This is a genomic window from Prevotella veroralis DSM 19559 = JCM 6290, assembly GCF_000377625.1.
Lineage (GTDB): Bacteria > Bacteroidota > Bacteroidia > Bacteroidales > Bacteroidaceae > Prevotella > Prevotella veroralis.
Map to the genome: position 1 here is coordinate 57,672 of NZ_KB898329.1, position 57,671 is coordinate 115,342.

Below are 57,671 nucleotides of genomic sequence, written 5' to 3' on the forward strand. Positions count from 1 at the left end.
GGCATCTCTTATTTCCCTGGTAAGGGTGCCGACTATCCCGTAAAGCCTGGTCAGACCATCATTGTGGCTAAGTATGCGATTGACCATAAGGCGCAGTTTGAGTCAGAACTGGAGGGCGAGGACTTGAGTATGTATGGTGGGTTGGATGACTTCCTGGACTTGAGTAAAGCCGACTTCGAATGGACGAATATTAATTATGACGCTGGGCAGAAGAATAACCCCAAAGTTCCTGATATGAATGCTATCCTCACATCAACGGATAGCAAGGGGAACATAGGTCCTTCTTATGACTTTTCTAATATGTCAGAGAGCAATGGTATTGCACTGATAAAGCTCCCGTGGACGCCAGAAGACTTTCGGAAAGGGTATGCCGATACGCAAAATGGTAAGGGATATCTGCACTATATCACCGTGACGAGTAGTGCTTTTGGTGATTTCTATGCGATAGAGATTCCGTTTGAGAACGTTATTGATTGTATAACGATTTGTCCTCGTCGTATGTTCCAAATGCGCCCCAGCAAGCTCGACCGTGGTTATAATGCCGTGACAGATGTGTCTTTCTCAAGTATGAAGAAGGGCGATTACCCCATTTATTCTGGTCTTTCATTGCAAAGGAAGTGGGATGGAAAGAAGTATGTAGACGATAATAATACCACAGCCGACTTTGAAGTGAAGCGCGCCTCATTGTCGAGGAAGAAGTAAGAGAGCGTTCACATAGTTGGGTTACAAACGTCATAGGGACAGACGAAATCGTCTGTCCCTATGCTGTATATGAGTATTTCGTTCAGAACGAATAAGGATTATGCCTTTCAGGTATGGCTAACTTTACACCAAGCCATCGAGTTGTTTCTTCAAGTCCTTCAGTTGGTCGCGAACAGAGAAGAGCGTTTCCATAACCTTCTGACTCTTTTCAACACCATTGCGGTTCTCTTGTAACATCTTGCGGGCAGCTGCAATCTTGAAACCACGCACCTTCACAAGGTTGTAGATAACCTTTATTTGTTCGATATCTTTCTCTGTATATTGGCGCACACGATTGCCTGTTGTCTTAGGACGAAGGTGTGGAAATTCAGTCTCCCAATATCTCAGCAGACTCTCCGAAACGTTTATTTGTTGCGCTACTTCCTTTATTGAATAATACAATTTATGCGGATTCTCTGCCATATCTCGTTTCTTTTAATTCAGTTGTTTATGTGGTTATGCTGATGAAACACCTTTACGCTCCCACGATGGTAAATAAGATTTTGTGTATTCAGCAGCTTAATTGCTTGCAAAAATACGCAAAAGTCAGTATCTTTGCAACACTTTTAGGTAGAAAATTGAATTAAATATATAATAAAGATGATGACAGCAAATGAAATCCGCGACTCCTATTTGAAGTTCTTTGAGTCGAAGGGACATGTTATCGTACCGTCTGCCCCAATGGTTATCAAGGACGACCCTACGCTGATGTTTACGAATGCTGGTATGAACCAGTGGAAAGATATTATCCTTGGAACAAAGGAACCAGAACCACGCCGACGTACTGACTCACAGAAGTGTTTGCGTGTTAGTGGTAAGCATAACGACTTGGAAGAAGTGGGGCGTGATGCTGCTCTCAGTCACCATACTATGTTTGAGATGTTGGGTAACTGGAGCTTTGGCGATTACTTCAAGGAAGGTGCTATTGATTACGCTTATGAATATCTTGTAGATGTATTGCATCTTGACCCTAAAGACCTTTATGTAACGGTTTTTGAAGGTGATAAGGCAGAAGGTATCTCACGTGATGATGAGGCTGCAAGCTACTGGGAGAAGCATTTCCCAAAGAACCATATCGTCAATGGTAATAAGCATGATAACTTCTGGGAAATGGGTGACACGGGTCCTTGCGGTCCTTGTTCGGAGATTCATATCGACTTCCGTTCAGAGGAAGAGAAAGCTAAGGTGCCTGGAGAGGAACTTGTCAACAAGGATCACCCACAGGTAATTGAGATATGGAACATCGTCTTCATGCAGTTCAATCGTAAGGCTGATGGTAGCCTTGAGCCATTGAAGATGCACGTTATTGATACGGGTATGGGCTTCGAGCGTTTGGTTCGCTTGATGCAAGGTAAGAACTCTAACTATGATACCGATATCTTCACACCAGTAATAGAAGAGATTGAGCGCCTCTCTGGTAAGAAGTATAACCACACCTTCCCAGAAGGTCCTAATGGTGAAGGAATCAACGATGAGCAGAAGGTAGACATCGCAATGCGTGTTGTTGCCGATCACTTGCGTGCCGTTGCTTTCTCTATTGCCGATGGTCAGTTGCCAAGCAATGCAAAGGCTGGTTATGTTATCCGTCGTATCCTTCGCCGTGCTGTGCGTTATGCTTACACTTTCCTTGATCAGAAGGAGGCTTTCATGTATAAGCTAATCAATGTTTTGGTACATGAGATGGGCGTTGCTTATCCTGAACTTACAGCACAACGTGAACTGATTGGTCGTGTGATGAAGGAAGAGGAAGATTCTTTCTTACGCACATTGGATAAGGGTATCACATTGCTCAATGGTGCAATGGATGAATTGAAGGCACATGGCAAGACCGAACTTGATGGTAAGGAAGCCTTCCGCTTGTTTGATACATACGGTTTCCCACTTGACTTGACCGAACTTATCTGTGGTGAGAATGGTTATACCGTTGATGAGAAGCAATTCAATGAAGAGATGGAACAGCAGAAAGCACGTGCTCGCAATGCTGCTGTTGTTGAGAATGGTGACTGGGAGATTGTACGTGAAGGCGAACAGGAATTCGTTGGTTACGATTATACAGAGTACGAATGTCATATCCTCCGTTATCGTAAGGTGACACAGAAGAAGAATAGTTTCTATGAGATTGTACTCGATTATACCCCATTCTATGGTGAGATGGGTGGACAGGTAGGCGATCAAGGTGTGCTTGTTAACGAGGATGAGACAATCAATGTCATTGATACCAAGCGTGAGAACAACCAAAGCATCCATATTGTCAAGGAATTGCCAAAGGATGTTGAGGCAGATTTCATGGCATGTATTGACACAGATAAGCGTGATGCGTCAGCAGCTAATCATACTGCAACTCACTTGCTTGATTATGCTTTGAAGCAAGTTCTTGGTGAGCATGCCGAGCAGAAAGGTTCATACGTAAGTCCTGACACGCTCCGTTTCGATGTTTCTCACTTCCAGAAGATAACCGATGAGGAACTTCGCCAAGTAGAGAAACTTGTTAACGAGATGATTCGTAAGGATTATCCTCTTGACGAGCATCGTGATACACCAATGGAGGAAGCAAAGGAAATGGGTGCAGTAGCTCTCTTCGGTGAGAAATATGGCGACAAGGTTCGTGTTGTACGCTTCGGTCCTAGTTGCGAGTTCTGTGGTGGTATTCATGCTAAATCTACGGGTCGCATCGGTTTCTTTAAGATTGTAGGTGAAAGTAGCGTTGCTGCAGGCGTTCGTCGTATTGAAGCAATGACTGGCGAAACTTGCGAGAATGCAATCTATGCACTTGAAGATACATTGCGCGACTTGAAGGCAATGTTCAACAATGCTAAGGATCTTAAGGCAGTTCTCACCAAGTTTGTTGAAGAGAATGATGCGATGAAGAAGGAGGTTGAGCGTTTCCGTGCGCAAGCAGTTGATCGTACAGCGAAATCATTGGTAGAACGTGTAGAAACATTGAATGGTGTACATGTCATTAAGGCAGTGCTCCCAGTAGATCCTGCTTCTGCTAAGGATATCGTATTCAAGGTTCGTGAAGCATTGCCAGAGAATCTCGTTTGCGTATTAGGTTCCGTACATGAGAATCGTCCACAGCTTTCAATCATGCTCAGTGATGATATGGTGAAAGAGCACGATTTAAATGCAGGAAAAGTAATACGTGAAGCAGCCAAACTCATTAAGGGTGGCGGTGGCGGTCAGCCACATTATGCACAAGCAGGTGGTAAAGATACCGATGGTATCAGTGCTGCTGTTGAAAAGGTAATAGAGTTACTTAGTTTGTAAACTGGGAGTCTTTTATCCCTAATCAGTCTCATCCCCGCAACAAGAAAAGAGGTGGGGATGAGACTTTTTTCTTCTTTTCCTTGCTCCTTTCATTTTATCTTCTTACCTTTGCCACCGTGAAACAGTTAGCAATGACATATCAAGGCAATGACGTACTGCAAAGAATTATCCGATTCTTTGCATCTTTTTGCACTTTATCTTTGGTCAATCCAAATAATTTGCTAACACACACAATATGCGCACCTAGCGTACAATAACACATTTTTTCTTCTCGCATACGCGCGCGCGAAGCGTGCCGTAACCCCTGTAAACAAAGGACTTCTAGGAGTTTCCTTTGTTCGTTTTTTTATGCCCTTTTGCGAACTCGATTTTGAGCAAAATAAGAACGAAATAACAACTATTTTAATCAAGAAAGTTATGAGAAAAGAACAAACTAAGAGGGATTATTCTGCACCTCGTTGCATGATAATCCAAATGAACGAGACCACTAATTTGATGGAAACGTCTTTCCCTAGCCAGCATAAGCCGGGACACCATGGTACTGGTCCTTCTGGTACGAAAGCAGCAACCGTATGGCAGGAAGAGGAAGAAGACAATGCAGAAAACACTTCTCCTTGGGAAGACTAAGAGAGTTATCAACAAGAATCAGAAAAGACAAAGTAACAAAGTAATGATGAGAACAAAACAATTATTCAAAATTCGCCTATTGTCCTTTACAGCCCTTTGCAGTATGGCTTTGGCAGCCGTTTCCTGCGCCAATGAGGATGTTGCGCAGAATGGTACGGACACAGGAAGCAACGATAACGATAAGAACATGACAACCTTTGTAGCTGGCAATCCAACGAAGACCCGTACAACAATGGATTACGACAACGGGGCTTTCTATTGGGAAGCAGGCGACAAGATCTATGTACAGGACGATGACGGCGCATGGAAGGTGAGCAGCAACGCACCAACAAGCAAGACCAGCTACTTCAGATTCAAAGTGCCAGGCAAGTTCAACAACAGTTCCACTTACAAGGTTTATTACCCGGGTAAGAATGGTAGTAACAACCAACTTACAATCCCCACTACACAAACACAGACAACTCCTAGCACTACTGATCACTTCGGTACATCAGGCGATTGTGGGACAGCAGATGCAACAGGCACTATCGGTGATAAGACTTTCTCGTTTCAATTGGAACACCAAGCAGCCATCCTCGTCTTCGAACCCTTCACAAAGAATGACGTGTTTAAGAAATGCTATCTAACCAAAGTAGAGGTTACAGCCGATAATAACATCGCAGGCAACTATACCCTCGATCCTAGCAATGGTGAGATTACGGGCGCAGGTAGCGACAAGCAAATCATCCTCACCACCAAGGGTAGCGGTGCATACGCTGATGGTTTCAAGTTGGACAACTCAACCAGCAGTACCACAGCAGACAAGATCTATATGTTTATCAAGCCAGGCACACACAAGCTAAAGATTCGTTATTGGTTGAAAGACCTCGCCACTGGTACAGAGGGCACCATCACCAAGGCTCCCGGTTCATTCGTTTACGACAAGAATACCTACTATGACATGACCGCAAATCTTGATACCCGCGCCTATGACGGTGACCATTACTATATGTGGGACGCACAGCAGCAATACTGGTATGGTTATGAATGGACAAAGCACTTGCCAGGAAACACAGGTCAGCCGACAGTCAATGGCGGCAGTTCATTAAACGCCCCCCAGGGCAACACTGACTCTCGTTGGAAAAACGAAGGCGGCGGTTCAGGTCGCTTCGATGCAACTCATAGTTGCGCAAGCCTTCCTAATGCTAACGAGATGTCTTGGTACTGCATGTACGGCGATCCTCGTTGGGACGCAGCAGACGAACTATGGACAACTATGGGTCATTTATATAAAAGCGGCATGTGGTTTAAGAAGAAGGCAGTATTGCAAACCGAAGGTCATTATAACAGCAACACCGCTGTCGACGGTACTGATTGGCGCACAAATGACAATGGAAATAGCTGGTCCGTATCTCAGACCCTTCCTTCCGCCGCCGATGCAAACAATTATTTCTACCTGCCAGCCTTGGGTCTCTACAACGGTGATCAGCAGGCCAGTGTTGGCGATAGCGGCTACTATTGGTTGTCAAGTGCTCATCCGTGGGACAGCAACCGCGCGTACAACCTGTACTTTGATAATCGTTTCGTCTCCATAGTCACCAACATGTGCTACAGCGGGTACAGAGTCGGCGGGTTCGAGTAGTCCTTGCGATTGTTCGTGACCTGTTTTGTACCCAGCGAATGGGTAGAGTTATACCCAGCGAAGAAGTACAATCGTACCCAGCGAATGGGTAGGGGGGCTACCCAACGGGCAGGGTACGATGCTACCCAGCAGCTGGGTACAAGACGACCCAACCGCTGGGTATAAAATATATGAAAAAAGACATCAAAAAGATGTTATTATGAATATAATGTTTAATTAAAAACCAAATCAAAATGATTGAATTCAAAGTTGCGCCTCGTAAGGCGACAATGGGAAAAATGAAGGGTAAAACGGTGTATATTGCCGTACCAAAAGGTCAGCAGAAGATCTCGCCCGAAATGGTGTTGGAACGCATTGTTCGTGAGACCTCATTGACGGAGGGTGACGCTCGTAATGTGATTATCACATTGCGTAACATTATCTCGGACTGTGCACGTATGGGAACAGGCTTAGACCTCAGTGACATCTTCTCTTTGCGGGTCAACGTACCCTCAAAGATGGAGGAAAACGAAAAGGATGTATGCGCCAAGAGCCTTAAAGCTCCGAAGTTGACATTGACTTGGAAAGAGTCGGTGCGTAAGGCATTGAAGGAATTGCAGGTGGATGTGGATAATCCTGCGAGGAGGAAAGCAAAAGACCCCGCCCCCTCTCCAAAAGGAGAGGGGAGTGAAGAGCACCCTGGACCACAAGTAGGGTAAAAGCCTCCCCAAGCCCCTCCGGTGGAGGGGATGTGCCTACGGGGGCTAGTTAGGGAACGTGACACGGAAAGCCTCTTCAAGCCAAAGGAGGGGATGTGCCTAATGGGATAAGGATTCTTTGCTTTTACTCGGAAGCGGTTATCCTTTTACTCTTTACCTTCTTACTTTTAAAAAAGACAATAGGGAGTTATCCCTGCGCCTCATGGAAGCAATTGGGCTTGCATGAGGCGTTAATGTTTTTCTCATTGTTCTTCTTGCCACAATTTCCTTTGATTATATGTAGGCGCGAGCAGTGAAAGCAATAAAAACTACCTTATTCTTTGCATTTCGCTTGATTTAGTGTATCTTTGTGGCTATGAATACACAAGAAGCACAGAATATTAAGTGGAGTGAAAACATCATCATTGTTGATGGTGATTATATTGATCATGTGGCTTTCGATATTATCGTAAACTTTGAGCGCATGTTAGATCGTCGTATACCTGCTGCCGATTTTAGTCAGTGGGCGGTAGATGTTGCGCTTGATGGTAGGTTGAAACCAGGTGATCATGAGACACAAGTGATTCTTTTGCATGATAAAAAGAATCAGAAACTAGAGAATTTTGCTCCTTCCGATTATGATAAAGAACTCAACGGTCAGGCTTTTATGGACGAGCGATTCGGTGAGTTTATTATAAATAGTATTGCTTGCGGTGATGAAAATACTGCGAAGGATGCTGTTTTGCTTGATCTTCTCAAGACGTTTTGTATTCATGAAGAGGTAAAACGGATTATGATTGTTCCGAATACTGAGGAGGATTCGCTGCTTCGCTCTATTAGAAATACATTAAATGATGTGGATGATGAGTTAAAACACATCACATTATTTGCAATGCAGCCTTTGGAAGGTGGCAACTTCAAGCAAGCGATATTGGGGTATTCAATACTAAACGCAATGGGGATTTCCTCCCCTGAAATTGAAAGTAAGATAAAATAATAATAAGATAATATGGGAAAAGTATTAATGATAGGCGCAGGTGGCGTAGCTACTGTAGCTGCTTTTAAGATTGTCCAGAATCAGGACGTGTTTACTGAATTTATGATTGCTAGCCGTCGCAAGGAAAAATGTGATGAGTTAGTTAAGGCAATTCATGATAAAGGTTATAAAGCTGATATCAAGACTGCACAGGTTGATGCAGACGATGTTGAGCAATTGAAAGCATTGTTTAATGATTTCAAGCCAGAGCTGGTTATTAATTTAGCTTTGCCATATCAAGATTTGACAATCATGGATGCTTGTTTGGCTTGCGGTTGTAATTATTTGGATACAGCTAATTACGAACCAAAGGACGAGGCACACTTCGAATATAGTTGGCAATGGGCTTATAAGGATAAGTTCGAGAAGGCTGGACTGACAGCTATCCTTGGTTGTGGTTTCGATCCAGGAGTATCACAGGCTTATACGGCGTATGCTGCTAAACATCATTTTGACGAAATTCATTATCTTGATATCGTTGATTGCAATGCGGGTAATCATCACAAGGCATTTGCAACGAACTTCAATCCAGAAATTAATATCCGTGAGATAACTCAGAAGGGGCTTTATTATGAGAATGGTAAATGGATTGAGACAGAACCATTGGCTGTGCATCAAGATTTGACCTATCCAAATATTGGTCCACGTGATTCTTATCTCATGCACCATGAGGAATTGGAATCATTGGTAAAGAACTATCCAACAATTAAGCGTGCTCGTTTCTGGATGACATTCGGCAAGCAATATCTTACTTATTTGGACTGTATTCAGAATCTTGGTATGAGTCGTATCGATGAGATAGAGTATGAAGCACCATTAGCTGATGGCTCTGGTAAGACAGCTAAGGTGAAGATTGTTCCTTTGCAGTTCTTGAAAGCGGTTCTGCCTAATCCACAAGATTTAGGAGAGAATTATGATGGTGAGACTTCGATAGGTTGTCGTATCCGTGGAATTAAGGACGGAAAGGAGCAAACCTATTACATTTATAATAATTGTAAGCACCAAGATGCCTATAACGAAACGGGAATGCAAGGTGTCAGCTATACGACGGGTGTACCTGCGATGGCTGGTGCAATGATGTTCTTCAAGGGCTTATGGCGCAAACCAGGTGTATGGAACGTAGAAGACTTTGATCCAGATCCATTCTTGGAGGTACTCAATAAGCAAGGCTTGCCTTGGCATGAAGTATTTGGTGGCGATTTAGAACTATAAGAATATGGCTTGCTCTTTGGACTTTATTGAATTTGTCAGTAGTCAGATAGCTACTGCAGGGACTGTAAGATACAGGAAGATGTTTGGCGAATACATGATTTATGTTGACGAGAAGCCTGTCATCATAGTTTGTGACAATATACCTTATGTTAAAGAACACGAGGCAATTAAATCAATGATGCTATCTGCCGAACGTGGCTTCCCTTATGAAGGAGCTAAGGAACACTATATTTTAGATGTTTCAAGGTCTGATTTTGCGGTTAAGGTCGTTAAGGTTTTGGCAGAGGTGCTACCTTTTCCAAAGAGCAGAAAGAAGAATAAATAGTATTATATCAATCAGAAAACAAGATAATAGTATATGGCAAAAGAAGATACAGCATTAGCTGCTGAGGGAAAACTAAAGGCATTGCAAGCCGCAATGTCCAAGATAGAGAAAGACTTTGGTAAAGGTTCTATCATGCGAATGGGTGATGAACAGATAGAGAATGTTGATGTTATACCAACAGGAAGTGTGGCTCTTGATACAGCATTAGGCGTTGGTGGTTATCCTCGTGGGCGTATTATCGAGATTTATGGACCAGAGTCTTCTGGTAAGACGACGCTTGCTATCCATGCAATAGCCGAAGCACAGAAGCAAGGGGGCATAGCTGCTTTCATTGATGCAGAGCATGCTTTCGATCGTTTCTATGCTGAGAAGCTCGGTGTGGATGTAGATAATCTTTGGATATCACAGCCTGATAATGGTGAACAAGCATTAGAGATTGCAGATCAGTTGATACGTTCTTCTGCGATAGATATTCTCGTTGTCGACTCTGTTGCAGCACTTACTCCAAAGAAAGAAATCGAAGGAGATATGGGCGACTCGGCTGTTGGTTTGCAAGCACGATTGATGAGTCAGGCATTGCGTAAGCTCACTTCTACTATCTCAAAGACCAACACTTGTTGTATATTCATCAATCAGTTGCGTGAGAAGATAGGTGTGATGTTCGGTAACCCAGAGACCACTACGGGTGGTAACGCATTGAAGTTCTATAGTTCCGTGCGCCTTGATATCCGCCGTGTTACTAGTATCAAGAATGGTGATCAGGTGATTGGTAACCAGGTTCGTGTTAAGATTGTTAAGAATAAGGTGGCTCCTCCTTTCCGTAAGGCAGAGTTTGAAATCACCTTTGGTGAGGGTATCTCAAAGATTGGTGAGATAGTTGACTTGGGTGTTCAATACAACATTATCCAAAAGAGTGGTAGCTGGTTTAGTTATAACGGAACCAAACTTGCACAAGGACGTGATGCCACTAAGACGATGTTGAAGGATAATCCAGAACTTGCAGAAGAGATAGAAGGACTAATAAAGCAGGCTATTATTGACCAGGCACAATAATCTTCTACATATATAAAAGAGGCTTAATCCAAACGGGATTAAGCCTCTTTTTTGTTTTAGAAGTTTCTCCTTTACTTACTTTTTCAGTAAACTTTCAATCGTATTTCGTACCCTCCTTTCGGTAGTCTGCATGATGATGTTCTCATCAACTCCTTTGCTTCCCATGTAGATGGAAGGGTTGGAATAAAGCATATCACTGCGTTTCTCTTCTCGAGCAGAGAAGTGAAAGGCACGTACCTGTGTCTCTTCTTGAATCTTAAAGATATTCTTTTCCGTCACTCCACATCCTGCCATGATAATGATTCTATCCTTTGCAAGTGTATTCAAACGTCTTAGTAAAGGAATACCTAACTCTGCCGTGGGCTGCTGACCAGACGTGAGAATACGATGAAAGCCCATTGCGATAATCTCTTCTAAGGCTTTCTCGGGATCTCGACAACAATCGAAAGCACGATGAAAGGTGACATTCATCCCTTTAGCATGCTCCATCAATAATTGGTTGGCATGCTTATCAATATCGCCATTAGCCGTCAGACAACCAAAGACAACGCCATCCACACCGAGTTGCCGACACAAGTCTATATCCATTACCATGCGTTCCAACTCTGCTTCTGAGTATAGGAAGTCGCCTCCGCGATTGCGAATTATCACGTGTAAGCGTGTTTCTTTCAATACATCTCGCGCCATCTTTATCTCCCCATAAGAAGGAGTTGTGCCGCCTTCGGGTATTCCCATGCAGAGTTCCACACGATTGGCACCACCTCGTTGAGCCTCTATACAACTCTCAACACTATTGGCGCAGACTTCAAATTCATAGTTTTCTTTCATCATATTATAGAGGAGTTAAGGGAGTTAAAGGAGTGAAAGGGAGTTTAGACAAATGTTCCGTTAATTGGAGTTATTGGACTTTTACATCTCAATACTTACATTCTTCTATCGTCTAACGCCCTTTCCTCAATTCTAAAGTTTATTACTTACCTTCACAATCTGGTCTCCCAACCCGATTGTGTAACCCTGTGATAGGAATACAACTCGGTTGAAGGTATCAGCGATGATGAATACTGGTAGCTGACTCGTATTGTGTAGTTTCATCTCTTTGGCAATCTCCTTGAGAATCTCCCCACTCTTATCTATACCGTAGATCACCTTCTCTGGCAGTTGACCAAACTCACTCTTCTGTGCATCGAACTTCTCTTTTGCCTCCTCACTTGTGAAGAGTAATACCATTGGACGCCCCCATTTATCTAGCTTCTCCTTTACTTTTGCAATGTCATGGAGGGCATGGTTCGTTGGTTCTTGCCCTACACCAAGTATGCCGAGGACGTAATAACCGCGTCCCGTCTGGCTTAGTAAGGACACATTATGCCCCTCCTTCTCAAAGAGATCTTCGCTATTAAAGCTGCCAATCACCTTTACGCCCTCCGTTTCCTGGCGCATGATGAGGTTGATTCGAGTTGTTGTTCCTGGCTTGATAGTGAAGAATCGGTTATGAGCCATCACACTTCCGTCTGCCATGCGTTGCCCTGTAACGAGCAAGTAAGTGCCCTCGTCCAGTGTTGCTCCATCCTTGAACGCATTTGCCCAAGTTGCTCCATAGGTCGAACCATCGGCTGATTCATCGAAATTCATCAGTAAGGTCTGCCCATTCACAATCTTACTAATAGTGAAATGAGTATAATATTTCGGGTCATCCAAGAACTCTGTTGGCTTATAGTCAAGCACCAACTTCCCCGTCTTAGCTACTTGTTGTTGCGTTGTTTCAAAGTCAACATCAACCCACTGACCATCTTTCTTGTATTGAACCTTCCCTGTCACGCCATCTTGCTGAGCCTCGATACCAAGACTCCGAGCCACATCCACAAAGAAAATATTCCTACTTCTCTCGTCTGCCACACGACTTTCCCACGTACTGATAGGCGTTTGTGGGATTCTCATAGCGTGCTTATCAGGATTCAATTTGATGTTCGTTCTCACCCAATTTACCAATAGTGCAGGGTTCTCTTTAAACTTCTTAGCATCGTTACTAAACGCTTTCTCAAAGAAAACCTTAAATGGTTTGAGGATCATCTCACTCTCTACACGAGGGCATAACTCGTCACTCTTTGCTGCCATCTGGTCTTCCAATATTTCCATTGGCATATCTCGAAGATCCTTATAACTAAGTGATTCCAACAGATCAATAGCCCGTTTCTCATCTGCCGAGTGCTTCTCAACAAATTCTTTGATGGTTCTCCAGTTACCACGCGACCTTATTATATAAGGTATAGCAGCCTTAATCGGGTAATCTTTCAAGCTCTCCTCTGATGGGAATGTCGCTATGTAAGCATTGCGTTTAGCATCTTCTTCCGTCAACCTACGCTCGTTCTCCTTGCGTTGTGCGTCTGTTACAGGAGGCAGAATAGCTTTTTCTACAGGTGGGATAATATCCATATCCTGCTCTTTCCCCGCCTTTTTATCATCGTAAGAGAGTCTTATAACAACCTTCTTGTCCTTTCCAAACGATACTTTAGCATATCCGTAGTGTCCGTTCTTAGACGCCCATACAAGCATATCACCCCTTCCTGCAGATAGAAACGTTTGTCCTTTCTTATCGGTGTATTTGGTAACTGCGGTGTAATACTCGGCATAGTTGTATATTTTAAAGTCCACTTTCGCATCCTGTACGGGCTTTCCTTTAGCATCAAGAACGCTGAAATCAATCCTACCAGTGCTCCCGTAATTATCAATCAGATTGATTTCTGTGAAGTTATTTGTGCGTAGCATAACCTCTTCTGGACCTTCATAATCGCCAAAGGCACGTGTGTGCATGAGCATGGCACGCGATGCCGGCGCATTAAACCATGCCAGATTCAATACAGGTTCAGGCTCACAAGCCCCCAAGAAGTACCACTTTCCGTCTGCCCAAGCCTCTACCCACGCATGGTTATCATCGGTATGTGCCCACCGAGGAGTATATACTTGGCGAGCCGGAATACCAATGGCTCTCAAGGCACTTACCGTGTAAGTGCTCTCTTCTCCACATCGTCCTCGTCCTGTCCGCATTGATTGCAGTGGTGAAGAAGTGCGTGCGTCCGAAGGTTCATAAGTAACATGTTCATGGCACCAGTGGTTCACTTCCAATATTGCCTGTTGCATAGATAGCCCTTTAACACGCCCCTTCAGTTCTTGAAAGAATATAGCACGAGAGCTGTCAAGAGGCTCATTGTTCACACGCATCGGTAGAACGAAATGCCTAAAGAGAAGCTCTGGCACCTTCTTTCCCCATGGCATCTCTTTCCTCGTTTCGAGGGCTGTTCGCACATTACGTAAGTGGTAAGCTGTGGTGTAATCAGTCGCATCTGCAATCGGCATATAGGCATAAAGAAAGCGCAAGGCTTCCTCTTCCTCCATGGTTGGCGATAGACCTTTTGTATCATAGAACTTCGATCCAATCAACTTCATTTTGGCGTCGAAAGCATTGTTCACCTTCTGTCTGAATGCTGCATCGGAGATAAAGTGTTGTGCATTGGCAGTTATGCCAATGAGCATTAGACACAGGCTTAGTAGGATTCTCTTCATAGATTTACTTTTTAGTTAATAAGCTACAGGTAAATTACAGCTAACGTTCTTTTCACTTGCAATATTCGTAAAAAAAATCAATATATGCAAGTCTTCTCGCATAAAAAATACGAATTCCTGCAAGGATGGTGAGTGTTGGGGCTTTAGTAAAAAACGAATTTTAAAAAGCCCCACCCAGCCCCTCTGGGGGGGAGGATGTAGCCTAATGGGATGTTAATTAGGGATTTATAGGAGGACAGACGAGGGCGTCTGTCCCTACTGGTATGCGTCTCTTTTGATGGAGGTAAGTTGTGGGCTGAAACAAAGGGGGCGTTTCCTTGCTATGAAGAGGGCGTTTCCTTGATGCGAAGAAGGCGTCTCTTCATATCGAAGAAACGCCCTCTTTGATTCTATCCATTGTCTATCTTGATGAAAGGAATTGAAGGGCAGCGTTTAAGACTGCACCTTCGATTTATATTCCTGCACCACTTCTTCCATGGTGATACCCAAGAGTTGCATCTCACGGAACAATGACGGAAGGGTTTGCTGACAAAAGGTTTTGCGTCGTGCAAGCATGATTTGCTCCCTTGCACCTGCCGAAACGAAATAGCCCATACCGCGTTTGTTATAGATAATCTGCTCTCTTGCCAATAGTTCGTAAGCCTTAACCGCCGTGTTGGTGTTCACTTGCAAGGTGACAGCATACTCCCTTACGGAGGGGATTCGGTCGTCGGCTTTATAGGTCTTGGCTATGATTTCATCGCAAAGGCGGTCTGCCATCTGCTCGTATATAGCCTTATTATTTTCGAAAGTCATAATCTTTTATCCTTTCATTAATACTTTATTATATGTTAATCCACCGATTGTTGATAACCTGCAAACGTGTGTATAGCTTGTAAGCAGCCCAATACATTAATATAATGAGTGCCAAACAGATGATGTTCCCAGTAATATCTCCCACTAAGTCATTCGGTATTGAGAGTTGATAGTCAGTGTTGGTGAATAGCATGTAACCGATGAATGTCACAGAGCCTGCTACTATCATGAGAATCAAACCGAGGCTTATAATGGTCTTTAACCATGCTGTTTTGCGGAAGAACACGCCTCCTAATATAGCGAAAGCACTGGTGAGAAAGATTGCTTCTAACTGTACCCAAAGAGGGGAATGGGAGCTTGTTGCTTGGATAAAGTCTATTGCTATTGCTGTCATCGAAGCCCTCGCACCATGATTAACCAGCATGGAGATGATTTGTTGTAACACGTCCGCTGTTAGGAAAGCACCCACAGCTATGAGGGGGAAGACGATAGACACGAGTACTACACGTGCCACGAACTTCTCAACATTGGTAGCTGGTAGCATCATCTCATTTATGCGAGACTGACGCAACTTGAGGTCGTTAATAACAAAGGTACCCATGATAAAGAATGCTACCGATAGGATATTAACGATGAAATCAACGCTTCCCATGAGGTTTAATTGTATCTGTTCTGTACTCTTTGCCTGCCATGCGAAGATGTCACAAACACGTATGGTCATAAGGAAGAAGAAGGCTATGAGGAATCCAAGGAATAGGTTCTTTATTGTGCGACGACGCACGAGGGTGAGTCGAGAGAGTACTCTTCCGAAACGATTGATATCGAACTTTTTCATAACTAATAAGTCCTTTCTTTATTTATTTTGTTCTACTTGTATTATCGGTAACAGAGGCATTTCCCGTTACTCGTTGTTGTATGCTTTGACGTGTGTTACCATTGAGTGTGATGTCAGCATTGTCTGATAAAGTGAGTGTCACACTGTCGGAATGGTCAAAGTCGGTGTTTACACTGGCGTTACCACTGATGTTGAATTTCGTAGTCTGTGCCGTCAACTTTGCAATGTTAACGTCTGCATTACCAGAGATATCCATGTTTATCTCGCCAACTTTCACTTTGTTGAGTTTGACGCAAGAGTTACCTCTAATGTTAAGTGTCAGTTTGTCTACCTGAAGAGAGTCCTGGAAAGTGAGGGATGTATTACCTCCTTGATCCACTCTAACGAGTTGTGGGCATGTTACATATACCTTTGTTATATCAGCTCCATTGTTAGAACTATTAAAGAAGATGATCCCTTTTTGTGAAGGGTGATTCCTCTCGTGGATTATGAGGGTGTTATTTTTAACCTTGATATCCACATATTCGAGTAGTTTCTCCCTACCTTTTATCTCTACTTGGTACTTATTTCCTTGCAAGAAGTAGACTTCTGCATTCCCTCCTAACTCTACATTCTGGAACGCCTCGACGTTCATAGCCTTCTTGGTGGGCTGTCCGTAGTCAGGTTTCTTTGTGATGCACGAACACAGAGTGATGGTTGTTAAAACCAAGAAAAGGCTTGATAGGATAGTAGATATCCGTTTATTGGATAGTTTCTTCATAATGATGTCCTCCTTTATATTTACTTTAGTTTACCTTGAATTGCCGCATTGAATAAGAGTTCTAAGTTGATGTAGGTCTCCTTATCACCCTCTTTACGCTTACAGATCACGCTGTTTCCTTGTAGAGAAGGTTCAGCATAAAGCACCGAGTTATCCATCTCGCTGGGTTGGAGAACATCGAATCGAAACCTTGAAGTAATTGCTTCCGTTGAATCGTTAAGAAGCACTTTTGAGTTGTCCAATATTATGATGTAGTCTAACAGCTGTTCGATGTCGTGCACCTGATGAGTTGATATTATCAATGACGAATCATCAGCCATATTACCTGCAACGACCTTTCGGAAGAGTGTTTTGGATGGGATGTCAAGCCCATTGGTAGGCTCATCCATCAATAGAAGTCGGCACCCAGTGGCAAGTGCGAAACTCATATACACCTTCTTTTTCTGCCCCATGGAGAGCTGCTTCATGTCTACATCTGTAGGCATCTCAAAGTCTTGTAAGCACTTTTCTAAGGTCTGTCTGCTGAAGTTCGGATAGAACTTCTCGTGTACAGCTAAGTAATTCTTGAGACTCATGTCAGGCAAGTTATACTCTTCAGGGACGATGTATATCTCTTGTAACATTGCTGGATAACGCCGTGAAGCGGTGTATCCATCAACAATCACTGTGCCCTTTGAAGGTTTTAATAAGCCTGCAATGAGGTAGAGTAGGGTACTTTTACCCATTCCATTCTTACCTAATAAGCCATAAATACGGCTCTCGTTGAGTTCTAAGTTCAGCCCATCAAACACCTTGTGTTTGCTTCCTGGATAACTGAAAGTGAGTTTGTTAACTTGAATCATAGTTCCTTTTTGTTTTAAGGGGGTTATGTTTTGAATGTCTTTAAATGCTTGTTTTGATTGCATGTAATGGTGTACTACTTTAATAATACACTGCAAATGTAGTTGAAAAAACGGCTCCTTCCAAATGTTTTAATGTTTTTTTGCAAAAAAGGCAAGGCTTTTTTCCATTTGTTCTTATAGATGATTTGGGAAATAAGTACTATCTTTGTGAATTGTAATAACCCTATACCAATACAATAAATAATGATGAAAAGAAACATGTTGATTGCTTGTGGGCTATTGAGCATAGCGTTTTCTCTACAAGCACAAACCAAAGATGGAGGTATTGATAAGCAGATGTTACAGCAGATCCAGAAGTCAGGCTTGACAGCTTCTGACCGTGCTTTATCTAATGCGATAGCCACTAATTCGATTGATGATTTGGCTCGCAACTTCCGCAATGCAGGTCCTATTGATACCTATTTCAGTGTTGAAACGCCTAAACAAAACATTCAGAACCAAAAGAGTTCAGGACGTTGTTGGCTCTTTACGGGGCTTAATGTCTTGCGTTCTAAGTTCGCTCGTGCCCATAAAGACACGTTACATGTAGAGTATTCGCATGTCTATCTCTCCTTTTATGACCAGTTGGAAAAAGCCAACCTAATGCTTCAGAGCGTTATAGATAATGCTAATAAACCTATCGACGACCCACGAGTTCAGTTCTTTTTTAAGAACCCCATCGGGGACGGAGGGACGTTTTGTGGGGTTGCAGACCTCGTGGAGAAGTATGGCTTAGTACCGATGGAAACAATGCCAGAAACGTACTCGGCAGAGAACACCTCACGTATGTCTCGCATCATAGCTTCTAAGTTACGTGAGTTCGGATTGGAGCTTCGTAAGATGGTAGCAGATAAGAAATCGAAAGCGAGCATCAAGTCCCGTAAGACAGAGATGTTAGGTACTATCTATCACATCTTGACGCTTTCTCTTGGTGAACCAGTTAAGTCTTTCAACTACACCTACAAGGATAAGAGCGGTAAACAAGTGGGTAAGGTGAAGACCTATACACCGCAGGAATTCTACAAAGAAACGGTTGGTGGTCCTCTTAACGGTACGTTTATTATGGTGATGAACGACCCTCGTCGACCTTATTATAAGACTTACGAGATTGATTACGACCGCCATACTTACGATGGACATAACTGGAAGTATGTTAATCTCCCTATGGAGGAGATCGATAAAATGGCTATTGCTTCGTTGAAGGATTCGACTAAGATGTACAGTAGTTACGATGTGGGCAAGCAGTTGGATCGCACTCGTGGATACCTCGATACCGATAACTACGATTACGGAACATTGTATGGTACGACCTTCCCTATGAATAAGGCGGATCGCATTGCGACCTTCGATAGTGGTTCAACACATGCCATGACGCTTACAGCAGTTGACCTTGACGAGCAGGGACAACCGAAGAAGTGGAAGGTAGAAAACTCTTGGGGAGCTACTTACGGACAGAATGGTTACTTGATAATGACCAATCCCTGGTTCAATGACTATATGTTCCGACTGGTGGTAGATACGAAGTATGCGCCTGCTAATGTTCTAAAGGCTGCACAAGAGAAGCCTGTTATGGTGGTGCCAGAAGACCCATTGTTCCAGGAGGATATGTAGGTTGTTCTGATAAAATAAAGCCTCCCCAAGCCCCTCCGAAAGGAGGGGATGTCATTAAAGGAACTATGAGGGACAGTACAATAAAGGTACGTGTAAAGTGTAATGAAGCACAGCCTTGTTAGTGATGAACAATAGCTTGTAAATAAAGAAACGCCCTTCTCCATTGGAGAAGGGCGTTTCTTTAATATGAGAAGGGCGTCTCTTTGTTTTAAAGAAAGCCTCTCGTTGATTCTAACCATCATCTACTTCAATAAAAGGTGGTGCATTGAAGTAGGGACAGACGCCCTCGTCCAGAAACCCCACCCAGCCTCCCCTAAGGGGAGGAGTGCCTCATGGGAGTTAATTAGGGAAGAGTTTTGCAGTCCAGAAAGTGCCTTAAAGTGGGGACAGACGCCCTCGTCTGTCCGCATAAGGGAGGTTGCTTGTAATGTAAGGTGGAATGTTGTAGCGGACAGACGAGGGCGTCTGTCCCTACTTAAGAGCCTCACCCCCAGCCCCTCTCCGCATGGAGAGGGGAGTAGATAGTATTGTTTCCCACAGAACAAATAACTTGTTTACTCGTTAACCTGTCAACTCGTCAACTCGAAGTAATCATAATTTTGAATTATGAACTATGAATTTTGAATTAAACTCAGTACCTTATTTGCATGGTTGAATCCAGAAGTGTATAGCCCTATCTACCGCTGGTAACTGGTATTGTGGTAGTGGTTCTTCACCCCAAGAGTTGATTCCTCCGACTCCCATCATATAACCATCTAAGGTAAGATTAGTGTACTCTGAGGTTGGAACTTGGTAACTATGGCGTTGGTGTTTCTCCTTTCCTTCATCCAAGTCACTTATGTTGTAATGTAGCGCACTGGCGTAGAATGGAGCTTCGTCGAAGTACACTTTGAATCCAAATTTATCGTTATCTGTCTGCTTCCACCATCTTATGTCACTCTTTGTACCCGTCTCTTGAGGGCGAATGTAAGGGAAGAATTGCTGATCAGCAGACTGCTCGTAGAGCCCTATATGCTGTGAGTATTTACGATCGGAATAGTTCTCAATAGGTCCACGACCATAGTAAGTGGATTGATCCATGTCGTAAGGTAATTGCATCAACACACCAAAGCGGGGTAGGATAGGAGCCTTCGAACCCTCCTTCATTTGCATTTCCATGCTCACATGAAGAGCTCCGTCTAGTGCTACAGTATATATAAGGTGTAATGTTGCAGCTACATCGGGCATATCATAGACTGCCGTTAGCTGTCTCGTAGCAGGTGCTACTGAAACTTGCTTTAAGTCCATCTTTGGATTATTCCATACCGCTAATCTGTTTTGGAAGTTAGCCCCCATATCGTTGTCAGTTACGGCTCTCCAGAAGTTAGGTTTTAGTGTTCCACCTTCGCCCAAGAGGTTTCTTCCGTTCACTTCATAGCGTGTCAACAGACCCGTCTGACGGCTGAATACAATCTCAAAGTCCTTACTTGTGAAGCTCACCTCACCAGCCTTTACGTTGTCAGAAACCTTAACCTTTGCAGTCGAAACGGGCTCCATCTTGGGCATTGGTTGCCATGGATTCACCTCCATCTGCATGCTTGCTACAGTCTGACCAGCCTCCATGAGCGGTTCAGCCGACTTTAGTTTAAAGTCAATATTCAGTAGTCCTTCACCGTCAAAGTCCTGTCCGTTGATTGGAAGAGTGTAAGTAGCAGACTGCTGCGGTTCTATGTCCAGCGTTTCAATCGTACCCTGTTTCACAACTTTCCCCTCGTCCATCAATGACCATTCCATTCGATAGTTATTGAGGTTACGGAAGAAGTATTCGTTATGAACTTGTATCTTTCCTTGCTTCAAGTCAATCGGTTTCGCCCAAATGTTCTGATACTCGTATGCAAGTTCATAAGCATGTGGATTGTATTGACGATCAGGTCCGATGATACCATTGCAGTTGAAGTTGTTGTCAGAAGGGTCATGCTTGTTGTAATCGCCACCATAGGTATATTCTGTTTCAACATTCGCTTCTTTGGCTAATTGCTCATAGTCTTTTGTAGTGCGAGAAGCGTCGAAATGCGGTGTACGATGTAGACCTTGATCAACGAAGTCCCAGTCAAATCCACCTTGAAACTTAGGATATTTACGAATCAAATCCCAGTATTCTTTGAGGTTACCACCCGAGTTACCCATAGTGTGGTTATACTCACATTGAATCAGAGGACGTGTATAGTTTGGATCTTTAGAATAGGCTTCGCAGTCTTTTGGTGGATAATACATAGGGCAGAAGATGTCCGTTGCGTAGCCCTCTTTCTCCGCCCGTTCATACTGCACAGGACGGCTCTTGTCTTGTGATTTTATCCAATTGTAAGCATCGTCAAAGTTCTTACTATAACAAGTCTCATTACCTAAACTCCATAAGACGATACTAGTATGGTTGAACTTAGTTCCTACATTGTGTTGATTGCGTTCCATTATCTGTTTCGCAAAGAGGGGAGTACCTGATGGAGCGTCTTTAGCGTATCCGAAGCCATGACTCTCTTGGTTAGCTTCAGCTATAACATATAGTCCGTACTCATCACAAAGGTCATACCACAATGGGTCGTCAGGGTAATGACAGGTGCGAACAGCGTTGATGTTAAGACGTTTCATAATCTGGATATCCTGTATCATACGCTCACGTGTAACGAGATAACCGCCATCTGGATCCATTTCGTGTCGGTTAGCACCCTTGAAGAGAATGGGTTGTCCGTTGACAAGAACTTGTGAGTTCTTTATCTCCACCTTACGGAATCCTACCTTGAGGGGTATAGTCTCAATGGCTTTACCAGTCTTGGCATCTTCTACATGAACATAGAGATTATAGAGATAAGGTGTCTCTGCCGTCCACTTCTTTGGGTTTCTTAATTCCATCAAAGCCGTTGCTTGTCCTGCTTTATCAGGTGTTACGACTGTCTTACAGGCAAGGTTATTATCCGTATCCTCCAATACCAAGAAGGCTTTTGTATTGCCTGTAAGCTGAAGGTTGACGCTGAGTGTACCATCCTTGTAGTCATTTACGAGGTCAGGAGTAATACGGATGTCATCCAAGTGTTGCTTAGCATCACGTGCATAAAGGTAACTTTCACGTGCTACACCGCTAAGTCTCCAGAAGTCCTGATCCTCACAATAACTGCCATCCGACCATCTGAAGACTTGAAAAGCGAGCTGGTTTTTACCCTTCTTTAGGTATTTGGTGATGTCAAACTCAGGTCCGATCTTAGAGTCCTCACTATATCCAATAAACTTACCATTGACCCATAAATAGATACAGGAGGTCACCGAACCAAAGTGAGCAATAACTTGTTTGCCCGTCCAGTTGTCTGGTATTGTGATAGTACGGCGATAAGAGCCGACGTGGTTATCCTGAATTGGAACCTCAGGAGGGTTATTCTTGAAGTTACCTCGCCATGCAAAGCCAACGTTCACATACACAGGATCGCCGTAACCATTCATCTCCCAGATACCAGGAACATGTAAGGTCTTCCATTGTGAATCGTCATAATCAGTGCGAAAGAAGTCTGTTGGACGTTGATTAGCATGTTCCACCCAATTAAACTTCCAGTCTCCATCTAATGAGAGATAGTTTGTTGAGGCTTTACGGTCATTCCTCTTCCATGCTGACTCATCGTTAGGTGCGAAAGCAAAGAAGTCCGTGTGCGTTGCAAATCGGTTGACGGCATTTGTTTGTAAATCGTGCCATTCTGTGAAGGTAGGCTCTATCTGTGGCTTTTGAGCATGTAGCCCAGAGACAGACAAACCCATCAATAAAGCTGTAAGGATTATCTTTTCCATGTTGATCAATACTTTAGGTTTCTTTTTATACTGCTCCTTATATGCGTAACACGCATGAGGAAAACACCAACAAAATTAGCAAAAATTCCCTTAACAAGCGTTTTATCTATCAAATTTTATGTATATTTGCTACATAGAACGGCATACATAACATTTATTATCCATAATATGACTAGTCGGTACATCATAGTATGTTCAATTGCTTGTTGCCTTTTGTTGACCCATTCAATAGGGGTAGCACAAGCGCAGAAGGGACATAGAAGCACTCGAAAAGTTCAAACGCAACCTTTATTCCACGTAAATGATACCTTACCAATCGTTGGTTCGATGGCAAAGGTGGGAGCAGAACAAATGAATAAAGGATTGGTAAGTTCGGCACTTGATGCTCTATCAGGTAGGGTCGTGGGTGTTAATATGGTATCTAACGGACAAGACCGAATGGCAATGCTCACAAGTGTGCGTGTCCGTGGTACTACGTCATTAACTGGTGGCAACGACCCACTCGTTATTATTGATGGAGTATCTTCCGACTTAGCCACGCTCTCAACCATCTACCCTGCAGATATTGAGAGTTTCACGGTCTTGAAGAATGCTTCAGAAACATCAAAGTATGGTTCTCGTGGTGCTTCTGGTGTCATTGAAGTGAAGACGAAACGCGGTCATGGAGGTAAGTTCCAGATATATTATGATGGAACTATAGGTTTTGAGTCTGTTTATAAACAACTTCGAATGCTGAATGCAACGGAGTATAGAAATGCTGCAAAAGCATTGGGATTGGTTTATAATGATGGAGGCTTTGATACAGACTTCCAAAAGGAGATTACCAGAACGGGCTTCTTAAATACACATCATATAGCTTTTAGCGGTGGTAGTGATAAGTCGAATTATCGTGCGTCATTAGGTTATATGCGTGGAGAAACCGTTATTAAGAATCGAAGCTACAATAACTTTATAGCCAAGCTAGACATCTCTCAGTTGGCATTTGACGAGAAGTTGAAGATAGACTTTGGTGTCTTCGGCTCGTCTCAACAGGATAATAAGGTCTATGACCTGCACATGCTTGTCTATTCAGCAGCGTCTATGAATCCTACATTAGCCTTTCATAAGGTTGGAGATGGGTGGCAACGCAATAGCAACTCATCGCAGATTGCTGCCCCCGCACCGCTATTGAAGGAGCGTAACGATGAGCGGAATCTAACTTTCAATACCCATTTGCAATTACAATATCAGCTGTCACATGACTTGAAGCTATCGGCTTTGGGCTCTTATTCCTATACATCAACAGAGAATGGGAAGTTCGCTCCTACATGGGTATGGGCACAAGGAAGAGCCTATAGAGGAGAGCGTAAGACGGAGGATTTGTTAGGTAATCTCCAACTTGATTGGAAGCATAGTTGGGACAATCAAGCCCTCTCTGCCACCCTTTTGGGTGAATATCAACAGAGCAAGACAAGGGCTTTCTGGACAGAAGTAAAGGGATTGACTAGTAACCTCTTCGGCTATGATAATCTTAGTGCGGGAGCCGTCCGACCTTATGAGGGAACGGGTAGTAGCTATGCTGATCCGAGTTTAGCATCCGTCATGGGAACACTCTCTTACAATCTTTTGGACCGTTACACATTGAATATGTCTATGCGTGCCGATGGCTCATCAATGGTGGGTAAAGACCACACATGGGGCTTCTTCCCTTCTATTTCAGCATCGTGGGATATGAAGAAAGAGGCTTTCCTGCGTAACATGAGAGCGATTAGTTTGCTTCATCTGAGGGTTGGTTATGGTAGGTCGGGTAACCTTGGAGCTATCAGCTCTTACCTTTCTTTAAAGCAATATACACCTATTGGAGTGGTATCGTATAATGGAACTCCAACCACAACAATGGGTATCTTGCGTAATAGTAACCCCGATCTAAAGTGGGAGGTACGCAGTACTTTCAACGTCGGAACGGATTTGGGCTTCTTTAATAACCGCCTCCTCTTGACCGCCGAATACTATTATTCGAAGACAACAGCCATGCTCTATGAGTATGATGTGCCTGTTCCAGACTTCCCCTTTGATAAGTTATTGGCGAACATAGGCTCTATGTCGAATAGTGGATTTGAGCTTGGTGTGGGCATTGTGCCTATTGCTCGAAAGGATATGGAACTGAACATCAATGTTAACATGGCTTGGCAGAAGAACAAACTGTTGTCCTTGAGCGGTAGTTATAAGGGGCACGAGATGACGGCATCGAAGATTACTCCTATTGGCGCAATGGATGGTGCGGGCTTTCATGGGGGTAATAACCACATCTTGTATCAGATAGTTGGGCAGCCACTGGGAGTTTTCTATCTTCCTCACTGCAAAGGACTCGTTGATAACGGGCATGGACACATGAAGTATGACATCGCTGACTTAGATAACAATGGCACAATAGATCTTAGTGATCATGGTGATCGTTATATTGCAGGACAGGCTACTCCAAAGATGACACTCGGCTCTAATATCAGCTTCAGATATAAGAATATTGATGTAACCTTGCAGATGAACGGAGCCTTCGGGCATAAGATATTCAACGGAACGACGCTCTCATACCTCAATATGTCTAACTTCCCTGATTATAATGTGTTGTCTGTTGCACCAGAGCGGAACATCGTTGACCAGAATGTGAGCGACTATTGGTTGGAGAAGGGAGACTATCTTAACTTCGATTATCTCACCATTGGGTGGAATACTCCTATTAAGAACAAGTACATCCAGTCATTGCGTTTATCATTCAACATCAATAATCTCGCTACTATCACGGGCTACAGTGGATTGACACCAATGATAAATAGTTACGTAGTAGATAACACATTAGGTATTGATGACAAGCGAACTTATCCTCCTTATCGCACCTTCTCGGTGGGACTAAGCCTTAAGTTCTGATGGAAGCTATTAATATTTTAAACCCTTCACAGCATGAGATATATTCCACGTTTATTACTCTTTGCGGCTATCTTTACCTTCTCTAGTTGCTTGAATGAGCACTCTAAAGGGAGTCTGGACGAAGACCAAGTATTCACATCGGCTAAGGATGTGTATGTGAATGCCGTTGCCACGTTATATAATTATATTGGTGGTAATGCCGACAGTCAGGGCTTGCAAGGCACTTATAGGGGCGTTTATGATTACAATACCTTCACTTCTGACGAGGCAATCATCCCTGTTAGAGGGGGTGATTGGTACGATGGTGGCTTTTGGGAGAATCTTTATCTGCATCGTTGGACGGCTGATGACCAGTCGCTCTACGACACATGGAAGTATCTCTACAAGGTGGTTGTGTTCTGTAATGACGCTTTGAGGATTATAGATGAGAAGCGGGATCTGCTCACCGAGAGCCAATACACTTCCTATCAAGCTGAAGTGAGAGCACTAAGAGCATTGTACTATTTCTATATCATGGATATGTTTGGTAACATCCCATTGGCTGCTAACACACTTGACGACATGAAGGTTAGTAAGCAATATAGCCGACCAGAAGCGTTCAAGTTCATTGTCAAAGAGCTACAAGAGGTCGAACCATTATTGCCAAAGGCACATAGTAACTTGGAGGGAGCCTATTATGGGCGTGTCACACAGCCTGTCGCTGACTTCCTGTTGGCTAAGTTAATGCTCAATGCGGAGGTATATACGGATGCTGATTGGACTGACAACCAGCGTCCCAATGGGACTAACATCTTCTTCACCATTGATGGGCAACAGTTGAATGCGTGGCAGGCTTGCCAGTATTATTGTGATAAGATAACGGCAGACGGCTACACGTTAGCAAGCGATTATAGCAGTAACTTCGCCGTACACAATGAGACATCAGTAGAGAATATATTTGTGATTCCGATGAACAAGATACTCTATAAGAATCAATTTCAGTATCTTTTCCGCTCTCGTCACTATGCGCATGGTGGCGCAGTGGGTACTTCCTCAGAGAATGGTGCCTGTGCAACGCTTACTGCTGTGCGTACTTTCGGTTACGGAACGAGCCATGTTGACAAGCGATATACAGTTAATTTATACTCTGACACGGTGCGCGTCGATGGGAAGATTGTACGTCTTGAAGATGGCGAACCGCTAATCTATATGCCGTTGGCTGTTGAGGTGAATTTAACAAATAGTCCGTTTGTTAAGACAGCGGGTGCCCGTATGGCTAAATACGAGGTAGATAGGAACGCATATAACGACGGTAAGAGCCCCGATAACGACATAGTACTCTTCAGATATGCCGATGTGCTTTTAATGAAGGCAGAAGCAAAAGCGCGTAACGGGGAGGTTGCAGATAACGAACTAAATGCTGTTCGCCAACGCAGTGGGATGGGGTATAGGCAAGCTACCCTCGATAACATCCTTGCCGAAAGACTGATGGAACTGATGTGGGAAGGCTGGAGGCGGAACGATCTCATACGCTATGACCTGTTCCATCGGGTGTATGACCAGAAGACAAATAGCACAGGTGAGGCGGATCGGCACACTATCGTGTTCCCCATTCCAACTCGTGTTATGGCATTGAATAAGAGTTTGAAACAGAATAAAGGCTATCGCCAGCCTTTGTCCTAATAGTTTGGTAAGATGGAACCTATTCTATGCGTTCCATCTTACTCCTCATTGCTATATATACTTCCAGTGATACCTTACGACCGCGAAGCGACCGAACGCGTGGCATGTCACGGAAGTATTCGTCGTAAGTGTAATACCAGTTATACTTCTTAATCTCCCTACTTCGACTAATCATATTGGCTACCTTTCTTGCAGCTGACGGCATAACAGAAGAGAGGAAGTACTGCTTGTCAATCGTCTCTAATGCCACCACGAGAAATTTCTTAGGCTTTTGTGCAATGCGAGTAGGAATATCCTTTGTTCGTGTGGATATGGTAATGTGCCTACCGAAACGCTGATTAATGTCAGCCATCATCTGACGGAAGATAACACCATGAGCCGAAGTATCCTTCTGCCCCGTGTAAGCTATATAATAATGTATCATCTCATGGATGAGCACATCATCAATCTCCTCCTTGTTTAACGCATAGTATGTGGAGATGGAAATGGTGTAATCGGAATAAATGGTGCGCCTCCAATGCGTTCGTCGCTTGCATGCCATCTGTCCGAGACGGGTCTTGCCTCTCGACAATTTAAGCGCAGGCAAGGGAAGTTCCCCTTGAAAGATAAGCTGGTTATAGTGTGTGAATGCCTCTTTAAGATAGGCTATTGTGAGGTTTTGCTTCATATTGAATGTGTGACAGTAGTCATTAGTTAGACAGGTTAAATTCTGTATTATAACTGATTCTACACAGCGGTATAATTGAGTATCATACGCATGATATTCGAGTATCACTTGTATGATATTCGAGTATCATGCTGATGATATTCGAGTATCACATAGGTGATACTCAATTATACACCGGCTGTATAATCGATTGTACCCAGCGTGATAATGGATTGTCTTCATCGTGACAATGGATTGTACAGGTGTGTACAAAAGGCTAAGTTATATGTTTCATCGGTTAAAGTGACGTTATATTTCTTGAGAGATGGCTCTTCCGTCCTCTGTTCCTGCTATGTGCTAACGCACGAAGTGAGAGGCGTGAGGGCTGGACGAAGTGGGTAAAAAGCAATCAAGTAAGGACTGACAGTTTCGTTTGTCCTTACTTGATTGGTATTTAAACATCTACATCAGAGATGGTTTATCTATCTTCTTAGCATATAGACAGGGTGTAAAGATAGATCGTTGCGGCGGGTATTGCTAAAAGCGATGAGTCGAATCGGTCGAGTATTCCGCCATGTCCCGGTAGGATATTACCGCTGTCTTTGATGCCGATAGTGCGTTTGAGCAGGCTCTCAACAAGGTCGCCCCATGTTCCAAAGATAACGACAACCAGCCCCAGACCAATCCACTCTGGCATACTGAGGAGGTGAGTGTTATTGCCTGAATTAGCATAATAGCCTATCACGCCAGCGATAATCAGTACGAGGATACCCCCTCCGATACTTCCTTCCCAGCTCTTCTTCGGGCTGATGCGTGGGAAGAGTTTGTGCTTGCCAAAGAGTGAGCCGCTAAGATAAGCACCCGTATCATTTGCCCAAAGGAAGATAAATATGCTCAATGGTAAGAGATAATCGAAGGTTGTCATACCAAAGCCTTTCTGCTGAAAGGCTAACACGCTCATCATTGAGAAGGGGAAGGCAATGTACATCTGACCTAACATTGTGTAAGCCCAACTATGCATTGGATTCTTATTCTGTAGGTAGAGTTCCGCAACGAAGAGATAGATAAGGGTGAGAACATACGGTACGAAGACGATAAAACCAGTCACCATATTCACTTGTAGAGCTGTTACAGCGCAGAAGAAGTAGGCTCCTGCTACGGTAGAGATGAAACGATTGACCTTTACACCGTCTATTTTATTCACCAATCCCGTGTATTCCCACATAGCTGCTCCCGTTATGATGAGGAACAAACACGTGAGTCGTAGTGGGTTGATGATGCTCGTCACCATAATAGCAACGAATACGATTCCAGTGAGGGCACGCACGATTAGGTTCTTAAGTTTATCACTCATGGCGTCTTATTTATTCTGCTGTGTTATTTGATTCGATGTCATCTTCAGCCTTTGTCGCATTGTCGCTGAGTGCTCTCTGCTGTGCCTCATGCTCTGCTTGAGCCTGTTTTACAGCTTCGGGCATATCCTCCAACTTAGGTTGTGACTTAATCTCTTGGTCTAACAACTCCTCTGTGCGACTCACCCAAGGACGCTTTCCGAAGATCGCTTCAACGTCTTCTGCCATGATGACCTCACGCTCTACGAGTAGTTGAGCAAGGCGGTTGTGACCTTCCTTGTGTTCGGTGAGTATCTGCTTAGCACGCTCGTACTGTCCGTTAATCATCTTCAGCACTTCCTCATCGATCATCTTTGCGGTTGTGTCAGAGTATGGCTTCTGGAAGTTGTACTCGTCATTATTGTAATAGCAGATATTTGGCAAGCGGTCGCTCATACCTGCGTAGGCAATCATACCGTATGCACTCTTGGTTGCACGCTCTAAGTCGTTCATCGCACCAGTTGATATATGACCTGTGAAGAGCTCCTCTGCTGCACGACCACCGAGCAATGAGCACATCTCATCCAACATCTGTTCTTTGGTTGTGATAGGACGCTCTTCTGGCAGATACCATGCTGCACCGAGAGCCTGACCACGTGGTACTATGCTCACCTTTACCAATGGGTTGGCGTGTTCGCAGAACCAACTGATTGTGGCGTGACCTGCTTCATGGAGGGCGATAGTGCGCTTCTCTTCGGCAGTCATTACCTTTGTCTTCTTCTCCAAACCACCAATGATTCTGTCAACAGCATCTAGGAAGTCTTGCTTTGCTACCTCCTTGCTGTTGTGGCGGGCTGCGATAAGGGCTGCCTCATTACATACATTGGCAATGTCGGCACCAGAGAATCCTGGCGTCTGGCGTGCTAAGAGGTCGATATCAAGGTTCTTGTCGAGCTTCAAGTTACGCATGTGAACGAGGAAGATGTCCTTACGCTCTGGTAGATCGGGTAGGTCTACGTGAATCTGGCGGTCGAATCGTCCGGCACGAAGCAAAGCCTTATCAAGCATGTCAACGCGGTTGGTTGCTGCGAGAACAATCACACCAGAGTTTGTGCCGAAGCCGTCCATCTCTGTGAGTAGGGCGTTAAGTGTGTTCTCACGTTCGTCATTACCGCCCATTGCAGGGTTCTTTGAACGGGCACGACCAACGGCATCAATCTCATCAATGAAGATGATACAAGGTGACTTCTCCTTAGCTTGGTGGAAGACATCACGTACTCGGCTCGCACCAACACCGACGAACATTTCAACGAAATCGGAACCACTCATAGAGAAGAAGGGTACGCCAGCCTCACCAGCAACAGCCTTTGCTAGCAATGTCTTACCCGTTCCTGGAGGACCAATCAGTAGTGCACCCTTAGGAATTTTACCACCTAGGTCGGTGTATTTCTTTGGGTTCTTCAAGAACTCAACAATCTCTTGTACCTCTTGCTTAGCGCCTGTCTGACCTGCAACATCCTTGAAGGTAATCCCCATTTCGTTAGCTTTCTCATAGAGCTTAGCCTTTGACTTGCCCACACTGAAGACACCGCCGCCACCACCGGCACCGCCTCCCATACGGCGAATAAGGAAGTACCATATTCCAAAGAATACTAACCAAGGGGCTATAGAGATAAGAATATCCATCAAGCCATTTCTCGACTTGTTCTCATAACTATAGCTGGCTATCTTCTTCTGGGCTACAGCTTGATCTAAGAAAGTTTCTACTTTATCTACAGAACCAATCTCAACGTTTACGTATGGAGCCTTACCTACCTGTTGTGTACCTTGTTTGAAGATGTCACGGATGTGGTCTGGACTAACAAACATACGCAAGGTGTTGTCGCTCTTATTAATGACTACCTTCGTACCATAGCCTTTGGCAATATATTGCTTGAATGTTGTGTAATCTCTGTCAACGCCTACGCTGCTTGATAAAAAGCCATTGCCACCAGTAAAGAGTACTACTCCGATGGCAATGATGACCAATACGTACAGCCAGTTCATATTGAACTTAGGCATCTTAGGTATATTGGGATTGTTGTTGGGGGATGAATTGTCCATTGTTGAAGTTTGATTAATTATGAAATAATAAATGGGTGATTAGATGGCTTTATACCTAATCTATGTCTGGTAAGTAAGTCAACTTAGCATCCTCCCATAGGTGTTCTATGTCATAGAAAGCACGTGTCTCTGGAAGAAATACATGGACGATTACATCCACATAGTCTATCGCTACCCATTGATCATTACCAAGTCCTGCACAGTTGACAGGCTTCTCACCAATCGTCTCACGTACATAATCGCTTACCGATTCAGCAATGGCTTCAACTTGTTGGGTTGAGTTACCCTGGCAGATGATGAAGTAGTTACAGATGGTACCATCAATCCCTGATAGATCTGCAATTACTATGCCATGTCCCTTCTTATCTTGGATTCCTTTTGTAATAAGCTCTACTAATCTTTTAGTTTCTTTCATTCAGTCTTGTTATATAATATGAGTTGCAAAGTTAACGCAAATGGCATGAAGTGCAAAATAAATTTAGTTTTATTTATAATTGGTATATACTGCATTGCTAACTCCTGTTGATAGAATGACAACAAACAGTTTATCACGTGTGTCGAAGCCCAACCCTAATATGGAAAAACGCCTTATCACCTTATATATATAATGGTAGGACATAAAAGAAGATGGAATATGCTACTATTGACATATCCCATCTTTCCTTATTCGTTAGTATTTCCTACTATCTTTGCATACAATAAACAATTACTTATTCTCTGCGTCGATAGCCTTTATCTTCTGCTTCACTTCGTTCATATCATCCTTGAGCTTCTCGATACGGCGGTTCATTTCGTCAATGAGACTGTTGCCTTTCTTAGAGCTGATACTCAAGAAACCGAGGTTGTTCTCATAGGTGTTAATCTCCTGTTTGAGCTGTTCGAAGCGGCGCATCAAACGACCACGCTCGTTATCAAGAGCGTCAACACCACGGCTAGCCACCTTTTTCAAGTTGTTACGGAAACTATCTACACGCTTGCGAGATGCCGATATGTGAAGGTCTTTATACAATTTATCGAGTACCTCATGATACTCCTTATACAACTTATCCTTCTCCTTGTAAGGTACATGTCCTACCTTATTATATTCCTCGGTGAGCTGTTGAACCTTCTCCAAGATGCCTTCTTCGGTCTTATCAAACAATTCCTTTAGTAGAGCAATAATCTCCTTCTTCTTTCCAAGGTTCTCACGTTCCTCACTATGTGCCCCTGCATGTACTGCGTTACGCGCCTCGAAGAAGTGGTTACAAGCTGTTAGGAAGTCGTTCCAAAGCTGATCACCGATTTTCTTAGGTACCATGCCTATCGTTTTCCACTCCTTTTGCAATGCGATGAGCTTATCGGATGTAGCCTTCCAATCGGTAGAATCGGTCAGAGCCTGTGCCTTTTCAACGAGTGCTTTCTTCTTCTCTGCGTTCTCAGCAAACTGTGCTTTCAACTGTTTGAAGAACTCGCCTTTACGTGTAAAGAAGTCATCACAAGCCGCACGGAAGCGCTCGAAAATCTTTACGTTCATCTTCTGTGGAGCAAAGCCAATCGTCTTCCACTCCTGTTGAAGAGCGATAATCTCTTTTGTATGTTTCTCCCAATCGGATGACGTTTTATTCTCTTGTTTGATGATCTCTTCAATCTTCTCGCATAGAGCAGTCTTCTTTGTAAGGTTCTCCTCTTCGCTATTGCGGATAGCTTCAAAGTGCTGTTGGTGACGCTTGTTGATAATAGTGCTTGCTGCTTTAAAGCGTGCCCAAATCTGTTCGCGAAGTTCTTTTGCAACTGGTCCCGTCTCGCGATACTCTTGATGAAGTTCTTGTAACTGATGGAAAGCACTGATGACATCCTTCTCTTCTGTCAACTTCTCTGCTGCTTCACACAGCTTCGTTTTCTTCTCAAGATTCTTCTTGAAATCGTATTCACGTGCTTCGCGATTCAGATTCAACAAGTCGTAGAACTGCTCAACATAGAGTTGATAGTTGCGCCATAGCTCGTTAGCCTTCTCTGCAGGAACCATTTTGATCTCTTTCCATTCCTGTTGTAAGGTCTTCAAAACTGGGAAGTTCTTGTTTGCCTCATCAGGAGTTGTAACCATCGCTTTGATCTTCTCAATGATAGCCTCCTTCTTCTTGAGGTTCTTCTGCTTCTCTTCTTCGAGTGCAAGGAATGCCTTTTGGCGTTTCTCCTTAATGATGGTCATCTCCGCCTTAAATACCTCCTCGTCCTCATCTGGGAATACCTGATACTTATTTGGATCGCCACCATTCTCTATATAAGCCCTCTGCTGTGCTTCACGTTCAGCGAGGTGTAGCTTATAGAATACAGTTTTCAGATGGTCAACCTCAGCTTTCTCGGGGGTATCGTCACTATCAACAATAGCCTTAAGGCGCTCTATGATTTCCTTCTTTGTGCTATATGTCTTCGCAGTATTGGCTTCCGCTTCGCACTTAGATTGTGTTTCAGTTGGCTGATTTAGGTCTTCATCTGTGACTTCATTCTGCTCTGCTGGAGCTTTAGCTACAGTTTCTTCAGACAACTTTACTTCTTCTGTACCCTGATTCAGGGCATTTTCTTGAGAGTCCATCATTCCACTTTTTGTTTGTGATTCGGGTTTTCCGCAAATTAGATAACAAATAACTCAATTAATATAGGGCATTCGTTACCATGTTATAGAATATCAAGTGCAAACTTAGATAAAATCTCTGAATGTACCTAATAATTATCTTGTTTTTTCGTACTTAACCTCTAAAGTAAACGTTTACGGCGTAAAATCCACCATGAAGCAGCGGAAACTACAACGGATAAGAGCATCGCTATGGGGAAACCCCATGTACTTCTTTCCATACCGTTAATAAGGTTCATACCAAAGAGGGAGGATATTAACGTTGGCAACATCATGACTATTGACACCGAAGTAAGTGTACGCATCACGGTGTTCATGTTGTTGTTAATAATGCTAGAATACGTGTCCATCGTTGATTCCAAGATGTCTGAATAGATACTAGTAGTCTCTCTCGCCTGTGACATCTCGATGTTTACATCCTCGATAAGGTCGGCATCCAACTCATCAACTTGTAGCTTGAATTTTAGCTTAGCAAGTAGGTTCTCGTTGCCACGAATGGATGTAATGAAATAGGTGAGAGAGTCTTGTAGCCTACTCAAACCTATCAAACTCTCATTATCAACACCCTTATCAAGATTGCGTTTAGCCTTCTCGATGAGTGTATTAATCTGCTTGAGTCGTTTCAAGTACCATACTGCCGATGATAGAAAGAGACGGAAGATTAAGTCCACATAGTCGGTGAATCCAGCATTTCTCTTCTGCTGATAACTAACAAAGTCGAGCATCATATTGGTCTCGAAGTTACATACAGTGATGGTCACATCTCGTTTATGTATAATACCTAAAGGAACGGTTGTGTATGGTGTTCGCGACCGTATTTCTTTAACGTAGGGGATACGTAAGATGATAAGCATCCAACCGTCATCATACTCATAACGGGCACGCTCATCTGTATCGCTGATATCCGATAGGAAGTAATCAGGGATATGATATGTATCTTCCAGTTCTTGCTGATCTTGCTCTGTTGGGCAGGTTACTTGAATCCAACAATTAGGTTGCCATTCCTTAATGGGACTCAAGGTTCTATTGATATTCCAATATGTTTTCATTTGCTAATCTCCATGTTTAATAAGTGTGGGGATTAGCAATCTCGTTGCAATCCTCACGCTTATTGATTGAAAGTTTTCGCGTGATAATCGTCCATTTAATAATTACGTATTGGTTTTGCGACTGCAAATTTAGGAAAAAATAATGGTTAGAACAAACAAACGAATAAGTTTTTAAGGTTAGTGGAGTGCGGTTGGTGTAAATGAGCAGACGCCTTTCTTACCTCGAAGAGAGGCTTTCCTTTATGCCAAGAGACGCCCTCTTTATATGCAAGAAAGGCTCTCCTTGTTTTCCATCTATCGAAGTCTCTTGTTTTATAGTCTGTTACCTCTAACAGAATTGATGCTTATGATGTCTCCTTATAGTACTCTTTAAAGAGTTAATTAACATTAAATAATTATCTAATCGCTTGCGTTCTTACTTTTAATTATCTATCTTACAAGCGGTAATTAATTATGTCTAACAATACTAAATAACTCTTTTAATTATGAAGAAACAAATCACTTGGATGTGTATCCTATTATGTTCTCTATTGTTCATAGCCTGTGAGAAAGCTGTAATTGACAACCCTGATGGAAAGAAGAAGTCGGACAAGGAGCGGCATAGAGTTACTCGCGTTGTAAGGATTCATCCAACCGAACTGAGCATGGAAACATCGGATGAGCCTTTACTTAGTAAGTCTTCTTGTACGTTATCGAGGGTAGGTGGCAAGCAAAAAGAGGGTAAGGTGAAGCTCTATGCATTGAATATTTACGAGCAAAAAGCGGGTTCTACCGTATATGAGAAGTATGCTTATGGTTTGTTCTCCGATGCCGATAAGATGGCAATAAGGATGTTTGAAGACAATAGCTATAGGATAGAATGTTTGGAGGTAGTGGAAGGTGACGACCATATATATAATAAGGACGGAGCTTATCTGGCACCTTTCTTGCACGGAGCAGACCTCCCAACGAAAGTAACCAATAAGTTTGTAATGTCGAAGAAGGACAACTTGGGGAATATTCAAAAGGGTGAAACGAATCTCTCGGAAACTAAGACAATACGTTATCCAAGGGTTATGAAGTTCTATGGAACACTGGAAGATATTCATCCGAAAGCCTCCGATGCGCTCACGATAGACATGCGGCGAGCTGTATTTGGGCTCCTTTTTAAGATTACACCACCAGAGGAAGGAACGTTAGAGATTAGTTATCTCGGTTGGAAGTTAAGCCGGAAAAGCTCTCAGTCTGTCTATAATGATGGCAGTATTTATGCCTTTAGTGATATAGTTGAAGCCTGTAAAGACGGTTATCAAGAGGTAGTTCCTTTTGATATAAAGTGGACTAAGGCAGATGGAACTATCGTACAGGAACAAAAGAATCTGACCTTGAAACGGAATGTGAAAACCATGGTGGAGATTGCTATTGAGGGACCGAAAGCCCATGGACTTAGCTTTCGTGAAGAGAATGTAGCCATGACTGAAGAGCATGTGGATTGGCATGTTGTGAAATAGGTCACGCTCTTTTTATTAGCAGAGCATGGCAGCCAATGCCTTAATCTCCGCACGTGCGGGTTTCCCCGTGGCAGTTTGTGGGATATTAGCAGTGTGGAGAATGAGGCGTGGTTGCCAGTACTTAGGGAGAATGCGTTGGCAGATCGCACTGACCGCATTGGTATCTTCGTCTGTAGTGAGTAGTACAACAAGCTCGCCAAACTTCTCGTCTCTTATGCTCGTAATGGCATATTCCATTGTAAGATGAGCTTTCAAGGCACGTTCTACTTTCTCTATTTGTATCTTGATACCGCCCGAATCAATCACATTATCGCGTCTCCCGAGGATGCGGAAACGCATTCGATCGCCCTTTCCGCTCGGTGATTTCATCTTTTGGAGTTCGGCTCTATCATTCGTTACCAAGGGCTGCGAACATACCGCTGGGGCGTTGATAACCAGACAATCATCCGTATTTAAACTCACTTCCACACTATCGAATGGTTCGTACCAATCGCTTGCTGAATCTCCATTCAAGCGTCGTAAAGCGATGTGAGAGAGCGTTTCAGTCATTCCGTATGTACTCCACACTGCATGAGGGAAGTCTTTTAATGCTTCGGCGAGATGGTCATCTATGGCTCCACCTCCGATGATTAATTGTTTAATCTTGCGTAGTCTCTCTCGTTCTTGAAGCACTTGTAGGGAGTTATAAACTTGCAGTGGAACCATAGCTGCAAATGTTATCTCTTCATGAAGGGCGTTGGCTTGGCGGAGAGAATCGTCAGAGAGTGGATGACCAGAGGGCTTTACGTTGATTAATCGTAAGTTTCTTTCAATACTCCTAACTACTACCATCTTACCCGCAATATAGTCCAGAGGCATGCAAAGGAGTGCTGTGTCACCAGCTTTCAATCGAAGGAAATCACAGGTGATGTGTGCTGAGTTCAACATTCGAGACTTCTCCACCCATAGTGGTTTAGGCTTCCCTGTCGATCCACTGGTATGCACTAACACCCTCGTGTCAGCGTTATTCCATTCTGTAAGAAACTCTTCTATCGTCATTGCTGTTCGTTGATTGATTCCCTAATCGTTATTGTTTCACCCAGAGTTGATCACCTTTAATCGTTAGAGGCATGGGTATATTATCCGAGAACAAAAGACCTGTTCCAAGTCCCTGAGGCATTGTTATGTGAGGTCCGTATAAGTCGGCTGTAAGCTGCGCAATGCTGTTTAACCCCACATTACTTTCTAGTGCGGAGGTGATCCAAGAGGCTATTCCCCGTTCATTAGCCATCTTCACCCATTCGCGCACACCTGCCATACCCCCATGCAAACTAGGTTTTAGAACAATATATTGCGGTCGGATGGTGTCGAGGAGTTGCTCTTTTTCGTTATAGTTATTCACTCCGATGAGTTCTTCATCTAGTGCGATTGCAAGTGGAGAGAGGTCACATAGCTGTGCCATTTCTGCCCATTGATGCTGTCGGATAGGCTGTTCTATGGAGTGGATATCGTATTGTGCCAATGCTTCCAAGCGTTCCATGGCATTTTCAGGGGTGAATGCTCCGTTTGCATCGACGCGTAGTTCTATTTGAGCGCGTGTGAAGGACTGTCGGATGTGACGGATAAGTTCAATCTCTTTAGCGAAGTCTATTGCCCCAATCTTTAGCTTCACACAGTGATAGCCAGCCTTTAGTTTCTCTTCTAAACGCTGATACATCTCATCGAAGGAACCCATCCAAACGAGTCCGTTGATGGTGATACCCTCCTTACCAGCACCAAAGTTTGTGTGGAAGAAGTCGATACTTCCGTTTGCATCAAGCTGTGCCTTTGCTGTTTCCAAGCCAAAGAGCATAGACGGATAAGGCCTCATCGCATTAGTGTTAATGCTTCCCGTATGGCAAAAGTCATCACAGAAAGTTCGTAATTTACGCTCATATTCATCATCTGGCATGGCATCGCAGGATAAATCAGGGAGTGTGGCACATTCCCCAACGCCTATTACTCCAGGCTTATTCGTGTCTGATAGCGTAATGTAAAAGCTCTTCCTCGTTGTGTAAATGCCCCTCGATGTCCCTGCAGGGGTGATGAAGTGGAGGGTGCGGGAGGATATTTTTATTTCGTACATAGTAATTCCTTTTATTTTTTGTTTCTATATTCAATCCTCGCTCTTGCCATCTGTTCGCGTATTCCACCATGCTTTATAAAATCATCTTTGATATAGTCTAAATACCTTCTAAGTATTACATCTTCTTGATGAAGCAAAGTGATAGCAATGTTAGCTATGGTTTCATCTGTGCGTATTTGGATGGCATTACGATAAAAAGAAGACTCATTATGTTTGGAACATACGCGCCGCGTAATGATAGCATTCTTATCATCTGCATCCCATTTGGTAAGGTTTCGGACACGAAGATAGTCTTCATAATCAATTAATAGCTCCTGTAGACTGGCACGAGCAACGTTTATTAGTTTTATTTCTGTCTCTGCGGAGGTCGTTGAGGCAGCACATCCTTCTGCGATATTCTGCTTTCCTGATCGGGCAGCCTGTATCATTTGGTCTATCGTTCTGTCCCCTCTATTCAAAAAGTGGTGGGCAAAGTAATAGGTGATATCATATATACATTCGGCTTTCTGATAAGCGATTAGGTTGCGATAATTGCCTTTTTGTGGTAAGAAAGGTGTCTCCATGAGTGTTTGTGGGCTATTGATAATAATGTTTCCGTTGGGTTATTGGGCTTATAGGGCTAATAAGTCTAATTGGGCAATCAGTCTCTATAGTCCTTATTAAGTAAACTATTTTATTAGCCTCATTGGTCTTTAATTAGCCCAATGAGGCTAATTATCAATTAAGGAAACTGTGGGTACTTATCGAAATCGGGTTTACGTTTCTCCAAGAAAGCCTTTCCGCCTTCTTGAGCCTCATCTAGTGTGTAATAGAGCATAGTGGCATCCCCGGCCAGTTCTTGTATACCTGCTTGACCGTCCAACTCGGCATTTAGACCTGCTTTTATCATGCGTAAGGCTAACGGGGAACGCTCCATCATGGTGTTAGCCCAGTCTACACACTCGTCTTCTAACTGTTCGAAGGGTACGACCTTATTGACTAATCCCATGCGTTCTACCTCTATTGCAGAGTATTGACGGCACAAGAACCATATCTCTCTAGCCTTCTTCTGCCCCACAATACGGGCTAGATACGAAGCACCGAAACCGGCATCGAAGGATCCAACCTTTGGCCCTGTCTGTCCGAAGATGGCGTTATCCGAAGCGATGGAGAGGTCACATACCACTTGAAGTACATGTCCGCCACCAATGGCATAACCATTTACCATGGCGATAACAGGCTTTGGTAAGCGACGAATCTGCATCTGTAAATCAAGGACATTAAGGCGTGGAACACCATCACCTCCTACATATCCACCCCTTCCTTTAACGTGCATGTCGCCCCCAGAACAGAATGCTTTATCACCCTCACCAGTAAGTATGACCACTCGAATATCAAGTGCTTCGCGACAGTAGTTGAATGCTTGTGACATCTCCCAGACCGTCTTTGGCGTGAAAGCATTGCGATAGCGAGGTCGGTTAATGGTAACTTTTGCGATATGATTAAACTCTTCGAAGCGTATTTCCTCAAACTTGAAGCCCTCGATGGGTTTCCATTCTCTTTTGCTCATAAGGCTTTTCTTTTATTTTGGAGTTTTATTTTAAAATGATAATTAGTTGTTTTCTCTTGGCTAGGAAAAGGCTTTGTAATAGTCTTCCATTGCTTGTGCATCCTCTTCGGGGTTAGTGAAAACCTCCAAGAGAACAGGTCCTTCCTCAGCATTGAAGAAGTCCTTTAGGCGTTCCGATAACTCTTCTGCATTGTGTGCAGCCATGTATTCGATGTCATGGGCTTGACAGATGGCTTCAGCGGAAGTATTATGATGTGCTGCAATTATATCATCTCGGAATGGAGAAGAGCCTAATCCGTGTAATTGATGGAATATTCCTCCACCTCCATTGTTGAGTAGTAAGATCCCAAGATTTGGTGATAAGCATTGGTTCCAAAGTGCATTTTGATCGTAAAAAAAGCTCAAGTCACCGATAACACAGTACACATCCTCTTCTTCCTGATGTGCAATAGCATATCCAACAGCCGTTGACAGCGAGCCTTCTATGCCATTCACGCCACGATTCACATAGATGTATTGATCAGAGAAGATGTTTCCCAATCGTATAGCAGAGCTATTCCCATAGAAAAACTCACCATCAATACCTTCTTTACGGATGGTCTCGTGGAAAGTTTTAACGGTTAGTAATTGTGAAAAACGGGGTTGTATCTTCTTTCGAATGGCGTAGGCTTCATTGAAAGCGTTGTTCCATTGCGTCACAAAAGGTTTCTCTCTCATGTCATCCACTTCGTTAGCAAGGATACCAATCATCTCTGTCTGCGAACATTGAATGATATCCGTTAGGTGCATGAAGGTATCACAACAAGCCCCACTCTCGTTTACAACGATAGAAACCTGTGGTTGGCACTTTCGTAAAAACTGCTTCAATCGTTTGCTAACCAGTGTCCCTCCTATATATATAAGGTGGTCGGGACGATAAGACTCATCGTTACCTATCCTTATCAATGCCTCATCAATGGGGAGAGCAGGGCTAATACTATCATCTGCCAACTTCTCTTGAATGACCACGGCAGTGCTTTTCAACACCTCAAGAGCCTCCATTGTCTCCCCAACAACCTCAGGAGTCATCTGTCCAAGAACAATCATTGGACGCTCACTTTGCAGTAGTTCTGCTGCCAGTTCATAGCTAACAGTATTATCAGAAACGGATTCGTGCAAGGTGATTTGTCGCTCGTTAGGGAGGTTGGGAACATCATATTCAAAAAGAGGTTCACTAATAGGAACATTGATGTGTACGGGTCCGAACCCTTGAGATAAGGCTGCATTGAGAGCCTCATTGACCAATCTATTGCAATACCAACGTTCCTCTTCGTTGTGCGGTTCTGGTAGTGTCACACTCTTACGGACGTTTGGTTCTAAAGCACCATGCTGTTGTAATGTTTGACCATTTTGTTGATTGATCCATTGTGCAGGTCTGTCTCCGGAGATAATCACCAACGGGCGTTTCTGATAAAAGGCTTCTGCCACAGCAGGAGCCACGTTTAATAGTGCCGAGCCAGAGGTTACACAAAGTGCAACGGGCTCATTATCTGCTAATGACATACCTAATGCAACGAAGCCAGCCGACCGCTCATCCGTTACAGGAAAACACTCAATATCAGGGCAAGTACATAGGTTATGCACGATAGGAGAGTTACGTGAACCGGGGCAGACAACGGCCTTTGATATTCCAAACTTCACCAGTAAGGCGGTTAATATATTAACGTTCTCCTTGCTACTATACATTATCAATAAATTGTATTGAGGGTTAGTTGATTCTCTTTTATTGCTGAATAAGCTGTCGCATAGTGGCGAGCTTCGCTTCAGTCTCTTGCCATTCGTTCTCTTCTATGCTCTCTTTTAACAATCCACCACCCGCATAGAGCTGACAAGCCGATCGAGTGATATGCATGCAACGGAGTGTTACATAGAGTTTTGCAAGCCCATCGTTCCCCAATAAACCACTGAAACCACTATAATAAAGGCGGTCAGTATGCTCGTGACGAAGGATGAATTTGTGTGCCTCCTCCTTAGGAATACCACACACAGCAGGCGTTGGGTGAAAGGCTGTTAGGAAACTTCCGAGTCGCTGTGTGTCCTTGAGTCGGAAGGAGAAATCTGTTCTTAGATGAGCTAGATGGGCTGCCCGAGAAGTGAAAGGTTCGCTTTCCGTGATGTCGCTAGCGAACGGCTGTAAGCAAGTTCGGATGTAATCGGCAACCAGTTGTTGCTCTTCTCGGTTCTTTTCAGACCATTGAATTTCCTCTCCTTCATATCTCATCGTACCAGCTAAAGCCATAGTTCGGTAGCTTGTTACGTCTCCACGCAACAGAATCTCAGGACTTGCCACGAGCCACATACCCGTTTGTGCAGTATAGAAAAGTGCAATGTACGATCGTGGATACCATTTGCATGCCTTGAGAAAGATATCTCTAGGATTCATCTGTTCGTCTTTCTTCTCCACGATGGTGCGTGCCAATACCAGTTTGCGGAATGAGTTGCGATTCAATTCATCGTGGAAACAAGTGAAGTCATTGTGGTATTGAATACGAGGGTCAATTTCCGAGGTCTCCAAATAAGCCTCATCTTGCCCGTTCGGAATGGCTTCAAAGCCCTTACTACCATTTAAGGGCAAGACAGATGATTGTCCGCTTTGTCCGTTAAGTAAGTAGATTGGATGAGTAGTATTGCTGGCGAAAGGTGCAATCACAAACCCCTTATGCCCGTCAAGTTCTGTTAGTGAATCTAAACGAGTGGGTTCCTCTTGTTGAGAATAGCAGTGACAGACTTCCTCGAAAGGCTCACGATAGATAAAAAATGCGTCCATTTAATCCTCTCTCGGTGCTATAACGTAGTTGGTTACTTGTACGGTTGAGATGAGCTCACCCTCATCATTCTTGATATCTATGTGCCAAACGTGCAGTGTGTGACCCTTATGAACGAGCTTACCATAGGCAGTTACAGTTCCACCATAGGGCATTGCCTTCACATGGTTACCGCTTATATTGATTCCCAAAGCCATCTTTCCAGGGCAGAGAGCCATTGAGCCGACTCCTGCTAAGTTCTCCGCCAAGGCTAATGAGGCTCCTCCTGATAGAAAACCAAAGGGTTGTTTATTTCGATCATCCACAGCCATGCGAGCCTTTAACGTGTCTTGTTCGGGAGTAGAGATAAACTCCATGCCCAAAGTACGGCTCAATCCGTCAGCGTCTTTAATCTTATTCCAAATCTTTTCTACGTTCATGTCGATCTTACTTAATGTATTGCAAAGATACTAAAAACAACTGGAAATCCTTTTCGAAAGGGTTTGTTTTGATGCAAAATAGTGGTTGGTGGAGTTGACAAGTAGACGAGTAGACAAGTAAACAGGTTGTTAGGTGGAGTTGACGAGTAGATGAGTAGACAAGTAAACAGGTTGTTAGGTGGAGTTGACAAGTAGATGAGTAGACAAGTAAACAGGTTGTTTGTTTTGTTGGATGTAGCTTCTCAAAGTAGGGACAGACGCCCTCGTCTGTCCGCTTATAAAACCCTACATAACAACCTGTAGGCTACATCCCCTCCTTTGGAGGGGCTTGGGGAGGCTTCTTCTTGGTTGTGCTTTGGCGGACAGACGAGGGCGTCTGTCCCTACTTTGTGGTGTGTTTTCAAATAGAATGAGAGTATAGATTCATTGGTAACTAACAAGAAGCTGAAAACATAGAGATACACTTCTCCATTTGAAGAGGGCGTTTCTTCGATATGAAGAGAGGCTTTCTTTAATGCAAGGAAACGCCCTCTTTGCATCAACGAAACGCCCTCTTCAAAGTGAAAGGAGCTTTTTCTAACTGACTTCCGTTAGGCACTCCTCCCCTTAGGGGAGGCGGGGGAGGGGTTGTGGGGGAGGCTGTGAGGAGTAGAGCCAACATCCCTTTCCTATGCAATGCCAATATAAAAAAGGCTAAAAGCACCCTTGTTTGCGATTATTTTAGTAAATTTGCACATTATAAGAATATACTCGATTTATTATAAAGATGAACATTTTAGAATTGTCAGAGCAGGAGATTGGACGTCGTCAAAGCCTGCAAGAATTGCGCGAGATGGGCATTAATCCATACCCAGCAGCAGAGTTCCCAACCAACGCTTACTCTACTGATATAAAAGAGCAATTCGATGAGAACGAGCAAAGAGAAGTAACGATTGCAGGACGAATGATGGGTCGTCGCATCATGGGTAAGGCTTCTTTTGCAGAGATTCAGGATAGTAAAGGAAGAATACAAGTATATATTACCCGTGATGATATATGTCCGGGAGAAGATAAAGAGTTGTATAATAAGGTCTTCAAGAAGCTCCTTGACATTGGAGACTTCATCGGTGTTAAGGGCTATGTGTTCAAGACTCAGATGGGAGAGATATCTATTCATGCAAAAGAGATAACTCTTCTTTCAAAGAGTTTGAAGCCTCTTCCAATCGTGAAGTACAAAGATGGCGAGGCTTATGATAAGTTCGAAGACCCCGAACAACGCTATCGTCAGCGTTATGTTGACCTTGTTGTTAACGATGGAGTTAAAGATACTTTCTTGAAGCGTGCCACAGTCTTGCGTACAATGCGCCAATTCTTTGATGAGGCGGGGTACACGGAAGTGGAGACACCAACCCTCCAGAGTATTCCTGGTGGTGCTAGTGCACGCCCATTCATCACCCACTTCAATGCGCTCAACATTGATATGTACATGCGTATCGCTACTGAGCTTTATTTGAAACGACTCATAGTTGGTGGCTTTGAAGGTGTTTACGAAATTGGTAAAAACTTCCGTAACGAGGGTATGGATCGCTTCCATAACCCAGAGTTCACCTGTATGGAGCTTTATGTTCAGTACAAGGACTATAACTGGATGATGTCTTTTACAGAGCAGTTACTCGAGAAGATCTGTGTTGCCGTTAATGGGAAACCAGAGGTGCAGATGGGTGATAAGGTGATAAGCTTTAAGGCTCCGTTCCGTCGTCTACCTATTCTTGAGGCAATAAAGGAGAAGACTGGCTTTGATTTAGAGGGTAAATCAGAGGACGAGATACGTGATATTGCATTGAACAAGTTGAAGATGGAGACCATAGATGAGAGCTTTGGTAAGGGCAAACTCATTGATGAAATCTTTGGAGAGTTCTGTGAGGGAACTTATATTCAGCCTACTTTTATCACCGACTATCCGGTAGAGATGTCTCCACTCACTAAGATGCACCGCTCAAAACCAGGCTTGACTGAACGTTTCGAGTTAATGGTCAATGGTAAAGAGTTGGCTAATGCTTACTCCGAGTTGAACGATCCGATTGATCAAGAGGAGCGTTTCTTGGATCAGATGCACTTGGCTGATAAGGGTGATGATGAGGCTATGATCATTGATCAAGACTTCTTACGTGCATTGCAATATGGTATGCCTCCTACCTCAGGTATTGGTATCGGCATTGACAGACTCGTGATGTTAATGACTGGCAAGGAGTACATTCAGGAGGTAATGTTGTTCCCTCAGATGAAGCCGGAACCAAAGATTCCACAAGACTCAATCAAAGATTGGGCTGCTCTTGGTGTATCAGAAGATTGGGTATATGTGCTGCGTAAGGCAGGTTTCAACCTAATTACTGATATCAAGGGAGAGAAGGCGCAAGGCTTACAACAGAAGTTGGGTGAGATCAATAAGAAGTATAAACTCGGATATGAGAAGCCTTCTGTTGATGAGATCCAGAAGTGGATTGACGAGGCTGGAAAGTAATTGGAAGAAGTGAAGAGTTGCCTCTTCCTCCTTTAACTACCTAAGAAGAATGTTCAACATAGGTAAAATAGCAATCATTGGTAGCGGTAGCTGGGCAACGGCTATCGCTAAGATTGTTGTGGAACATACGCATCACATAGGTTGGTATTTCCGCCGTGATGATAAGATAGAAGAGTTTAAACGGAGAGGACATAACCCTACCTATCTGACGAGTGTTAGGTTCAATATGGATGAGATAAGTTTCTCGTCTGACATTAATAAGATTGTTCAGGAGTATGACACATTGGTCTTTGTGACCCCATCTCCTTATCTGAAGGCTTTGTTGAAGAAGCTAAAAACAAAGCTCAATACGAAACTTATCGTTACAGCTATCAAGGGTATTGTGCCTGATGAGAACCTTGTTTGCTCGGAATACTTCCATGAGGCATACAAAGTTCCTTATAATAATCTGGCAGTGATAGGTGGTCCTTCGCATGCAGAAGAGGTTGCTATGGAACGTCTTACATATCTAACTGTCGGTTGTTCTGACCTTGAGAAGGCTCGAAGCTTTACAGAGGTGTTAGCATCCAATTATGTTAAGACAAAGATATCACCTGATGTTCTCGGTATAGAATACGCCTCTGTCTTGAAGAATGTATATGCCATTTCAGCTGGTATCTGTGCTGGTCTGAAGTATGGCGATAACTTTCAAGCAGTGTTAATGTCGAACGCTATGCAAGAAATGGATCGTTTCTTAAAGACAATCAACCCTATTCAACGATCTATTATCGATAGCGTTTACCTTGGTGATCAGTTGGTAACGGGATATAGTAACTTCTCTCGTAACCACACCTTTGGTGCGATGATTGGTAAGGGATATAGCGTTAAGTCGGCTCAATTAGAGATGGAGATGATAGCCGAAGGATACTTCGGAACGAAGTGTATGAAGGAGATTAACCGCCGTCTACATGTAAATATGCCGATTCTAGATGCCGTGTATAACATCCTTTACGAACGTATAAGTCCACAAGTAGAGATTAAATTATTAACAGATTCATTTAGATAAACACAAATGGAAAGTATTAAGTTAGACATTTCAAAAGCAGCTCAGTTTTTGAATTTGGGTGCGGTAGAGGCTTATGCTCCTCACGTAGCTGCTGCCCAAGAAGCATTGGAGAAGAGCACTTGTCCAGGTAACGATTTCCTAGGTTGGTTACACTTGCCATCAAGTATAACTACCGAGTTCCTTGGTCAGATACAAGCGGTTGCCAACACTCTTCGTGAGAAGTGTGAAGTGGTTGTTGTTGCTGGTATCGGTGGTTCTTATTTAGGTGCTCGTGCTGTCATCGAAGCCTTAGGTAATAGTTTTGCTTGGCTTGTGAATGACAAGAAGAACCCAACAATCTTGTTCGCAGGAAACAATATTGGTGAGGATTATCTCGCTGAACTTACCGCCTATTTAAGCGATAAGAAGTTTGGTGTCATTAATATTTCTAAGTCTGGTACTACCACAGAGACTGCTCTTGCATTCCGTCTTTTGAAGAAGCAATGTGAGGAGCAACGTGGTAAGGAGACTGCTAAAGACGTTATTGTAGCTATCACTGATGAGCACAAGGGTGCTGCTCGTGCTGCTGCAACAAAGGAAGGTTACAAGACATTCATCATTCCTGATAATGTTGGTGGACGCTTCTCTGTTCTTACACCAGTTGGCTTGTTACCTATTGCAGTAGCTGGTTTCGATATTCAGAAACTTGTTGAGGGTGCACAGGTAATGGAGAAGGAAACGGCTAATGACGTTCCTTTTGCTAACAACATCGCAGCACGTTACGCTGCTGTTCGTCAAGGTCTTTACTCACAGGCAGGCAAGAAGATTGAGATAGTTGCTAACTTCCAACCAAAGCTCCATTACTTTGCAGAGTGGTGGAAACAGCTCTATGGTGAGAGTGAAGGTAAGGATCACAAGGGCATTTTCCCTGCTGCTTGCGACTTTACAACCGATCTCCATTCTATGGGACAGTGGATTCAAGAGGGCGAGCGTTCTATCTTTGAGACTGTAATCTCTATCGAACAGCCTAACGCAAAGTTGCTCTTCCCACATGATGATGAGAATCTCGACGGCTTGAACTTCTTAGAGGGTAAGCGTGTTGATGAGGTTAACAAGATGGCAGAACTTGGTACTCGTCTGGCTCACGTAGATGGTGGTGTGCCTAATATTCGTGTGAGTGTACCAGTATTGAACGAGTATTATCTCGGTCAGCTCATCTACTTCTTCGAGAAGGCTTGCGGTATTAGTGGTCTTATCCAAGAGGTTAATCCATTCAACCAACCAGGTGTTGAGGCTTACAAGAAGAATATGTTTGCTCTTCTCAATAAGCCTGGTTACGAGGCAGAGAGCAAGGCTATTCAAGAAAGATTGACTAAGGAATAAGAGCCACCCCAAGCCCCTCCAAAGGAGGGGAAGTCCTAATAAACCTCCACGAATGGGGAAGAGTAGCTAACAGAAGTTAGTTAGTTAGGTGTTTAGAGAGTATTCTTTAATAAGATTCTAATGTATCCTCAAGTCCTGCACTAAGGTGTGGTACTTGAGGATAATAATATATAATAAGGTGAAAAAAGCTACTATATCATCCCAATCCCAGCAAGACATCCCCTCCTTTGGAGGGGCTTGGGGAGGCTTCAATTCCCCTAATATCCCTTCCTTTGGAGAAGCTTGGACAGGCTTCAAAGTCGTCCTCTTCGACATGGATGGGGTGCTTTATGACTCAATGCCGAATCATGGTGTTGCCTGGCAGCGTGCTATGAAGGAGTTTGGAATACACTTCACGCTGGAGGATTCGTATGCAACTGAAGGTGCTAGAGGGGTTGATACCATTCGTAAATATGCTCGCGAACAACTCGGAAAGGAACTGAGTGAGGAAGAGGCGCAACGGATGTATGATGTGAAAGCACACTATTTTCATGAGATGCCAGAAGCTAAAATCTTCGATGGTGTGCTCGATCTCATGCAGAAGATAAAGCGCAGTGGACTGAAGATTGGTATTGTAACAGGCAGTGCACAGCGACTGTTGATAGAGCGTGTGACACATGATTTTTCCGACTTTATCACTCGGGATCAGGTAACTACAGCCTTTGATGTGAAGCGTGGTAAGCCTAATCCTGATCCTTATCTTATGGGCTTGAAGAAGGCGGGCAACTATTCTCCATCCGAGGGAATTGTTGTAGAGAATGCTCCTTTGGGCGTTCGTGCCGGTGTAGCAGCTGGTTGTTTCACCGTAGCAATCAATAGTGGACCATTGCCCGATGCGGCTCTTCTGGACGAAGGTGCCAACATCCTCTTTCCAACTATCCGTGAGTTCGCCGACAAATGGGAACTTCTTTTATCTCATTTCCCCCATTATTAAGCCTTCATCTCCCTGATTCTTATATCGCTCCAAAGTGTGGTAAACATTAGTTTCTACTCCCCTCTCCATTCGGAGAGGGGTTGGGGTGCTTGATGAGGCTTTTTCTTTTGTTTTTATTTGGCTAGTTAATTAATTATTCTTACCTTTGCGCCCGTTAAGTGAGAATTAACTTATTAATAATGATGTTACAAACAACGAATTTCAATCAAGCTAACGTTTGCGCCTTACATAATAAAGGTGTAAATGCATGTGCCATTGCGTTGGATTCTTTAACATCTAAAAACGAGAAAAAGATAGCAAATAATTTGGTAGTTCCAAATATTTGTATACTCTCTCTAGTAGAGCAGACGTAAATTACACATTTTTTCTTCTCGCGTACGCGCGCGCGAAGCGTGCCGCAAACCCTGTAAACAAAGGACTTCTAGGAGTTTCCTTTGTTCTTTTTTTGTGTCCGTACCTAAACCGAAATATAGAAAAATTAAGCATGAAATAATAGCTATTTTAATCAATAAACAAACAGGATTTGCTAATTGTGTTTCCCTTAAAAATTAAACAAAATGATAGTAATTGAAAGAAGAATTTATCAAAAACCCAAATGTAACATTGTTTGTACAGAGACAGAAAACCTATTGGTTTATGCCAGCGGTAATGCTGGAGTGATTCAACCTGGAACAACTGTTGGCGATGCTAAACGCAACTTTTTGAATGAAGAAGAAGGCGGGGACAGTATATCTTGGGTAGAAACAGAAAAGATTTAATAATTATCAGAAAGGACAAGGCATGAATAAGTTTGTGAAAAGAAAAACTATTGGGTCAGTAATACAAGGCATGTGTTATGTTTTTGTAACCTTATTGTTTACTGTTAGCTGTGCGAAGGACGATGTTGTTCAAGAGAACAAGCAAAAGAAAGATAATATCCCTGCTGGTGCAATCGTCTTTACAGGTGTTTCTCAAATGGAAGTCACAACACGTACGGTAATTCTTAATCATACTAAGGGTTCGGATGCTTCTGTAAATTGGAGTAGCACGGATAAGATATGGGTAAAGGACGATGCTGGAATCTGGCAGCAGAGTGGAGCTGTAACATTTCCTTTTGCCACAGATAAAACGAAAGGAGTATTTGCCCTCTCTGGTACTTACACAGGTACTACACACGATATTCTATATACAAACAAGGCAATTGGAACGCAACCATAAGTTGAGATAAAGGCAACACAAGTACAGTCCATCCCAAACAACTTTGACCATGCAGACGAATCGGGCGATTTTGGAATCGCTACAGGTAACAAAACTGGTGATATTTATAAGTTCACCCTTAATCACAAGGCTGCTTATCTCTGTTTTATCCCTCGATCAAGTAACCCATACGTAAATCGCAGTAAGTTGATTAAGGTTGAGATTATGAGCGACGATAATATTGCTGGTACTTACGACATAGCAGCTAATGGAGCTCTTACCCTCGCTTCTAGTGGTTCAAAGACAATTACCATAACAACTGGTTCGGGCTTTGATATAGACAACTCTACCGACGATATGAGTAAGAATGCAACCTATGCAGTCATTGCTCCTGGTACACATAAAGTCCGTATTCGCTATTGGCTTCGCAATACAACAGATAACCCAGGTGGCACAATAGAGGGAACTGTATCCAAGTATGTCACGCTAAATTGCACTGCTGGTTCAATTCAGGATATAACAGCTAATCTTGACCCACATGAGTACAATGGCGATCATTATTATCTGTGGGATGCTCTAAATCAATATTGGAAGGGGTACGAATGGGACTTAGGCGGTAATCAACCAACACTCAGTAGAGGGCTCTCAGGTGCAACAGAATCTAGTAATTATCCTCGGGAAGGTGATTCTCGTTATTTTAACACAATCTTTCCAGGTTCTCATGTAAATAATCCAGCTATAAATTCTTGTGAAAGGCTTCCTAATGCAAATGGGATGGTTTGGTATGCAAAAGATGGAGATCCCCATTGGGATGGTGACGAATTATGGGTAACAATGGGTCACTTATATAAAGGTGGAATTTGGTTTAAGAAGAGAGCATATATAAGTGGGTTTAACACGAACAATGCTCCAGGCTATGGCGATTGGCGATTGTACGATCATACTAATTATTACTGGTCAGTATCCAATATTTTACCTTTAGTAGAAGATGCAAATAAATACTTTTACCTGCCTGCTTCTGGTTACTATAGTACAGGTCGGTTGTACAGTGTTGGCGACGGAGGATTCTACTGGTCATCTAGTGCGAGTCCATCATCAGCAGGGAGAATCTTCGCATACTGCTTGTACTTTCATCGTGATAAAATCTTTGTGGATACCTTTGGTCGCGGCAACGGATTGAGAGTGCATGCATTTGAATAGTCTCTTCCAAGCCCACTTTCGGATAGGATATGTTTGGCGGATATGTTTCCTGTCGCTGCACTCACCGTATCTACGCGCTGGCGGATGCGTATCTACGGACTGCTAGATACGCATTGCGCAGCTGCTAGATACGTATCTGACGGCAACGCTCACCGCATCTGTCGGCACGTAGATACGGTGAGCGCAGCAACGGGATACGTATTCGACAGGAGAGAGATGAGGGAAAGGGGGGATTTAAGTGATGAAAGGCGGGAAATAAACAAAGAAAATAGAATAGGGCGGCATGAAGATGCAACGAATAGGCGCGGAAGCGTGCTGCCCTACGCTATGATAAACAACAATAGTATTAATAATTTAAAAACCAAAGAATCATGAGATTTAAATTAGTTCAAAAGAAGAATCCGCAGAAGCGGGAGGAAGTGAAGTATTATGCTAATCCGGTAAACGTTGGGCATAAGTCGCTGGATGACATTGCACGTGATATTGCGGGGCGTTCGTCGTTGACGCGTGGTGATGTGTCGAACGTGTTGTATAACTTTATTGATTGTTTGCCACATTACCTCCGTGATGGTTTCAGTATTCAGTTAGGTAATTTTGGTTCGATGCGTGTCACGTTGTCGAGCAAAGGAGCGGAAACAGAAAAAGCCTTTAAGACTGAGACGATTAAGCCGCGTGTAGTCTTCACGCCTGGCACAGAATTGAAGCACGAGTTGGGTACAAACTCTTATGAGTCGGTAAGAAAACGTGATGAGGAGGAAGAGAAAAAGAAAGAAAAGAAGAACGGAGAGAAAGAAAAGAAAGAGGAGGGAAGTGGACCAGTGGCAGGGTAAAAAGCCCCCTCCAACTCCCCCGAAAGGGGGAGAGTGCCTGACGGAAGCTAGTTAGGATATGATACCACAAAGTAGGGACAGACGCCCTCGTCTGTCCGAAACATCCTAACATTGGGAGCGGACAGACGAGGGCGTCTGTCCCTACTGTTAGTATATTGAAAGGGGAATGAATATGTCATTAGGAAATATGTCTGTATGTTATTGTGTCTTTGATTTGTTCCTCTACTTTGTCTTTAAGGCAGAGTTTGTTCTGTCTTGAAAGCATGTTTTATGTGTCAGGAAAGTGTTTTCAAGCTTTAAAATGCCTCTCTATACTTGTTTTCTTCCTTGTCTTCGAGCATAGAAAGATAGCTGTTGTATCGACTTTCTGATATGTAATGGTCTTCAACAGCCTTGCGAACGGCACAACCAGGCTCATGTGTGTGGGTACAATTAGAGAATTTGCAGTGCTCGGAGAACTTAAATATCTCACGGAAGTAGCTTGTCAACTCCTCTCGTTCTATATCAAATGTACCGAAGCCCTTTATGCCTGGGGTATCGATGAGATAACCTCCAACGGGCAACTCCAGCATCTCGCTGAATGTTGTTGTGTGCATACCCGTGTTGTGCGCATCGGATATGTCGGCTGTACGAAGGTTTACGTGGGGTAGGAGAGCGTTGATGATGGTTGATTTTCCAACACCACTGTTCCCACTTAGTAATGTGATTTTATTTGCTAACAAGGGGTTCAGTTTCTCTACACTGAACTCATTGGAAGTTTCGCTAGTGGCTTGTACTTCGATACATTCATAGCCTATAGTCTCATAGAGTTTCATCACTGCATGCTGATACCGCAGTTCTTCTTCAGATAGTAAATCGTGCTTGTTGAAGACCAAGGTGACAGGTACTCTGTACGCCTCTGCACCAGCTAGAAATCGATCAATGAATGTTGTTGAAGTTTCAGGATAATTGATAGTTACCACCAAGAAAGCCTGATCAATATTGGCAGCAATGATGTGGCTCTGTTTAGAAAGATTCGGCGACTTCCTTATAATATAGTTTCTTCTATCCTCAATCTCGGTTATAAATGCCGTACCCTCTTGGTTGGGCGTGATGACAACATGGTCGCCAACAGCCACGGGGTTGGTAGAGCGAATCCCTTTTAATCGGAAGTTACCCTTTATCTTGCAGTCTATGTTTTTACCATTCTCCGCCTTTACGGTGTACCAACTGCCAGTGTTCTTTATTACTAAGCCACGCATAAATAAATAAAAAAGAGTGGCCCCTCCCCCTACCCCTCCCCCAAAGGGAGGGGAGTAGTTACCGTTATTAATCCAAATAGAATAGTGGTAGTCGGTAGATATTACTCCCCTCCCTTTGGGGGAGGGGTAGGGGGAGGGGCCGTTGTGTGCTTTATTAAACGGTCATAATCTCTTTCTGTTTCTCTGCTAGAAGCTCATCTACCTGCTTGATAAACTTGTCGTGAACCTTCTGTAAGCTAAGTTCAGCGTCTTTCTCGTTGTCTTCTGATAGACCATCTTTGATAGCTTTCTTCAGCTTGTCTTTGATATCAGAACGCACATTGCGAATCTCGACCTTTGCTCGTTCACCGATTTTATTGCATTGTTTCACCAAGTCTCTACGACGCTCTTCGGTTGGTTGAGGTAAGTTTAAGCGAATCATCTCACCGTTGTTCTCTGGTGTGATACCCACATCAGAATCCATGATAGCCTTCTCGATGTCCTTAATAGCTTTCTTATCCCAAGGCTTAATAGCAATGGTACGTGCATCAGGCACCATGACTGAGGCTACTTGATTCAGTGGAACCTTTGAACCATAAGAGTCAACTCGTACGCCATCAAGTATGGCTACGTTTGCACGACCAGCTCGGATGCGTTGCAATTCATCGCTAAGATACATTGCTGCCATCTCCATTCTTTCGCTGGCATCATTTAATGTCTGCTTTACGTCTAACATATATCTTTAGTATTAAATATTCGATGTTACAAAAATAGGAATTAATTCGGATATGCACAAGAATTTACTTTACTTTTCCTAAAGGAGGTCTTCTATTTGCGCCATCAGTAGTTGGATGACATGTTCCAGACCATCTTTGTCTTCTGTACTAAAGTCATCAAATCGGGTGCTATCAATGTCTAACACACCCCTAAAATGGCTTTGAGAGTCATACATGGGAATAACGATTTCGCTTCGAGAACGACTGCTGCAAGCAATATGACCAGGGAATGTCTCTACATTAGGAACGATTAGTGTGCGACCTTCCTCCCATGCCTTGCCACAAACACCCTTACCATAAGGAATCGTGTAACAGGCTACTGACCCCTGGAATGGTCCGAGTCTCAACATATTCCCATCCTCTTGAAGATAAAAGCCCACCCAAAAGAATCGTTCTGGAAACGCTTCATGCAATGCAGCCGAAACATTCGCAAGAATGCCAACCAGATTTGTTTCATCCTTTATCAAGCCTGCAATCTGCGGAATTAATTGCTCATATTGCTCTTTCCTTGTCATGCGTTCTATTGTTGATAGTTGGCTAATTGCTCTTCAACCATGTTGGTTAGTTCCACAAACTGCGGTATTGATAATTGTTCAGGACGCTTCGTCATGATGTCTTGCTCATAGAATCCATCCGTTGGTTTACCATTATTAAATATCTGACGAAGGCTTACACGCAACATCTTCCGTCGTTGGTTAAAAACAGTTTTCACCACTCTTTTGAATAATTGTTCATCGCAACCAATGTCTGTTACATCGTTTCTTGTCATGCGAATCACTGCACTCTTCACCTTTGGAGGAGGGTTAAATACATTCTCATCCACAGTGAACAAGTATTCCACATCGTACCATGCTTGAATCAAGACAGACAATATCCCATAAGCCTTCGAGCCAGGTGCTGCTGCCATGCGGAGCGCAACTTCTCTTTGAATCATCCCCGTACAGCAAGGTATCAAGTCCTTATAATCAAGCATCTTAAAGAATATCTGCGATGAAATGTCATAAGGGTAATTACCTGTCAAGACGAACTGCTTACCATTAAATATCTGTGTCAAGTCCATTTGAAGGAAGTCCTCTCCAAGGATATTCTCGTGTAGTTTGGGGAAACGTTCATATAGATACGCAACACTCTCAGCATCAATTTCAACTGCTTTAACCACTCTTGGCTTCTCAACAAGGTACTGCGTGAGCACTCCCATACCTGGTCCAATCTCCAAAACAGGTATCTCTGGGCATGCGTCAACAGTATCTGCAATCCGTTTAGCAATGCTTAAGTCAGTTAGAAAGTGTTGACCTAAATTCTTCTTGGGCTTGACTAATTTCATGATTTTTACGTATTTGCCTACAAAGATAGGCATTTTATTTTGCTTTTAAAAGCATTTTACTTATCTTTGCTCAATATATGAATACAAAGAAACTGTTCAATAAGATCATCAAGATAGTACTTCCCCTTTTGCTTGGAAGTGCCATCTTGTATTGGATGTATCGCGGTTTCGACTTCTCTAGCATTAGTCATGTTCTCTTGCACGAGATGAATTGGACGTGGATGATTATCTCTCTTCCCTTTGGTATTCTGGCGCAGGCTTTCCGTGGATGGAGGTGGAAGCAGAGTCTAGAACCTATCGGGGAACATGCCCGTTCATCGGTTTGTGTTAATTCAATCTTCCTTTCTTATGCCGTTAGTTTACTCATTCCTCGAATCGGAGAGTTTGCTCGTTGTGGTGTTCTGAATCGTTATGATAAGGTTGCTTTCCCAAAGGCTATCGGTACAGTAGTGACCGAACGGGCGGTAGATACGCTCATCGTCATTCTTATAACATCTATTGCCTTTGTTATGCAGATTGGTGTTTTCTCAAACTTCTTTTCGCGTACAGGGACTCGAATTGACGATTTCTTAGGAATGTTCTCGGCAACTGGATGGTTGGTAACAGCCGTCTGTGGTGTTGCTTCCCTCATCCTTTTTTATAATATTCTACGCCACCTTTCTATATATAAGAAGGTGAAAGAAATGCTAAGTGGCATTTGGCAAGGCATCAATTCATTAAGGAGAGTGAAGAATATCCCACTCTTCCTCTTCTATAGTATAGCGATATGGGGCAGTTATTTCTTGCATTATTACCTAACGTTCTATTGCTTTCTTTCAACTGCACACCTCGGTCTTTCTTGTGCTTTAGTGAGCTTTGTTGTGGGTTCGATAGCCGTTATCGTCCCAACACCTAATGGTGCTGGACCATGGCATTTTGCAGTGAAGACAATGCTAATACTTTATGGTGTTGCTGACAATCAGGCACTTTATTTTGTATTGATAGTGCATACTATCCAAACATTTTTGGTCATTCTCTTAGGCATTTATGCGTGGGTAGCATTGAACTTTACCAAACCTTATGTTTCATTGGATAGTCCTGCCAAACTCACCCGACCAATAGAAAATGTATAATATAAGCCAAACAACAATTATAGTAATAACCTTTTAATATCAACATTATGAGTGAAATCAGAAATCTTAAACCAGTAGGCTTGTGGAGAAACTTCGATGATTTAACACAGATTCCACGCCCATCTGGGTACATGGAAAAGGTGCAGAAGTTCTTATTAGACTTTGCTGCAAAGGTAGGAGTAGAGGCATTTGTCGATGCTGGCGGTAATGTGGTAATGCGTAAGGCAGCCACTGCTGGCTATGAAAATCGTAAGACAGTTCTACTCCAAGCACACATGGACATGGTTCCACAAAAGGCTCCAGATAGTAATCATAACTTTGAGACTGACCCTATCGTAACCCACATTGAGGATGGTTGGGTGTATGCAAACAACACTACATTAGGTGCTGATGACGGTATCGGAGTTGCTGCTATCATGGCAATTATGGAGGATAAGGACTTGAAACATGGTCCTATTGAAGCCATCATTACACGTGATGAAGAAACAGGAATGTTTGGTGCTAACGAACTCCCAGAGGGTGAGTTGCATGGAGATATCCTCATGAACCTTGATTCAGAGACCTGGGGTAAGTTCGTTATAGGCTCTGCTGGCGGTGTAGACGTTACATCAACACTTGAATATAAAGAGGTTGCGAATGATCAAGAGGCTGCTGTAAAGGTTACTTTAAAGGGAC

At 43.4% G+C, this 57,671-nt stretch carries 48 protein-coding genes (2 of these 48 cut by a window edge); 23 read left to right on the forward strand and 25 right to left on the reverse strand.

Annotation, left to right across the window (positions count from 1 at the left end; genetic code table 11):
- Window positions 1-702, forward strand: the 3' portion of a protein-coding gene (locus D464_RS0105875) for a DUF4876 domain-containing protein (protein ID WP_018910575.1). It extends 357 nt beyond the left edge of the window; only the last 702 of its 1,059 coding nucleotides appear in the window; its start codon lies off the left edge, out of view; its stop codon occupies window positions 700-702.
- Between the two features lie 123 nt (window positions 703-825).
- On the opposite strand, the gene D464_RS0105880 is transcribed toward D464_RS0105875, so the two are convergent.
- Window positions 826-1,164, reverse strand: coding sequence for a MerR family transcriptional regulator (locus tag D464_RS0105880; protein WP_009435381.1), 339 nt, complete (start codon window positions 1,162-1,164; stop codon window positions 826-828).
- Between the two features lie 177 nt (window positions 1,165-1,341).
- Between D464_RS0105880 and alaS the strand changes: the two genes are divergently transcribed.
- The 8 genes from alaS (at window position 1,342) to recA (ending at window position 10,559) form a co-directional block, all read left to right on the forward strand.
- Window positions 1,342-4,008 carry an alanine--tRNA ligase gene (gene alaS / locus D464_RS0105885; RefSeq protein ID WP_018910576.1) on the forward strand — a complete coding sequence of 889 codons (2,667 nt, stop codon included), beginning with the start codon at window positions 1,342-1,344 and terminating at the stop codon, window positions 4,006-4,008.
- Between the two features lie 417 nt (window positions 4,009-4,425).
- Window positions 4,426-4,635, forward strand: a complete 210-nt coding sequence (locus D464_RS12540) for a hypothetical protein (protein WP_036908706.1) — start codon at window positions 4,426-4,428, stop codon at window positions 4,633-4,635.
- A 43-nt stretch (window positions 4,636-4,678) separates the two neighbouring features.
- Window positions 4,679-6,256 carry a hypothetical protein gene (locus D464_RS0105895; RefSeq protein WP_024985695.1) on the forward strand — a complete coding sequence of 526 codons (1,578 nt, stop codon included), beginning with the start codon at window positions 4,679-4,681 and terminating at the stop codon, window positions 6,254-6,256.
- Between the two features lie 233 nt (window positions 6,257-6,489).
- Entirely contained in the window at window positions 6,490-6,954 is a 465-nt protein-coding gene (locus D464_RS0105900; protein WP_018910579.1) for an HU family DNA-binding protein, read from the forward strand.
- 355 nt (window positions 6,955-7,309) lie between these two features.
- Window positions 7,310-7,930, forward strand: coding sequence for a DUF6621 family protein (locus D464_RS0105905; protein WP_018910580.1), 621 nt, complete (start codon window positions 7,310-7,312; stop codon window positions 7,928-7,930).
- A gap of 12 nt (window positions 7,931-7,942) precedes the next feature.
- Window positions 7,943-9,181 carry a saccharopine dehydrogenase family protein gene (locus D464_RS0105910; RefSeq protein WP_018910581.1) on the forward strand — a complete coding sequence of 413 codons (1,239 nt, stop codon included), beginning with the start codon at window positions 7,943-7,945 and terminating at the stop codon, window positions 9,179-9,181.
- 4 nt (window positions 9,182-9,185) lie between these two features.
- On the forward strand, window positions 9,186-9,506 hold the full coding sequence (locus tag D464_RS0105915; RefSeq protein ID WP_004382354.1) for a TfoX/Sxy family protein: 321 nt from the start codon (window positions 9,186-9,188) through the stop codon (window positions 9,504-9,506).
- 33 nt (window positions 9,507-9,539) lie between these two features.
- Window positions 9,540-10,559 carry a recombinase RecA gene (recA, locus tag D464_RS0105920; RefSeq protein WP_018910582.1) on the forward strand — a complete coding sequence of 340 codons (1,020 nt, stop codon included), beginning with the start codon at window positions 9,540-9,542 and terminating at the stop codon, window positions 10,557-10,559.
- A gap of 75 nt (window positions 10,560-10,634) precedes the next feature.
- Here recA and D464_RS0105925 read toward each other — a convergent pair whose 3' ends face one another.
- The 6 genes from D464_RS0105925 to D464_RS0105950 form a co-directional block, all read right to left on the reverse strand.
- Window positions 10,635-11,390, reverse strand: coding sequence for a copper homeostasis protein CutC (locus tag D464_RS0105925; RefSeq protein WP_018910583.1), 756 nt, complete (start codon window positions 11,388-11,390; stop codon window positions 10,635-10,637).
- Between the two features lie 129 nt (window positions 11,391-11,519).
- Complete coding sequence (locus D464_RS0105930) at window positions 11,520-14,117, reverse strand: transglutaminase-like domain-containing protein (protein WP_018910584.1); 2,598 nt, start codon at window positions 14,115-14,117, stop codon at window positions 11,520-11,522.
- 432 nt (window positions 14,118-14,549) lie between these two features.
- Window positions 14,550-14,912, reverse strand: coding sequence for a GntR family transcriptional regulator (locus D464_RS0105935; protein WP_018910585.1), 363 nt, complete (start codon window positions 14,910-14,912; stop codon window positions 14,550-14,552).
- A 28-nt stretch (window positions 14,913-14,940) separates the two neighbouring features.
- Entirely contained in the window at window positions 14,941-15,747 is an 807-nt protein-coding gene (locus D464_RS0105940; protein WP_018910586.1) for a hypothetical protein, read from the reverse strand.
- A 22-nt stretch (window positions 15,748-15,769) separates the two neighbouring features.
- Window positions 15,770-16,507: a GIN domain-containing protein gene (locus D464_RS0105945; protein WP_024985694.1), complete on the reverse strand. Its 738-nt coding sequence runs from the start codon at window positions 16,505-16,507 to the stop codon at window positions 15,770-15,772.
- A 20-nt stretch (window positions 16,508-16,527) separates the two neighbouring features.
- Window positions 16,528-17,349, reverse strand: coding sequence for an ABC transporter ATP-binding protein (locus tag D464_RS0105950; protein ID WP_024985693.1), 822 nt, complete (start codon window positions 17,347-17,349; stop codon window positions 16,528-16,530).
- A 246-nt stretch (window positions 17,350-17,595) separates the two neighbouring features.
- Between D464_RS0105950 and D464_RS0105960 the strand changes: the two genes are divergently transcribed.
- Window positions 17,596-18,999 carry a C1 family peptidase gene (locus tag D464_RS0105960; RefSeq protein WP_024985692.1) on the forward strand — a complete coding sequence of 468 codons (1,404 nt, stop codon included), beginning with the start codon at window positions 17,596-17,598 and terminating at the stop codon, window positions 18,997-18,999.
- A 639-nt stretch (window positions 19,000-19,638) separates the two neighbouring features.
- On the opposite strand, the gene D464_RS0105965 is transcribed toward D464_RS0105960, so the two are convergent.
- The gene (locus D464_RS0105965; protein WP_024985691.1) at window positions 19,639-22,806 is read right to left on the reverse strand and encodes a glycoside hydrolase family 2 TIM barrel-domain containing protein; all 3,168 of its coding nucleotides are present in this window, start codon (window positions 22,804-22,806) and stop codon (window positions 19,639-19,641) included.
- Window positions 22,807-22,974: 168 nt separating this feature from the next.
- Between D464_RS0105965 and D464_RS0105970 the strand changes: the two genes are divergently transcribed.
- Together D464_RS0105970 and D464_RS0105975 are read left to right on the forward strand one after the other, a co-directional pair.
- Entirely contained in the window at window positions 22,975-25,710 is a 2,736-nt protein-coding gene (locus D464_RS0105970) for a SusC/RagA family TonB-linked outer membrane protein (RefSeq protein ID WP_018910591.1), read from the forward strand.
- 33 nt (window positions 25,711-25,743) lie between these two features.
- Window positions 25,744-27,372 carry a RagB/SusD family nutrient uptake outer membrane protein gene (locus D464_RS0105975; protein ID WP_018910592.1) on the forward strand — a complete coding sequence of 543 codons (1,629 nt, stop codon included), beginning with the start codon at window positions 25,744-25,746 and terminating at the stop codon, window positions 27,370-27,372.
- Window positions 27,373-27,391: 19 nt separating this feature from the next.
- On the opposite strand, the gene D464_RS0105980 is transcribed toward D464_RS0105975, so the two are convergent.
- From D464_RS0105980 to D464_RS0106005, 6 genes are all read right to left on the reverse strand, one after another.
- Entirely contained in the window at window positions 27,392-28,039 is a 648-nt protein-coding gene (locus D464_RS0105980; RefSeq protein WP_018910593.1) for a SprT-like domain-containing protein, read from the reverse strand.
- Between the two features lie 469 nt (window positions 28,040-28,508).
- A complete protein-coding gene (locus D464_RS0105985) occupies window positions 28,509-29,372 on the reverse strand; it encodes a phosphatidate cytidylyltransferase (RefSeq protein WP_018910594.1) in 864 nt (287 codons plus the stop codon).
- Between the two features lie 10 nt (window positions 29,373-29,382).
- Window positions 29,383-31,452, reverse strand: coding sequence for an ATP-dependent zinc metalloprotease FtsH (gene ftsH / locus D464_RS0105990; protein ID WP_018910595.1), 2,070 nt, complete (start codon window positions 31,450-31,452; stop codon window positions 29,383-29,385).
- A gap of 55 nt (window positions 31,453-31,507) precedes the next feature.
- On the reverse strand, window positions 31,508-31,867 hold the full coding sequence (rsfS, locus tag D464_RS0105995; RefSeq protein WP_018910596.1) for a ribosome silencing factor: 360 nt from the start codon (window positions 31,865-31,867) through the stop codon (window positions 31,508-31,510).
- Between the two features lie 291 nt (window positions 31,868-32,158).
- The gene (locus D464_RS0106000) at window positions 32,159-34,027 is read right to left on the reverse strand and encodes a DUF349 domain-containing protein (RefSeq protein ID WP_018910597.1); all 1,869 of its coding nucleotides are present in this window, start codon (window positions 34,025-34,027) and stop codon (window positions 32,159-32,161) included.
- Between the two features lie 158 nt (window positions 34,028-34,185).
- Window positions 34,186-35,112 (reverse strand): magnesium transporter CorA family protein, encoded by a 927-nt coding sequence (locus D464_RS0106005; protein WP_004382418.1) that lies wholly within the window; start codon window positions 35,110-35,112, stop codon window positions 34,186-34,188.
- 485 nt (window positions 35,113-35,597) lie between these two features.
- On the opposite strand from D464_RS0106005, the gene D464_RS0106010 reads away from it, so the two are divergent.
- Complete coding sequence (locus tag D464_RS0106010; protein ID WP_018910598.1) at window positions 35,598-36,602, forward strand: hypothetical protein; 1,005 nt, start codon at window positions 35,598-35,600, stop codon at window positions 36,600-36,602.
- A gap of 15 nt (window positions 36,603-36,617) precedes the next feature.
- On the opposite strand, the gene D464_RS0106015 is transcribed toward D464_RS0106010, so the two are convergent.
- The 7 genes from D464_RS0106015 to D464_RS0106045 all read right to left on the reverse strand — a co-directional run bounded on the left by D464_RS0106015 (window position 36,618) and on the right by D464_RS0106045 (window position 43,478).
- Complete coding sequence (locus D464_RS0106015; protein WP_018910599.1) at window positions 36,618-37,640, reverse strand: AMP-binding protein; 1,023 nt, start codon at window positions 37,638-37,640, stop codon at window positions 36,618-36,620.
- A 28-nt stretch (window positions 37,641-37,668) separates the two neighbouring features.
- Window positions 37,669-38,706, reverse strand: a complete 1,038-nt coding sequence (gene menC, locus D464_RS0106020; protein ID WP_018910600.1) for an o-succinylbenzoate synthase — start codon at window positions 38,704-38,706, stop codon at window positions 37,669-37,671.
- Between the two features lie 11 nt (window positions 38,707-38,717).
- Complete coding sequence (locus tag D464_RS0106025; protein ID WP_018910601.1) at window positions 38,718-39,269, reverse strand: four helix bundle suffix domain-containing protein; 552 nt, start codon at window positions 39,267-39,269, stop codon at window positions 38,718-38,720.
- Window positions 39,270-39,427: 158 nt separating this feature from the next.
- Window positions 39,428-40,255 carry a 1,4-dihydroxy-2-naphthoyl-CoA synthase gene (gene menB / locus D464_RS0106030; RefSeq protein ID WP_018910602.1) on the reverse strand — a complete coding sequence of 276 codons (828 nt, stop codon included), beginning with the start codon at window positions 40,253-40,255 and terminating at the stop codon, window positions 39,428-39,430.
- Between the two features lie 60 nt (window positions 40,256-40,315).
- Window positions 40,316-41,980: a 2-succinyl-5-enolpyruvyl-6-hydroxy-3-cyclohexene-1-carboxylic-acid synthase gene (gene menD, locus D464_RS0106035; protein WP_018910603.1), complete on the reverse strand. Its 1,665-nt coding sequence runs from the start codon at window positions 41,978-41,980 to the stop codon at window positions 40,316-40,318.
- A 37-nt stretch (window positions 41,981-42,017) separates the two neighbouring features.
- Complete coding sequence (locus tag D464_RS0106040) at window positions 42,018-43,061, reverse strand: isochorismate synthase (RefSeq protein ID WP_018910604.1); 1,044 nt, start codon at window positions 43,059-43,061, stop codon at window positions 42,018-42,020.
- Window positions 43,062-43,478, reverse strand: coding sequence for a PaaI family thioesterase (locus tag D464_RS0106045; RefSeq protein ID WP_004382426.1), 417 nt, complete (start codon window positions 43,476-43,478; stop codon window positions 43,062-43,064).
- A 766-nt stretch (window positions 43,479-44,244) separates the two neighbouring features.
- On the opposite strand from D464_RS0106045, the gene lysS reads away from it, so the two are divergent.
- The 8 genes from lysS to D464_RS0106085 all read left to right on the forward strand — a co-directional run bounded on the left by lysS (window position 44,245) and on the right by D464_RS0106085 (window position 52,564).
- Window positions 44,245-45,978, forward strand: coding sequence for a lysine--tRNA ligase (lysS, locus tag D464_RS0106050; protein WP_018910605.1), 1,734 nt, complete (start codon window positions 44,245-44,247; stop codon window positions 45,976-45,978).
- Window positions 45,979-46,027: 49 nt separating this feature from the next.
- On the forward strand, window positions 46,028-47,023 hold the full coding sequence (locus D464_RS0106055; RefSeq protein WP_018910606.1) for an NAD(P)H-dependent glycerol-3-phosphate dehydrogenase: 996 nt from the start codon (window positions 46,028-46,030) through the stop codon (window positions 47,021-47,023).
- Window positions 47,024-47,029: 6 nt separating this feature from the next.
- A complete protein-coding gene (locus D464_RS0106060) occupies window positions 47,030-48,385 on the forward strand; it encodes a glucose-6-phosphate isomerase (protein WP_018910607.1) in 1,356 nt (451 codons plus the stop codon).
- 178 nt (window positions 48,386-48,563) lie between these two features.
- Entirely contained in the window at window positions 48,564-49,358 is a 795-nt protein-coding gene (locus D464_RS0106065) for an HAD family hydrolase (protein WP_018910608.1), read from the forward strand.
- A gap of 557 nt (window positions 49,359-49,915) precedes the next feature.
- The gene (locus tag D464_RS0106070) at window positions 49,916-50,116 is read left to right on the forward strand and encodes a hypothetical protein (protein WP_018910610.1); all 201 of its coding nucleotides are present in this window, start codon (window positions 49,916-49,918) and stop codon (window positions 50,114-50,116) included.
- Window positions 50,117-50,138: 22 nt separating this feature from the next.
- Window positions 50,139-50,555: a hypothetical protein gene (locus D464_RS14140; RefSeq protein ID WP_322786080.1), complete on the forward strand. Its 417-nt coding sequence runs from the start codon at window positions 50,139-50,141 to the stop codon at window positions 50,553-50,555.
- A 204-nt stretch (window positions 50,556-50,759) separates the two neighbouring features.
- Complete coding sequence (locus tag D464_RS14145) at window positions 50,760-51,734, forward strand: hypothetical protein (RefSeq protein ID WP_306302062.1); 975 nt, start codon at window positions 50,760-50,762, stop codon at window positions 51,732-51,734.
- Between the two features lie 371 nt (window positions 51,735-52,105).
- Window positions 52,106-52,564, forward strand: coding sequence for an HU family DNA-binding protein (locus D464_RS0106085; protein ID WP_018910612.1), 459 nt, complete (start codon window positions 52,106-52,108; stop codon window positions 52,562-52,564).
- Window positions 52,565-52,860: 296 nt separating this feature from the next.
- Here the strand turns inward: D464_RS0106085 and rsgA are convergent, their stop codons facing one another.
- The 4 genes from rsgA to rsmA all read right to left on the reverse strand — a co-directional run bounded on the left by rsgA (window position 52,861) and on the right by rsmA (window position 55,884).
- Entirely contained in the window at window positions 52,861-53,805 is a 945-nt protein-coding gene (gene rsgA, locus D464_RS0106090; protein WP_018910613.1) for a ribosome small subunit-dependent GTPase A, read from the reverse strand.
- 154 nt (window positions 53,806-53,959) lie between these two features.
- On the reverse strand, window positions 53,960-54,520 hold the full coding sequence (frr, locus tag D464_RS0106095) for a ribosome recycling factor (protein ID WP_018910614.1): 561 nt from the start codon (window positions 54,518-54,520) through the stop codon (window positions 53,960-53,962).
- Between the two features lie 78 nt (window positions 54,521-54,598).
- On the reverse strand, window positions 54,599-55,075 hold the full coding sequence (locus tag D464_RS0106100; RefSeq protein WP_018910615.1) for a GAF domain-containing protein: 477 nt from the start codon (window positions 55,073-55,075) through the stop codon (window positions 54,599-54,601).
- A 5-nt stretch (window positions 55,076-55,080) separates the two neighbouring features.
- Window positions 55,081-55,884 carry a 16S rRNA (adenine(1518)-N(6)/adenine(1519)-N(6))-dimethyltransferase RsmA gene (rsmA, locus tag D464_RS0106105; RefSeq protein WP_018910616.1) on the reverse strand — a complete coding sequence of 268 codons (804 nt, stop codon included), beginning with the start codon at window positions 55,882-55,884 and terminating at the stop codon, window positions 55,081-55,083.
- Window positions 55,885-55,961: 77 nt separating this feature from the next.
- Between rsmA and D464_RS0106110 the strand changes: the two genes are divergently transcribed.
- Window positions 55,962-56,996, forward strand: a complete 1,035-nt coding sequence (locus tag D464_RS0106110) for a lysylphosphatidylglycerol synthase transmembrane domain-containing protein (protein ID WP_018910617.1) — start codon at window positions 55,962-55,964, stop codon at window positions 56,994-56,996.
- Between the two features lie 47 nt (window positions 56,997-57,043).
- On the forward strand, window positions 57,044-57,671 hold the 5' end (the start) of the coding sequence (locus tag D464_RS0106115; RefSeq protein WP_018910618.1) for an aminoacyl-histidine dipeptidase. The gene runs 833 nt beyond the window's last position; the window shows 628 of its 1,461 coding nt (coding positions 1-628); the start codon lies at window positions 57,044-57,046; its stop codon lies off the right edge, out of view.

Coding starts and splice junctions, on each gene's coding strand:
- D464_RS0105880 (WP_009435381.1), bottom strand. CDS start 1,164: ATGGCAGAGAATCCGCATAAATTGTATTATTCAATAAAGGAAGTAGCG.
- alaS (WP_018910576.1), top strand. CDS start 1,342: ATGATGACAGCAAATGAAATCCGCGACTCCTATTTGAAGTTCTTTGAG.
- D464_RS12540 (WP_036908706.1), top strand. CDS start 4,426: ATGAGAAAAGAACAAACTAAGAGGGATTATTCTGCACCTCGTTGCATG.
- D464_RS0105895 (WP_024985695.1), top strand. CDS start 4,679: ATGATGAGAACAAAACAATTATTCAAAATTCGCCTATTGTCCTTTACA.
- D464_RS0105900 (WP_018910579.1), top strand. CDS start 6,490: ATGATTGAATTCAAAGTTGCGCCTCGTAAGGCGACAATGGGAAAAATG.
- D464_RS0105905 (WP_018910580.1), top strand. CDS start 7,310: ATGAATACACAAGAAGCACAGAATATTAAGTGGAGTGAAAACATCATC.
- D464_RS0105910 (WP_018910581.1), top strand. CDS start 7,943: ATGGGAAAAGTATTAATGATAGGCGCAGGTGGCGTAGCTACTGTAGCT.
- D464_RS0105915 (WP_004382354.1), top strand. CDS start 9,186: ATGGCTTGCTCTTTGGACTTTATTGAATTTGTCAGTAGTCAGATAGCT.
- recA (WP_018910582.1), top strand. CDS start 9,540: ATGGCAAAAGAAGATACAGCATTAGCTGCTGAGGGAAAACTAAAGGCA.
- D464_RS0105925 (WP_018910583.1), bottom strand. CDS start 11,390: ATGATGAAAGAAAACTATGAATTTGAAGTCTGCGCCAATAGTGTTGAG.
- D464_RS0105930 (WP_018910584.1), bottom strand. CDS start 14,117: ATGAAGAGAATCCTACTAAGCCTGTGTCTAATGCTCATTGGCATAACT.
- D464_RS0105935 (WP_018910585.1), bottom strand. CDS start 14,912: ATGACTTTCGAAAATAATAAGGCTATATACGAGCAGATGGCAGACCGC.
- D464_RS0105940 (WP_018910586.1), bottom strand. CDS start 15,747: ATGAAAAAGTTCGATATCAATCGTTTCGGAAGAGTACTCTCTCGACTC.
- D464_RS0105945 (WP_024985694.1), bottom strand. CDS start 16,507: ATGAAGAAACTATCCAATAAACGGATATCTACTATCCTATCAAGCCTT.
- D464_RS0105950 (WP_024985693.1), bottom strand. CDS start 17,349: ATGATTCAAGTTAACAAACTCACTTTCAGTTATCCAGGAAGCAAACAC.
- D464_RS0105960 (WP_024985692.1), top strand. CDS start 17,596: ATGAAAAGAAACATGTTGATTGCTTGTGGGCTATTGAGCATAGCGTTT.
- D464_RS0105965 (WP_024985691.1), bottom strand. CDS start 22,806: ATGGAAAAGATAATCCTTACAGCTTTATTGATGGGTTTGTCTGTCTCT.
- D464_RS0105970 (WP_018910591.1), top strand. CDS start 22,975: ATGACTAGTCGGTACATCATAGTATGTTCAATTGCTTGTTGCCTTTTG.
- D464_RS0105975 (WP_018910592.1), top strand. CDS start 25,744: ATGAGATATATTCCACGTTTATTACTCTTTGCGGCTATCTTTACCTTC.
- D464_RS0105980 (WP_018910593.1), bottom strand. CDS start 28,039: ATGAAGCAAAACCTCACAATAGCCTATCTTAAAGAGGCATTCACACAC.
- D464_RS0105985 (WP_018910594.1), bottom strand. CDS start 29,372: ATGAGTGATAAACTTAAGAACCTAATCGTGCGTGCCCTCACTGGAATC.
- ftsH (WP_018910595.1), bottom strand. CDS start 31,452: ATGGACAATTCATCCCCCAACAACAATCCCAATATACCTAAGATGCCT.
- rsfS (WP_018910596.1), bottom strand. CDS start 31,867: ATGAAAGAAACTAAAAGATTAGTAGAGCTTATTACAAAAGGAATCCAA.
- D464_RS0106000 (WP_018910597.1), bottom strand. CDS start 34,027: ATGATGGACTCTCAAGAAAATGCCCTGAATCAGGGTACAGAAGAAGTA.
- D464_RS0106005 (WP_004382418.1), bottom strand. CDS start 35,112: ATGAAAACATATTGGAATATCAATAGAACCTTGAGTCCCATTAAGGAA.
- D464_RS0106010 (WP_018910598.1), top strand. CDS start 35,598: ATGAAGAAACAAATCACTTGGATGTGTATCCTATTATGTTCTCTATTG.
- D464_RS0106015 (WP_018910599.1), bottom strand. CDS start 37,640: ATGACGATAGAAGAGTTTCTTACAGAATGGAATAACGCTGACACGAGG.
- menC (WP_018910600.1), bottom strand. CDS start 38,706: ATGTACGAAATAAAAATATCCTCCCGCACCCTCCACTTCATCACCCCT.
- D464_RS0106025 (WP_018910601.1), bottom strand. CDS start 39,269: ATGGAGACACCTTTCTTACCACAAAAAGGCAATTATCGCAACCTAATC.
- menB (WP_018910602.1), bottom strand. CDS start 40,255: ATGAGCAAAAGAGAATGGAAACCCATCGAGGGCTTCAAGTTTGAGGAA.
- menD (WP_018910603.1), bottom strand. CDS start 41,980: ATGTATAGTAGCAAGGAGAACGTTAATATATTAACCGCCTTACTGGTG.
- D464_RS0106040 (WP_018910604.1), bottom strand. CDS start 43,061: ATGGACGCATTTTTTATCTATCGTGAGCCTTTCGAGGAAGTCTGTCAC.
- D464_RS0106045 (WP_004382426.1), bottom strand. CDS start 43,478: ATGAACGTAGAAAAGATTTGGAATAAGATTAAAGACGCTGACGGATTG.
- lysS (WP_018910605.1), top strand. CDS start 44,245: ATGAACATTTTAGAATTGTCAGAGCAGGAGATTGGACGTCGTCAAAGC.
- D464_RS0106055 (WP_018910606.1), top strand. CDS start 46,028: ATGTTCAACATAGGTAAAATAGCAATCATTGGTAGCGGTAGCTGGGCA.
- D464_RS0106060 (WP_018910607.1), top strand. CDS start 47,030: ATGGAAAGTATTAAGTTAGACATTTCAAAAGCAGCTCAGTTTTTGAAT.
- D464_RS0106070 (WP_018910610.1), top strand. CDS start 49,916: ATGATAGTAATTGAAAGAAGAATTTATCAAAAACCCAAATGTAACATT.
- D464_RS14140 (WP_322786080.1), top strand. CDS start 50,139: ATGAATAAGTTTGTGAAAAGAAAAACTATTGGGTCAGTAATACAAGGC.
- D464_RS14145 (WP_306302062.1), top strand. CDS start 50,760: ATGAGCGACGATAATATTGCTGGTACTTACGACATAGCAGCTAATGGA.
- D464_RS0106085 (WP_018910612.1), top strand. CDS start 52,106: ATGAGATTTAAATTAGTTCAAAAGAAGAATCCGCAGAAGCGGGAGGAA.
- rsgA (WP_018910613.1), bottom strand. CDS start 53,805: ATGCGTGGCTTAGTAATAAAGAACACTGGCAGTTGGTACACCGTAAAG.
- frr (WP_018910614.1), bottom strand. CDS start 54,520: ATGTTAGACGTAAAGCAGACATTAAATGATGCCAGCGAAAGAATGGAG.
- D464_RS0106100 (WP_018910615.1), bottom strand. CDS start 55,075: ATGACAAGGAAAGAGCAATATGAGCAATTAATTCCGCAGATTGCAGGC.
- rsmA (WP_018910616.1), bottom strand. CDS start 55,884: ATGAAATTAGTCAAGCCCAAGAAGAATTTAGGTCAACACTTTCTAACT.
- D464_RS0106110 (WP_018910617.1), top strand. CDS start 55,962: ATGAATACAAAGAAACTGTTCAATAAGATCATCAAGATAGTACTTCCC.